55 protein-coding genes are annotated in these 55726 nt (G+C 64.3%); 24 read left to right on the top strand and 31 right to left on the bottom strand.

The genetic code is table 11. The features are described 5' to 3' along the window. Positions 1–26 precede the first annotated feature (26 nt). From poxB to EAH73_RS06390, 14 genes are all read right to left on the bottom strand, one after another. Positions 27–1754 carry a ubiquinone-dependent pyruvate dehydrogenase gene (poxB, locus tag EAH73_RS06460; RefSeq protein ID WP_140465663.1) on the bottom strand — a complete coding sequence of 576 codons (1728 nt, stop codon included), beginning with the start codon at positions 1752–1754 and terminating at the stop codon, positions 27–29. 136 nt (positions 1755–1890) lie between these two features. Continuing rightward, positions 1891–2685, bottom strand: coding sequence for a DUF2490 domain-containing protein (locus EAH73_RS06455; protein ID WP_140465662.1), 795 nt, complete (start codon positions 2683–2685; stop codon positions 1891–1893). Between the two features lie 156 nt (positions 2686–2841). Beyond that, complete coding sequence (locus EAH73_RS06450) at positions 2842–3453, bottom strand: hypothetical protein (RefSeq protein ID WP_140465661.1); 612 nt, start codon at positions 3451–3453, stop codon at positions 2842–2844. A gap of 25 nt (positions 3454–3478) precedes the next feature. After that, complete coding sequence (locus EAH73_RS06445; RefSeq protein WP_140465660.1) at positions 3479–4129, bottom strand: hypothetical protein; 651 nt, start codon at positions 4127–4129, stop codon at positions 3479–3481. Positions 4130–4153: 24 nt separating this feature from the next. Beyond that, entirely contained in the window at positions 4154–4873 is a 720-nt protein-coding gene (locus tag EAH73_RS06440) for a hypothetical protein (RefSeq protein WP_140465659.1), read from the bottom strand. Then, positions 4860–5261, bottom strand: coding sequence for a GntR family transcriptional regulator (locus EAH73_RS06435; RefSeq protein ID WP_140465658.1), 402 nt, complete (start codon positions 5259–5261; stop codon positions 4860–4862). The genes EAH73_RS06440 and EAH73_RS06435 overlap by 14 nt, the downstream gene beginning before the upstream one ends. 2 nt (positions 5262–5263) lie before the next feature. Beyond that, the gene (locus tag EAH73_RS06430) at positions 5264–6031 is read right to left on the bottom strand and encodes a hypothetical protein (protein WP_140465657.1); all 768 of its coding nucleotides are present in this window, start codon (positions 6029–6031) and stop codon (positions 5264–5266) included. Then, positions 6015–6875, bottom strand: a complete 861-nt coding sequence (locus EAH73_RS06425) for an ATP-binding cassette domain-containing protein (RefSeq protein ID WP_140465656.1) — start codon at positions 6873–6875, stop codon at positions 6015–6017. The genes EAH73_RS06430 and EAH73_RS06425 overlap by 17 nt, the downstream gene beginning before the upstream one ends. Positions 6876–6958: 83 nt before the next feature. Further along, positions 6959–7576 (bottom strand): GrpB family protein, encoded by a 618-nt coding sequence (locus EAH73_RS06420; protein ID WP_140465655.1) that lies wholly within the window; start codon positions 7574–7576, stop codon positions 6959–6961. A gap of 142 nt (positions 7577–7718) precedes the next feature. Beyond that, positions 7719–8873, bottom strand: a complete 1155-nt coding sequence (locus EAH73_RS06415; protein ID WP_140465654.1) for a Gfo/Idh/MocA family protein — start codon at positions 8871–8873, stop codon at positions 7719–7721. Positions 8874–9281: 408 nt separating this feature from the next. After that, positions 9282–9803 (bottom strand): hypothetical protein, encoded by a 522-nt coding sequence (locus EAH73_RS06405; protein WP_140465653.1) that lies wholly within the window; start codon positions 9801–9803, stop codon positions 9282–9284. Between the two features lie 13 nt (positions 9804–9816). After that, complete coding sequence (locus tag EAH73_RS06400) at positions 9817–11451, bottom strand: acyl-CoA carboxylase subunit beta (protein ID WP_140465652.1); 1635 nt, start codon at positions 11449–11451, stop codon at positions 9817–9819. A 92-nt stretch (positions 11452–11543) separates the two neighbouring features. Continuing rightward, entirely contained in the window at positions 11544–12554 is a 1011-nt protein-coding gene (locus EAH73_RS06395) for an MlaD family protein (protein WP_161599461.1), read from the bottom strand. Positions 12555–12641: 87 nt separating this feature from the next. Next, positions 12642–13421, bottom strand: a complete 780-nt coding sequence (locus tag EAH73_RS06390) for an N-acetylmuramoyl-L-alanine amidase (protein ID WP_240047180.1) — start codon at positions 13419–13421, stop codon at positions 12642–12644. A 97-nt stretch (positions 13422–13518) separates the two neighbouring features. Between EAH73_RS06390 and EAH73_RS06385 the strand changes: the two genes are divergently transcribed. The 9 genes from EAH73_RS06385 to rplS all read left to right on the top strand — a co-directional run bounded on the left by EAH73_RS06385 (position 13519) and on the right by rplS (position 23648). Continuing rightward, positions 13519–16527, top strand: coding sequence for a putative LPS assembly protein LptD (locus EAH73_RS06385; RefSeq protein WP_240047161.1), 3009 nt, complete (start codon positions 13519–13521; stop codon positions 16525–16527). A gap of 62 nt (positions 16528–16589) precedes the next feature. Beyond that, positions 16590–17417, top strand: coding sequence for a 3-methyl-2-oxobutanoate hydroxymethyltransferase (gene panB, locus EAH73_RS06380; RefSeq protein ID WP_140465648.1), 828 nt, complete (start codon positions 16590–16592; stop codon positions 17415–17417). 152 nt (positions 17418–17569) lie between these two features. Next, on the top strand, positions 17570–19042 hold the full coding sequence (gene creD, locus EAH73_RS06375) for a cell envelope integrity protein CreD (protein ID WP_140465647.1): 1473 nt from the start codon (positions 17570–17572) through the stop codon (positions 19040–19042). Between the two features lie 154 nt (positions 19043–19196). After that, positions 19197–19907, top strand: coding sequence for an RluA family pseudouridine synthase (locus EAH73_RS06370; protein ID WP_140465646.1), 711 nt, complete (start codon positions 19197–19199; stop codon positions 19905–19907). Between the two features lie 210 nt (positions 19908–20117). Beyond that, positions 20118–20891 carry an acyl-CoA desaturase gene (locus EAH73_RS06365; RefSeq protein ID WP_140465645.1) on the top strand — a complete coding sequence of 258 codons (774 nt, stop codon included), beginning with the start codon at positions 20118–20120 and terminating at the stop codon, positions 20889–20891. A 296-nt stretch (positions 20892–21187) separates the two neighbouring features. Then, on the top strand, positions 21188–21733 hold the full coding sequence (locus tag EAH73_RS06360; protein WP_140465644.1) for a 30S ribosomal protein S16: 546 nt from the start codon (positions 21188–21190) through the stop codon (positions 21731–21733). Between the two features lie 91 nt (positions 21734–21824). Further along, positions 21825–22409 carry a ribosome maturation factor RimM gene (rimM, locus tag EAH73_RS06355; protein ID WP_140465643.1) on the top strand — a complete coding sequence of 195 codons (585 nt, stop codon included), beginning with the start codon at positions 21825–21827 and terminating at the stop codon, positions 22407–22409. A 15-nt stretch (positions 22410–22424) separates the two neighbouring features. Further along, on the top strand, positions 22425–23114 hold the full coding sequence (gene trmD / locus EAH73_RS06350) for a tRNA (guanosine(37)-N1)-methyltransferase TrmD (protein WP_140465642.1): 690 nt from the start codon (positions 22425–22427) through the stop codon (positions 23112–23114). A gap of 153 nt (positions 23115–23267) precedes the next feature. Next, positions 23268–23648, top strand: a complete 381-nt coding sequence (gene rplS / locus EAH73_RS06345) for a 50S ribosomal protein L19 (RefSeq protein ID WP_140465641.1) — start codon at positions 23268–23270, stop codon at positions 23646–23648. 154 nt (positions 23649–23802) lie between these two features. Here the strand turns inward: rplS and EAH73_RS06340 are convergent, their stop codons facing one another. Further along, positions 23803–24210, bottom strand: a complete 408-nt coding sequence (locus EAH73_RS06340) for a hypothetical protein (RefSeq protein ID WP_140465640.1) — start codon at positions 24208–24210, stop codon at positions 23803–23805. A gap of 126 nt (positions 24211–24336) precedes the next feature. After that, on the bottom strand, positions 24337–25044 hold the full coding sequence (locus tag EAH73_RS06335) for a hypothetical protein (protein WP_140465639.1): 708 nt from the start codon (positions 25042–25044) through the stop codon (positions 24337–24339). Positions 25045–25313: 269 nt separating this feature from the next. On the opposite strand from EAH73_RS06335, the gene EAH73_RS06330 reads away from it, so the two are divergent. From EAH73_RS06330 to EAH73_RS06320, 3 genes are all read left to right on the top strand, one after another. Next, positions 25314–25721 (top strand): 6-pyruvoyl trahydropterin synthase family protein, encoded by a 408-nt coding sequence (locus EAH73_RS06330; protein ID WP_140465638.1) that lies wholly within the window; start codon positions 25314–25316, stop codon positions 25719–25721. Further along, the gene (gene folE, locus EAH73_RS06325) at positions 25714–26373 is read left to right on the top strand and encodes a GTP cyclohydrolase I FolE (RefSeq protein WP_140465637.1); all 660 of its coding nucleotides are present in this window, start codon (positions 25714–25716) and stop codon (positions 26371–26373) included. Before EAH73_RS06330 ends, folE begins: the two co-directional genes overlap by 8 nt. Before the next feature lie 82 nt (positions 26374–26455). Next, complete coding sequence (locus EAH73_RS06320; RefSeq protein WP_140465636.1) at positions 26456–27361, top strand: TIGR01777 family oxidoreductase; 906 nt, start codon at positions 26456–26458, stop codon at positions 27359–27361. 53 nt (positions 27362–27414) lie between these two features. Here EAH73_RS06320 and EAH73_RS06315 read toward each other — a convergent pair whose 3' ends face one another. From EAH73_RS06315 to EAH73_RS06275, 9 genes are all read right to left on the bottom strand, one after another. After that, the gene (locus EAH73_RS06315; RefSeq protein WP_140465635.1) at positions 27415–29805 is read right to left on the bottom strand and encodes a transglycosylase domain-containing protein; all 2391 of its coding nucleotides are present in this window, start codon (positions 29803–29805) and stop codon (positions 27415–27417) included. Positions 29806–29883: 78 nt separating this feature from the next. Further along, complete coding sequence (locus EAH73_RS23855) at positions 29884–30282, bottom strand: hypothetical protein (protein ID WP_140465634.1); 399 nt, start codon at positions 30280–30282, stop codon at positions 29884–29886. A gap of 53 nt (positions 30283–30335) precedes the next feature. Next, on the bottom strand, positions 30336–30728 hold the full coding sequence (locus EAH73_RS06305; protein WP_140465633.1) for a hypothetical protein: 393 nt from the start codon (positions 30726–30728) through the stop codon (positions 30336–30338). Between the two features lie 153 nt (positions 30729–30881). Continuing rightward, positions 30882–31244, bottom strand: a complete 363-nt coding sequence (locus EAH73_RS06300; protein WP_140465632.1) for a hypothetical protein — start codon at positions 31242–31244, stop codon at positions 30882–30884. Between the two features lie 448 nt (positions 31245–31692). Then, positions 31693–32205: a hypothetical protein gene (locus EAH73_RS06295; protein ID WP_140465631.1), complete on the bottom strand. Its 513-nt coding sequence runs from the start codon at positions 32203–32205 to the stop codon at positions 31693–31695. Between the two features lie 26 nt (positions 32206–32231). Beyond that, entirely contained in the window at positions 32232–32450 is a 219-nt protein-coding gene (locus EAH73_RS06290) for a hypothetical protein (protein ID WP_140465630.1), read from the bottom strand. Between the two features lie 57 nt (positions 32451–32507). Next, a complete protein-coding gene (locus EAH73_RS06285; protein ID WP_140465629.1) occupies positions 32508–34118 on the bottom strand; it encodes a DUF4173 domain-containing protein in 1611 nt (536 codons plus the stop codon). Between the two features lie 142 nt (positions 34119–34260). Continuing rightward, entirely contained in the window at positions 34261–34557 is a 297-nt protein-coding gene (locus tag EAH73_RS06280; protein WP_140465628.1) for a winged helix-turn-helix domain-containing protein, read from the bottom strand. Further along, positions 34554–35243, bottom strand: coding sequence for a hypothetical protein (locus EAH73_RS06275; RefSeq protein ID WP_140465627.1), 690 nt, complete (start codon positions 35241–35243; stop codon positions 34554–34556). Before EAH73_RS06275 ends, EAH73_RS06280 begins: the two co-directional genes overlap by 4 nt. 395 nt (positions 35244–35638) lie before the next feature. Between EAH73_RS06275 and EAH73_RS06270 the strand changes: the two genes are divergently transcribed. After that, positions 35639–36082, top strand: coding sequence for a hypothetical protein (locus EAH73_RS06270; protein ID WP_140465626.1), 444 nt, complete (start codon positions 35639–35641; stop codon positions 36080–36082). Positions 36083–36179: 97 nt separating this feature from the next. Beyond that, the gene (locus tag EAH73_RS06265; protein WP_140465625.1) at positions 36180–36749 is read left to right on the top strand and encodes a hypothetical protein; all 570 of its coding nucleotides are present in this window, start codon (positions 36180–36182) and stop codon (positions 36747–36749) included. A 17-nt stretch (positions 36750–36766) separates the two neighbouring features. Here the strand turns inward: EAH73_RS06265 and EAH73_RS06260 are convergent, their stop codons facing one another. Continuing rightward, complete coding sequence (locus EAH73_RS06260; protein WP_140465624.1) at positions 36767–38908, bottom strand: hypothetical protein; 2142 nt, start codon at positions 38906–38908, stop codon at positions 36767–36769. Positions 38909–39003: 95 nt separating this feature from the next. Here EAH73_RS06260 and EAH73_RS06255 point away from each other — a divergent pair, with 95 nt between their 5' ends. The 6 genes from EAH73_RS06255 to EAH73_RS06225 all read left to right on the top strand — a co-directional run bounded on the left by EAH73_RS06255 (position 39004) and on the right by EAH73_RS06225 (position 44118). Beyond that, on the top strand, positions 39004–40158 hold the full coding sequence (locus EAH73_RS06255; RefSeq protein WP_161599460.1) for an NAD(P)/FAD-dependent oxidoreductase: 1155 nt from the start codon (positions 39004–39006) through the stop codon (positions 40156–40158). 52 nt (positions 40159–40210) lie between these two features. Further along, the gene (locus EAH73_RS06250) at positions 40211–40996 is read left to right on the top strand and encodes a class I SAM-dependent methyltransferase (protein WP_140465622.1); all 786 of its coding nucleotides are present in this window, start codon (positions 40211–40213) and stop codon (positions 40994–40996) included. A gap of 186 nt (positions 40997–41182) precedes the next feature. Next, a complete protein-coding gene (locus tag EAH73_RS06245; RefSeq protein ID WP_140465621.1) occupies positions 41183–41662 on the top strand; it encodes a lipocalin family protein in 480 nt (159 codons plus the stop codon). 109 nt (positions 41663–41771) lie between these two features. Further along, complete coding sequence (locus EAH73_RS06240) at positions 41772–42653, top strand: UbiA family prenyltransferase (RefSeq protein WP_140465620.1); 882 nt, start codon at positions 41772–41774, stop codon at positions 42651–42653. 104 nt (positions 42654–42757) lie between these two features. After that, complete coding sequence (locus EAH73_RS06235; RefSeq protein ID WP_140465619.1) at positions 42758–43273, top strand: CinA family protein; 516 nt, start codon at positions 42758–42760, stop codon at positions 43271–43273. A gap of 203 nt (positions 43274–43476) precedes the next feature. After that, positions 43477–44118 carry a hypothetical protein gene (locus EAH73_RS06225; protein WP_161599459.1) on the top strand — a complete coding sequence of 214 codons (642 nt, stop codon included), beginning with the start codon at positions 43477–43479 and terminating at the stop codon, positions 44116–44118. 84 nt (positions 44119–44202) lie between these two features. Here the strand turns inward: EAH73_RS06225 and rho are convergent, their stop codons facing one another. Next, positions 44203–46485, bottom strand: coding sequence for a transcription termination factor Rho (rho, locus tag EAH73_RS06220; protein WP_140465617.1), 2283 nt, complete (start codon positions 46483–46485; stop codon positions 44203–44205). A gap of 336 nt (positions 46486–46821) precedes the next feature. On the opposite strand from rho, the gene serS reads away from it, so the two are divergent. Then, positions 46822–48096, top strand: coding sequence for a serine--tRNA ligase (serS, locus tag EAH73_RS06215; RefSeq protein WP_140465616.1), 1275 nt, complete (start codon positions 46822–46824; stop codon positions 48094–48096). 64 nt (positions 48097–48160) lie between these two features. Here the strand turns inward: serS and EAH73_RS06210 are convergent, their stop codons facing one another. Genes EAH73_RS06210 through EAH73_RS06195 form a run of 4 tightly spaced genes read right to left on the bottom strand, consistent with a single transcriptional unit; the run spans position 48161 to position 51693 of the window. Next, positions 48161–48517 (bottom strand): hypothetical protein, encoded by a 357-nt coding sequence (locus tag EAH73_RS06210; protein WP_193560185.1) that lies wholly within the window; start codon positions 48515–48517, stop codon positions 48161–48163. 50 nt (positions 48518–48567) lie between these two features. Beyond that, the gene (locus tag EAH73_RS06205; RefSeq protein WP_140465615.1) at positions 48568–48834 is read right to left on the bottom strand and encodes a UBP-type zinc finger domain-containing protein; all 267 of its coding nucleotides are present in this window, start codon (positions 48832–48834) and stop codon (positions 48568–48570) included. Positions 48835–48859: 25 nt separating this feature from the next. Next, complete coding sequence (locus tag EAH73_RS06200) at positions 48860–49918, bottom strand: glycosyltransferase family 9 protein (protein WP_140465614.1); 1059 nt, start codon at positions 49916–49918, stop codon at positions 48860–48862. A gap of 14 nt (positions 49919–49932) precedes the next feature. Further along, positions 49933–51693 (bottom strand): helix-hairpin-helix domain-containing protein, encoded by a 1761-nt coding sequence (locus EAH73_RS06195; protein WP_140465613.1) that lies wholly within the window; start codon positions 51691–51693, stop codon positions 49933–49935. Positions 51694–51806: 113 nt separating this feature from the next. On the opposite strand from EAH73_RS06195, the gene EAH73_RS06190 reads away from it, so the two are divergent. From EAH73_RS06190 to EAH73_RS06180, 3 genes are all read left to right on the top strand, one after another. Continuing rightward, positions 51807–52211, top strand: a complete 405-nt coding sequence (locus EAH73_RS06190; protein WP_140465612.1) for a hypothetical protein — start codon at positions 51807–51809, stop codon at positions 52209–52211. A 145-nt stretch (positions 52212–52356) separates the two neighbouring features. Beyond that, a complete protein-coding gene (locus EAH73_RS06185) occupies positions 52357–54249 on the top strand; it encodes an alpha-amylase family glycosyl hydrolase (protein WP_140465611.1) in 1893 nt (630 codons plus the stop codon). A 64-nt stretch (positions 54250–54313) separates the two neighbouring features. After that, positions 54314–55720, top strand: coding sequence for an MFS transporter (locus EAH73_RS06180; protein ID WP_170214071.1), 1407 nt, complete (start codon positions 54314–54316; stop codon positions 55718–55720). Positions 55721–55726: the final 6 nt, after the last annotated feature.

Raw genomic sequence — 55726 nt, 5'->3', positions numbered from 1 at the left:
CGAGGGGTGAGCTCCGCTGGGGGCCCCTAGCGGAACAGGTTGGTTTTGGCCACCTCCAGCAGCTCACCGCCGCGGCCGTCCATCAGTGCCTTCAGGGCGTAGAGGCCGAAGCCGGCGGCCTGCTTGGCCTCGATGGTGGGCGGAATGCTCAGCTCCTGGCGGCGCACCACGGCATCGACCACCACGGGGCCGGGGTGGGCCAGGGCTTCGCGCAGCACGCTTTCGAGCTGGCCGGGGTCGCTCACGCGGTAGCCCTTAATGCCGGCGGCTTCGGCCAGGGCCCCAAAGTTGGGGTTGTCCAGCTCGGTGCCGTACTCCAGGGTGCCGGCGGCCTTCATTTCCAGCTCCACAAAGCCGAGGGCCGAGTTGTTGAAAATGATGATTTTGACGGGTACTTTGTGTTGGCGCACGGTCAGTAACTCGCTCAGCAGCATGGCGAAGCCACCGTCGCCGCACAGGGCTACTACTTGGCGGCTGGGGTATGCCAGGGCGGCGCCGTAGGCCTGCGAGAGGGCCCCGGCCATGCTGCCGTGCACGAACGAGCCCAGTAGGCGGCGGCGGCCGTTCATGTGCAGGTAGCGGGCGGCCCAGATGGTGGGGGTGCCCACGTCGCAGGTGAAAATGGCGTCTTCGGCGGCGATTTCGTTCAGCAGGCGGGCCACGTGCTGCGGGTGCAGCTCGGGGGCCCCAGCGTCGCCGGTGGCCAGCTCGGCCAGGTGCTCGTCGTCGTTGCGGTGGCGCTCCTGGGCGGTTTTCAGGTGGTCGGCGTCGCCTTTAGCCACCAGGTGGGGCAGCAGCTCGCGCAGGGTGGCGGCCACGTCGCCGGCCAGGCCCACTTCCACGCGGGTGCGGCGGCCGAGGTGCGCGGGGCGCTTGTCTACCTGCACCACGCGGGCGTCGTCGGGGAAAAACTGGCGGTACGGAAAGTCAGTGCCCAGCATCAGGATGGCATCGGCGTCCATCAGGGCGTGGTAGCCGGCGGGCATGCCCAGCAGGCCGGTCAGGCCCACATCATAGGGATTATTCGGCTCCACCACTTCCTTGCCGCGCAGCGCGTGCACCACCGGCGCCTGCAGGGCCTCGGCCACTTGCAGCAGCTCATCGTGGGCCCCGGCGCAGCCGATGCCGGCCAGAATGGTGATTTTTTTGCAGTCGTTGAGCAGTTCCGCGGCCTGCCGAATGTCGGACGCCGACGGCACCAGGGCGCTGTGGCGGCGCAGCGTGGGCAGGCGCACTTCGGGGGCCTCGGTTTTTAGGTAGGCCACGTCGCCGGGGATGACCAGCACGGCCACGCCGCCCAGGCTCAGGGCCGCCGTCACGGCCGACTCGACCATGCGCACGGCTTGGTCGGGCACGGCAATGACCTGGCAGTAGTGGCTGCACTCCTGGAACAGGCGCTCGGGGTGGGTTTCCTGGAAGTAGCCGGTGCCGATTTCCACGCTCGGGATTTGGGCGGCAATGGCCAGCACCGGCACGCGGCTGCGGTGGCAGTCGTACAAGCCATTGATCAAATGCGTGTTGCCCGGGCCGCACGAGCCGGCGCACACGGCCAGGTCGCCGGTGAGGTGGGCCTCGGCGCCGGCGGCGAAAGCGCCGCCTTCCTCGTGGCGCACGGCCACGAACTCGATGCCGTCGCGGGCCCGCAGCACGTCGGTGATGCCGTTGAGCGAGTCGCCCACCACACCGAACACGCGCTTGACCCCGGCCGCTTGCAGGGTGTCAACGATGATTTCCGCTACTGTTTTCTGGGACATAATTTCTGGGATAAAGCCAACGCATTGTACGCAGCGGCCGCAGAAAGGGCCCGGCAAAAATTTGCGGGCCCCACTCCCCAGGCATTTGCCGCGGGCTTTTCCCAGAAAGTTTTGTGCGCTTCGGGCCCCGGCCTGGCTAGTCTTGCTGCGAGGGCAGGTGCTCTTGCGCGGGGGCCCCGGCGCGGTGCGCCAGCTTGTAGGTGAGGGCCACCACCACGTTGTTTTTGGCCGACGTGATTTGCGGCACGAACTGGCCCGCCCGGTAGGCCGGCAGGTTGTAGTTGGCTTGGTCTACGAAGCCGACTTGCAGGATGAGGTGCGCGTTAGCCTGGTAGCCCACGCCGGCGTAGAAGCGGTTGCGCTCGAACACGGGGCCCTTGGGGTTGAGGAAAATCTCGTCGTAGGCGGAGAGGAACACCGTGCCAGCGGTGATGGTCTTCTTGTTGAGCGGAAAAAAGGCGTTCAGCCGGTAGCGGAACCGCTGGCGAAACGCGGTGCTGTCGTCGCGAAACCGAAACCAGCGCTGCTCGATGCGGTAGCGGTGCTCCAGCTTGAGGCGGTGCGAATACTGGGTGAGGACGACCTGCTCCCAGAGGCGTTTTTCCACGTTCAGGGGGCCCTGGCCGAGGTCGCGGTAGTCGGAGGTGGTGTAGCGGCCGCCGCCCAGGAGCACCGTGAAGTTGGGGTCAACGTCGTAGCTCAGGCCCGCCTTCAGTTCGTTGTAGAAGTAATGGTGAAACACGGCGTCGGTGCGGGCCTGGGCTTCGGCGTAGCCACCCCACTTGTGCTCGGCATTGCCGGGCAACTGCACCGTGGCAATGAACCAGCTGCCCCAGGGCTGGGCCGGGTTGGCTGGCGCTTGGGCGCGGGCGGCGGGGGCCCCGCCCGTGGCCACGGCCAGCAGCAGGCCGCAAAAAACGAGTTTGTTCATCCGAGAAGCAAAAGGCCGGCAACGGCTCCTGACCTTTTCCGCACGCAAAGGTACCCGCCTGGCGGCGCGGCGCCCGGTTTTTCTTAACAATAAGTTCACATTGGCGGCCAGCAGCACCGCCGCTCCGGGGCCGCGCGAGTACGGCTGGTGGTGTGGCTAGTGCAACAGGGCCTGCACCACGGCCACGGTGCTGCACCAGGTAGCGGCGGGGTGCAGCGCGGTGAGGTAGGCCACGTGCGGCAGGGCCCCCACCAGGTCGAGCCCCACGGCCGCCGCGGGCAGCAACGCGTACGCCCACCACGGGTACGGGAAGCGCGGCGCCAGGCCCTGCGTGAGGGCCCGCCAGGCCGCGTGCAGCCGGCCGCGGTAGTGCCAGCAAATCAGGAAGATGAGGCTGAGGTAGAACACCAGCCGCCACGCCAGCGACGGCAGTATTTTGAGGTACGTGAGGTCCACCACCAGCACGTTGGCCGCGATGGGCAGCAGCACCAGGGCCCCCACCAGCGCCGTGCGGTGCCAGAGCAGCAGCAGGCCGGCCGCAATTTGGGAATAGCCCACGAAGGACTTAAACGGCTCCTGGCCAAACAGGTACCACGAGAGCCTGAACAGCCCCAGCTGCTGCACCGGTTGTGCCAGCTGCGCGGGCGCCAAGCCAAACTGCCCGTCGTGCAGCTTGGCGTAGCCGTAGCTGATGAACGTGCCCGCCAGCAGCACCCGCGCCGCCAAAATGCAATAATCCCAAGCCTGGGCCCTTGTGAGGTTGCGCATCGTGTTAAGTATTAAGCGCTCCGCACTAGCGGCCGCCGGCCGGGGCCCCAGCAGCGGCGCGGCGGCGCAGGTACCACGCCGCTAGCAGCCCCAGGGCCCCCACAGCGGTGCAGACGCCGGCCCACAGCAGGAAATTGTAAGCGTCGGTGTAGTACCGGTAGCCGGCGGTGAAGGCGAACAGCGCCCACCCCACCGCTTCCCACAGCCGCGCCTGGGGCCCCGGCACCAGCGGCAACGCCGGGCGGCCCACCAGCCCGCGCAGCGTGGGCCAGTCCCAGGCCAGCAGCAGCGCATTGGCCAGCAGCATCAGCCCGGTGATGACGGGCGTGCCGCCAAACTCGTACGAAAGGGTGATAACGAACACGTTGGCAATGATGGGCAAAAACAGCAGGGCCCCCAGCGTGGCGAAGCGCTGCGTGAGCAGCAGGAAGCCCGCCAGGCACTGCGCCGCGCCCAAAAACTGCCAGTAGAGCCCCGACTTGTACAGCGTTTCAAAAAAGTGCCAGGCGCTGTGAATGGGTTCGGCAGCCCCGCTCAGGCGCGTGAAGCGGTGGCCCTTAAGCTTGATGATGCTGGCGAACACGAACGCCCCGCCCAGCAAGTACCGGGTGTACACGACGGCGAGCGCCGGCAGCACCCGCCGTTTCCACGCCTGCCAAGTTTCCAAAGTTTCCATGGCCGCCATTGCTGCGCGGGGGCCCTAGCGCACCAGCTGGCCCAGCGCCGTGCCCCCGAGCGTGGCCTGGGCGCTGTCGGCGAAGTGGTAGCGCAGGTTGGGAATGACCACGTTGCTGATGCCCAACTCGCCGTGGCGGCGCACGTCGAAGTCGGCGGCGGCAATGCGGTTGCTGCCGTTCAGGTTGAGGGCCGCGCCGCCGGGGCCGCTGCCCACTTCGGCGCGCAGGTAGCGCAGCGTGTTGCCGGCCAGGGCCACGCGGCTCATGCGGTGCTGGCGCAGCACCAGGCTGTCCTGCGCGAAGCCTTCCACCGCCACGTGGCCCAGCGTGCCGTTTTTGTCGGTTTGGGGCTTGCCGTCCAACGCGTACACAGCGTCGGTCGTCAGGCTGTCCAGCCGCGGGCAGGAGATGATGAGCACCTCGCGGGGGCCCCAGTATGGGCGCTGCCCGGCGAAGGTGGCCGTGACCACCAGCTGCCCGCCCCGCTGGGCCACTTGCACCAGCGCGCTCACCTCCTTGTTCAGGCGCACGCCGAAGGGGCCCCGCACAATTTTAACGGGCACGGCGGTGGCCGCCGGCACGCTCACGCTGGTGAAGTTCTTGAAATTCAGCGCCCCGAAGTTGTGCAGCGGGTCTTTGTAGTGGCCGGTGCGGTACTCGGCCCGCAGGCCCATGTTGAACGCCGTAAGCGAGCCGAGCAGCAGCAGCACGGCCGCCAGCACCCATTTGTTACTGTTTTTCATCGGTGGTAGCGGGAATGAGGGCGGCTTGCCCGGCTTGAAACTCTTGGTAGCGCTGCTGCAGCTCACCGAACCCGATGCCCAGCAGCGAAATCGTGTTGAAAAACCCCGGCAGCTCCTGCTGCAAAAACCGCTCGCGGCGGAACTGCTTCACCCGGGCGTCGGCGTCGGGGGCCACGAAAAAGCCGATGCCGCGCTTGTTGTACACCACGCCCTGGTTTTGCAGGAATTCGTAGGTCCGCATCACCGTGTTGGGGTTCACCTGCAGCTCACTGGCCAGGTCGCGCACCGACGGAATTTTCTCGTCGGGGCTCCAGGGCTGGCGCAAAATCTGCTCGCTCACGTACCCGGCTATTTGCAGGTAAATGGCCTCGTTGTCTTTGAATTCCATGGCTAGAGCTGTTTTTCCGTCAGGCGCAGGTACGTGGCCCGCCACAGCAGCGCCGCCAGCGCCAGCGGCAGCAGGATGTACCACTGGGCCTGCGCCTCGGGCAGGCTCACGTGGTAGAAGCCCGTGGCGTCGTTGAGGGTAATGCCACTGAAGGGCGAAGCCATTTGCAAGCTTTCGCCCGTGAAGGCCTTCACCACCTGGTAGTTGGCCGTCACCAGCACCACGGCCAGCACCAGGGCCCCAAACGCGGTTTTGATGAAGTGGTTCTTCTCGAAGTAGATGGCGCCCCACAGGGCCCCGGCGTGCAGCGCGGCGTAGTAGAAATACGCCTCGTACAATTTGTGCGCGTCGAACAAACTAAACAGCACCTTGGGCCGGCCGTACCAGTCGTCCATGCCCAGCATCAGCCAGTCCACCGCGTAGTAGCAGGCCGTGTACACCACGCTGAAGATCAAGAAGGAATACACCCAGCCCACCAGGTATTTCTCCAGCTGCGAGGCCGGCAGCGTGAGGGCCACCGTGGCCTGCTTGGGGGCCCCGTACTGCGCAAAGATGCCGGCCGTGAACAGGCCCCCCGCCGTCAGCAGCCCCAGCTGGAACAGCAGGCCCTGAATCTCGGGGTTCAGCACGTTCATGTACACCACGAAGCCCAGCACCAGCCCGATGCCGCCCGCCAGCACGGCCGTGGCCATGGCGTAGCTGGGCAGAAACTCGGCCGTGTGCCGGCTAAACAAGCGGCGAAACCGCGAAAAACTAAACAGCTGATTCATGGCGCACGGGGTTAGCGTTTAAGTAGTTGACCACGGCCGGGCTTTCGCCGGCCACGGCGTTGAAGAGCAGCTCCAAATCGACCTTGCCGTAGGCGCCGCCCAGGTTGGGGCGCACCACCTGGCGGCCGCGCACCGAGGGCTCGGCGTACAGGGCCCCCGCGCCGTCGGCCGGGCCAGCGGTGCCAAAGGTGAGTTGCTCGGCCAGGTCGTCGAGGCCGGCGTTGAGCACGATTTCGCGGTTGTGCACCACCAGCACCGTGTCGATGAGGCTGTCTAAGTCGCGCACCTGGTGGGTTGAGATGATCATGCAGCGGTCCTCGCTCAGGGCCCCCGCCAGGGTTTTGCGGAACTGCACTTTGGAGGGAATGTCGAGGCCGTTGGTGGGCTCGTCGAGCACCAGCAGGCCGGTGTTGGCGGCCAGCGCGAAGGCAATCATGAACTTCTTCTGCTGCCCAAACGAGAGCTTCGGCAGCTTCACCTGGCGCGGCACTTCCAGGTCGGCCAGGTAGCGGTGGAACTGCGTTTCGCTGAACTTGGGGTAGAATCCCGCCGTGTAGCCCACGAACTGGTCGGCGGTGAGGGCGGGCACGTGCAACTCCTCGGGCAGGAAAAACAGGTCTTCGAGCACCACCGGCAGCCGCGCGCCCGCCGGGTGGCCGTTCACCTCGCAGGTGCCCGCCTGCGGAAACGCCAGCCCCACAATGTTCTTAAGCAGCGTCGATTTGCCCGCCCCGTTCTTGCCCAGCAGGCCGTAGATGTGGCCCCGCTCCAGCGTCAGGCTCAAGTTTTCAAACAGCGGCACCCGCCTGGAGTACCCAAAATGGAGGTTTCTGATGCGCACCATGTGTCTGTTGTTTTAGTGTACTAATGTTCTAGTACACCGCAAATGTATGCAGTATTCCCGCATTCCGCACCCGCAAACGAAATTTATTTTTCAGCCCCTGCGCTTGCCGGCAAATCTGGTCGCGCCGGGGCACCAAAGTGCGCTTTTGCTTCGGCCGTCACGCGGGCCACAAAGTCCGTTTTAGCCACGCGGTAGGCCACCCGTTCGTGCCGGTGCTCCTCGGCCAGCGCGTACTTCAGCTGGGCGTATTGCTCGGCCACGGCGGGGTGTTGGCGCAGGTGGTCGCGGAAGTACAGGCGGTCCCACAGCGCGTGGCCTTGGGGCCCCATGTGGACGTGGTAGGTCTGCGCTTTCGGCGCGGCGGGGTCGTAGCCTTTCACAAAAACCAGGTAGGGCGGCGCGCCGTCCGTTTGCCACATGAAGTCGTAGCCCAGGCCCTGCATTCGCGCAATAAGCTGTTCCTGCCCTTCCGGGCCTGGCGGAATTTCTACCAGTATATCAATCGTGTCCTTGGCCGGCAGGCCGGGCACCGAGGTGCTGCCAAAGTGTTCAATCCGCAACGCAACATCCGGGCCCAGGGCCGCAAGTATTCGCCGCCGTTCAGCGGCAAAAAGCACGGCCCACAGGGCATCGTAAGGCGTTATTTCCACCGGGAAAAGCTGGCCTATCTCCTCTTTGGTCAGATCTATCAGCTTTTTCATGAGGTATTCTAAAAGAACGCGGCAGATGCGGGGCTGTACACTTCGTTGCCAAAGCAACCGTTCAGCGGCAGCCGGGGCGGCACGCACGCCGCCCCGGTTGCCGCAAATAAAAGCCACGCTGCGCCGGGGCCCCAGGCAGCCGCTACACCTTCACCGGCCGGCCTTTTTTGGCCGATTCGTAGATGGCCAAGATGAGCTTGATGTCGCGCAGGCCTTCTTCACCGGGCGTTTTGGGGGTTTTGTTTTGCTGGGCGCACTCGGCCATGTGGTCGAGCATGGCGGCAAACTGGTTGCCTTCCTTCATGCTGGTCGTCAGTTCGCCGTCGGCGTTCCCGATGACCATGCGGTGGCGGTAGTAGTCGGTGGCCGGGTCGAGGTCGAGGTAGGCCTTGCTGCCGAACGCCCGGAACCGCTTCACACCCTCGATGCTGTAGGCGCTGGTGCAGGTGGCCAGCACGCCGCTGGGGAAGCGCAACGTAAAGTGCACCTGGTCTTCCACTTCCTTGAAGCGCGGGTCGGTGCGGTCGGTCGATTCGGTGGCCGACACCTCCACGGGCTCCTCGCCAGTGAGGTAGCGCGCGGCGTTGAGCGAGTAAATGCCGATGTCCATGAGCGAGCCGCCGCCGGCCAGCTTTTGCACCACGCGCCATTCGTCGGCCTTGTCGGTGGTGGGGCTCACCTGCCGGCCGTGGTCGGCCGTCACGAAGCGCAGCTTGCCCAGTTCGCCCTTGCGGATGCGGGCAATGGCGTCGAGGTTGAACGGCTCGAACTGGGCCCGGTAGGCCACCATCAGCTGCTTGCCGGCCTTGCGGCAGGCGTCGATCATGCGCTGGCACTCGGCCACCGACGGGGCCATGGGCTTCTCGGTCAGCACGTGCTTGCCGGCCTGGGCGGCCCGCACCACGTACTCGGCGTGTAGGGCGGGCGGCAGCACCACATACACCACGTCCACGGCCGGGTTGTCCTTGATGCGGTCGAAATCCTGGTAGCTGTAGATGCTCTTGGCCTCGACGCCGTACTCCTGGGCCAGCCGCTGGGCCTTATCGGGCGAGCCGCTCACCAGGGCCACAATCTTGCAGTGCTTGCTCTCCTTGAAGGCCGGCATCATCTGCTCGGTGGCGTATTTGCCGAGGCCCACAATGGCAAAGCCCACCTTGCGCGGGCTATCAGCCAGCGGCGCCGCGGCGCCAAGCGGCAGGGCCCCAGCCGGCCCCGCCACGGCCACGGTAGCCGCCGCCAGCCCAGCCTGGCGCAGAAACTGGCGGCGCGAATCAGTGTGATTGGAAGAATTAATCATGAACAAAGGATGAATTTTTGTTCATGGAAACGGCTGGGGCCCTAGCCGTGTTGCGTTTCGGAGAAGTGAAAGTGCTCTGGGGGGCCCAATCTTTTCCAATAGAATCAAGCAGTTGGCATCAGTAATGATAACGGGCAGCATTCTGCACATCGCCTAGCAATTCCTCTTTAGTCAGCTCAAACACCAACACGCCGTAGTCGCCCAGAAGCTCCATAAACGTGCGCTTGCTATAACCCCCATTTCGGCCGCCTGCCCCAGCGAGAGTTTGCCCTGCTCGTAGAGGCGCGTCGCCAGCAACATGGTAACCTATTTGGAACTTAGGCCTAGCGAATCGGGCAGGTGTAGCGTGAGGGTTTGCACAGCTTTTCTGGTGGGATGGTTCCTAAAAAAGCGGGTAATGAAGCTTAATTAAACCCAGCCGCTAGGCTTTTTAAACCAGTGCAGAACATCTAAAAACTGTACATCAATCGCTCTGTCAGCATATTCTACGAATCGCGCTGGAATCCAAGCAAATAAAACACCTTCGCCTGATTCATAATAGCCATTGTAGAACCACGTATCAATTGGCGGAAAATCAAATTCATCAAAAATTCCGCCCGTCTCTACTTCGACAGCACCATCAGGTATGTTTAGCCCATACTCGATAACTAATATCTTACCTCGGTACTGTACATCCTGCTCTATCTTGTCTGTCTCTCGTTTTTTATAAGCGAGCTGCTCCCTAAATAGCTCCATAAAAGTTTCTGAGTTATACGGATCTGCCTTTTCGCTCCATTCCTTCCAGGACATAGACTGTACACGAATCCCACTTACGAAGCAACTCCTCAGAACTACTTGTTCACTCTTTTCACTTCGTTGTAGTTGCTGCTCACAATATTTCTGAATGATTTTCAGATTGGAGAAAAATATATTTTTATCGGTAGTCATCATCTTTCTTTAATCCTCACACCTGAATAACGCCCACATTGTACGCCTTTTCAATCGGCGCGTGGTTGGCCGCCGCAATGCCTTCCGAAATAACCTTGCGGGTTTCGAGCGGATCAATTACGGCATCGACCCAGAGGCGGGCGGCGGCGTAATAGGGCGATAATTGCTCTTCGTAGCGGGCCTTGATGCGGTCGAGTAATTCCTTTTCGGCTTCGGGGGTGATGACTTCGCCTTTGGCTTTGAGGGACGCGACTTGAATTTGCAGCAGGGTGTTGGCGGCTGCGGCGCCACTCATTACCGCCAGTTGTGCTGTCGGCCAGGCCACGATGAGGCGCGGGTCGTAGGCCTTGCCGCACATGGCGTAGTTGCCGGCGCCGTAGCTGTTGCCGACGATGACCGTGAACTTGGGTACTACGCTGTTGGCCATGGCGTTCACCATCTTCGCGCCGTCCTTAATGATGCCGCCCTGCTCGCTGGCCGAGCCCACCATGAAGCCCGACACGTCGTGCAGAAACACCAGCGGGATGCGCTTCTGGTTGCAGTTCATGATGAAGCGCGCCGCCTTGTCGGCCGAGTCGGAGTAGATGACGCCGCCCATCTGCATGCCGGTTTTCTTGCTCTTCACAATCTTGCGCTGGTTGGCCACGATGCCCACGGCCCAGCCGTCGATGCGCGCCAGGCCGCAGATGAGCGTTTGGCCGTAGAGGTCCTTGTAGGGCTCAAATTCGGAGTTGTCCACCAGCCGGTTGATGAGCTCCATCGTGTCGTAGGGCTTGGCGCGGTCCGACGGCAGCAGGCCGTAAATCTCCGCCTCGGGCAGCGCGGGCGCAGCGGGCGCCTTGCGGCTGAAGCCGGCCGTGGGCAGGGCCCCCAGCTTGTCGAAAATGTTGCGGATGTGGTCGAGCGCCTCCTCGTCGGTGTCGAACTTGTAGTCCGTCACGCCCGACACCTCGGAGTGCATGGCCGCGCCGCCCAGCGCCTCGTTGTCGATAGTTTCGCCGATGGCTGACTTCACCAGGTACGAACCGGCCAGGAACACCGAGCCCGTGCCGCTCACAATCATGGCCTCGTCGCTCATGATGGGCAGGTAGGCACCGCCGGCTACGCAGGGCCCCATTATGGCCGAAATTTGCACGATGCCCAGGCTGCTCATCACCGCGTTGTTGCGGAAGATGCGGCCAAAGTGCTCCTTGTCGGGAAAAATCTCGTCCTGCATGGGCAGGTACACGCCGGCCGAATCGACGAGGTAAATGATGGGCAGGCGGTTTTCGAGGCTGATTTCCTGGGCCCGCAGGTTCTTTTTGGCCGTGATGGGAAACCAGGCGCCGGCCTTCACCGTGGCGTCGTTGGCCACCACCACGCACTGGCGGCCCTGCACGTAGCCGATCACGACGACCACGCCGCCGCCGGGGCAGCCCCCCTCCTCCTGGTACATGCCCTCGCCGGCAAAAGCCCCGATTTCGACCTGGGCCGCGTCCTTATCGAGCAGGTAGGCTATCCGCTCGCGGGCTGTGAGCTTGCCCTTGGCTTTGTGGGCGGCGATGCGCTTTTCGCCCCCGCCGAGGGCCACGCGGGCCAGCCGCTGGCGGAGTTGAAAGGTGAGCTGCTTAAGTTGGTCTTCGTAGCGGTTGAACTCGGCGGTGGGCGACATGGGGTGGGATTTGGGGAGGGGATGGGCACAAAAAAATCCGCCCGGAGGCGGATTTCAAAGGTACGGCGCGGGGCGCAGGGCCCCCGGGGGCCCTACTTCAGCGACGACGAGGTTTCCACTTTCTTGGTTTCGGTGGTCACGGTGCCGTCGGGGCTCTTGGTGGTTTCCTTCTTGGTTTTGTCCTTGCCGCCGCCGAACACCGAGAAGTGCACGTAGCGCTTGGGGTTTTCCTTGAAGTCCACCAGCAGGGCGTTGGTGCTGGCCGTAGAGGCGTTCAGGTTTCTGTAGAGCGACGAGTCGTTGAGCAGCATGCCAATCGAGCCGCTCTTGTCGTTCAGGGCTTTGTTGAGGCTGGTGACGGTGGCCTGGGCCTCGGCCATGGTGGCGTTCATGCGGCGCAGGGCGGGGCCCACGGGGGCACTCTTCAGCGAATCGGACAGCTGGCTGAAGTTGCCGGCGATGCGGTCGAGCTTGCCGGTACTGCCGTTCAGGGCCCGGGTGAGGCGGGCCATGTTGGTGGTGATTTCGTTGATGTTGCGCTGGTTCTGAATAATCAGGTTTTTCAGCGCCTCCGAACTGCCCTGGGCGTTCAGCAGCGTGGCCTGGATGCTGGTTTTAGCATCCTTGTTCAGGAAGCCGTTCACGCGGTTCAGCGTCGAGTCTACGGTGCCGAGCATGGGCAGCGCCTTCGCCTGGAAAGCATCGGTGATGCTGGCCACGGTGTACGACTTCAGCTCCTCGCCGCCGCTGAAGGTTTTGCTGTTTTTGCCCATAAACAGGGTGATGGTTTTCGTGCCCAGCAGCGAGCCCGCAAGGCTGGCCACGGTCGAATCGCCCACCACGATGCCCTTTTCGAGCTCCATTGTGGCCTTCACTTTGTTGCCTTCCTCGGGCAGCAGCTCCAGGTTTTTCACTTGGCCCACCTTGATGCCGTTGAACACCACCGGGGCCCCAATATTCAAGCCGTCGACGCTGGCGTACTTGGCGAAGTACGTGTGGCTGCTCGATAGCACGTTGGACCCGCGCAAGTAGTTGAAGCCCACGAATAATACGACGATGGCTACGAGGGCCAATACGCCCACTTTTATTTCTTTAGATAGCACGGAGGGGAGAGTTAGGATGCACAGAAAAACGGTTGATACGCAAGCGCGGGCGCAGCGGCCAACGCCCGCCCGGGGCCCCCGCGCCCGCTAGTCGTCGGCCTCGTCGGCCGCCGAGCCCTCCAGTTCGCGCTTATAGGCGCGAAAGGCGCGGAAGATACCCGCAGCCATATACGTTTGATTGGCTTTATCGTTGAGGTAGCGCTCTTCGGTGGGGTTGGTGAGGAAGCCGGACTCGATGAGTACCGAGGGCATGGTCGACTTCCAGAGCACGATGAAGCCCGCCTGTTTCACCCCGCGCGAGGCCCGGCCCACGTCGCGGCGCAGGGCCCCGTCCACGCGCTGGGCAAAGCGCAGGCTGTTGGTGACGTAGGCCGATTGGAAGAGCGAAAACAGGATGTGGCTCTGGGGCGAGCGGGGGTCGAAGCCGTCGTAGCGGTCCTTGTAGTCGTCTTCTTGCAGGATAACGGAGTTTTCGCGCTGGGCCACGCCCAGGTTGGCCGTCGATTTGTGCAGGCCCATCGTCCACACCTCGGTGCCGTGGCTGTCGCGGGACGCCGCGTTGCAGTGGATGGAAATAAAAAGGTCGGCGTGGTGGCGGTTGGCGATGGCGGCGCGCTCGCCGAGCTCCACAAACACGTCGGTTTTGCGGGTGTAAATCACCTTCACATCGGGCATATTTTGCTCGATTTGGCGGCCCAGGGCCAGCACCAGGCCCAGGGCCACGTCTTTCTCGCGGGCCTTGAGGCCGTGGCAGCCGGGGTCTTTGCCGCCGTGGCCAGCGTCGAGCACCACGGTGCGCAGGCGGTAGCGGGCCGGGGCCGGGGGGCCGGCCAGGGGCCGGGAAGGAGCCGGGGCCGCGGCCAGCAAAAGCGCGGCCCCGGCCAGGAAAGCAATAATCCGCACGTCGTTCGTTGAGGTCGGGTAGCAACCCGCTACCTTTGTAGAAGCCTCAAAAGTAACCGAATTGCCCGCTATATCCCACGTTCTTCGCTGCTGCGCTGCGCTTTGCCGGCGGGCGGGCACTGCCGGGGCCCTGCGCGGGCTGGCGCTGGCCTGGCTGCTGCTGAGCGCCGGCACGGCCCTGGCCCAGCGCGCGCCCACGGCCAACCCCGATTCCATCCCCGGGCAGCGACCGGGCAGCGCGCCCATGCCCCCGGTGCGGGTAATGTCGCCCGACCCTACCCTGCCCCAGGGGCCCCCGCCGCCCGGCACCACCAACCCCGGCCAGCACCGCACCCCCGGCACTTCCAACAAGCCCGTGGCCGGCATCCCCGACAGCGTGCTGGTGAAGCAGGCCCAGCAGGATTCCATCAAGCTGGCCGCGAAGCCCCGGGGCCCCATCGAAACTACGGTGCACTACGTGGCCAAGGATTCGATTCAGTTCGACGTGACCCGCAAGGAAGCCAAGCTCTACAACAAGGCCGACGTGAACTACGGCGCCATGGACCTTAAGGCAGCTCTGATTACCATCGACTACGCCGGCCACGTGATGACGGCCGAGGGCCGGCGCGACTCGCTGAAGCACAAGGTGGTGGACAAGCCCGTGTTCAAGGACGGGGCGGGGCAGTATGCGGCGGGCAAAATTGCCTACAACTTCCAGAGCAAGCGCGGCAAGATCACCGAAACCGTGACCCAGCAGGGCGAGGGCTACGTGAGCGCCCAAAGCATTAAGAAGGCCCCCAACAACGACCTGTTTGGCGTGCGCGGCCGCTACACTACCTGCAACCTGGAGAACCCGCACTTCTTCATCCAGGCCAGCAAGATGAAGGTGATTCCGGGCGACAAGGTGGTGACGGGGCCCTTCAACCTGGTGATTGGCGGGGTGCCCACGCCGCTGGGCTTTTTGTTTGGCTTCTTCCCGATGCCCAACAAAAGCCGGGGCTCGGGCGTCATCATCCCCACCTTCGGGCAGGCCCAGGACCGGGGCTACTACCTTAGCAACGGTGGCTACTACTTCGCGCCCAACGACAACATCGGCGTGCGCCTCACCGGCGACATCTACGCCGGCAACGCCCAGACCTTTGGGGGCTACGGCGTGACGGCCGACGTGAGCTACCTCAAGCGCTACCAGTACCAGGGCGCGTTCAACTTCCGGTTCACCGACCGCCCGGGGGCCCAAATCCTGTCCTCGGCCTCGCTCAACACCAGCCTGGACTACATCAAGCCGGCCGCCGCCAAAACCTTCTGGATCAGCTGGAACCACACGCCAGTGGCCCGGCCCGGCGGGGGGCGCTTTTCGGCCAGCGTGCAGGCCGGCAGCAGCAGCTATAACCGCACCAACAGCCTGTCGTCGCGGGCGTTTCTCTCGCCCACGTTCAGCTCCAGCGTGTCGTACACGAAGCAGCTGCGCTACCTGCCCATCAACTACAGCCTGAAGCTGAGCCAGAGCCAGAACACGCAAACCGGCGTCATGGCCTTCACCCTGCCCGACATCAGCGTGGGCGTGGCCCGGCAGTACCCCTACCAGTGGTTCGGGCTGAAGGCGCGGCCGTTCTACGACCAGATCAGCATCAGCTATAACCTGGTGGCCCAGAACCAGATCACCAACACCGTGGCCGCCCGCTCCCTCGACGGCAGCGTGCCGTTGCTGGGCGGCTCCACGGCCAGCAGCATTTTGCCCATCAGCTTCGGCAACCTCGGGGCCCTGTTGCGCAACGCCCAAAACGGCGCGCAGCACCAGTTCGGCATCTCGCTGGGCTCCTACACCTACAAGTTCCTGCACATCAGCCCGGGCTTCAACTACGGCGAAACCTGGTACGCCCAGCGCCTCGACTACCGGTTCGTGCCCAAGGCCCAGGCGGTGCGCATCGACACCATCCACGGCTTCAGCCGGGCCTACTCCTACTCAGCCAACGTCAGCCTGAACACCACGTTCTACGGCACGCTGGTGCGCAAGGGCACCCACAAAATCCAGGCCCTGCGCCACAAGGTCACGCCCAGCCTCAACTACTCCTACTCGCCCGACCTAAGCCGGGGCTCGGCCTACCAGCTGACTACTTTCGGCCGGGACGTTAACGGCAATGCCATAGTGGATGCCAACGGCAACTACATTGCTCCCCTGCGCGGCTCGACGGGCCAGCTGCTGGACCCGCGCTACTACTCGCGCTACCAGGGCTCGCTGTACGGGGCCCCCAGCTCGGGCGCGGTGAGCCAGGTTAGCTTCTCGCTGCAAAACGCGGTGGAGATGAAGGTGCGCGACGACAAGGACACCACGGGCAACAACCCGGTAAAAAAGGTGAGCCTGATTGATGGACTCGACTTCAACGGCTCGTATAATTTCCTAGCTGACACGCTTAAGCTAGCGCCCCTTTCAGTGTCGTTCCGCACGCAGGTGGCCCGCAAGCTCAGCCTCATTTCCAGCGCCACCTTCGAGGCTTACCAGCGCGACAGCTCCGGGCGCACCATCAACCGCTACTTGTTCGACCAGCCCGGCAACCGCCGCTTGCTGCGCCTTTCGTCGGCCAGCTTCACCACCAGCTACGCCTTCAACCCCGTATCGGGCAAGAAGCGCAGCGTGGTGCCGCGCCAGGTGGCCCCCTCCAACGACCCCACCCTGGGCGCTGTGGGGGCCCCGGCCATGTACGCCGACTACGTGGACTTCGACATTCCGTGGGAGCTGGCCCTGAGCTACACCGCTGGCTACACCACCAATGCCATTCCCATCCAGCAGCGCACGCTCCAGGCCCGGCTGCTGGCCGCCAACCCGCTGCTGGCCCTCTCCACGCTCAGCGCCACGGGCAGCGTCAAGCTCACCGAAAACCTGAAGCTGACCTACACCACGGGCTACGACTTCCACAGCGGGCAGGCCTCGCTCACCACCATCAGCTTTTTCCGCGACCTGCACTGCTGGCAGGTGGCCGGGCAGTGGACGCCCTTTGGCACGTACCGGGGCTACAACTTCACCATTTCGGCCAAGAGCAGCCTGCTGCAAGACCTGAAATACAACCGCAACCGCAACGTGCAGTACCAGTAGGGCCCCGGGTTTGGGCGCGCCGTGCCACCTTTGCGGCCCCACCCGTCCCCAACTGCCCTGCCATGTCCGTCGCCCAATCGCAGCACAAAGAAGTTAAGCTCGTCACTACCCACCAGATGCTGGCCATGAAGCAGCGCGGGGAGAAAATCTCCATGCTCACGGCCTACGACTACTCGATGGGCCAGATTCTGGACGGCGCGGGCATCGACGTGCTGCTCGTAGGCGACTCGGCTTCCAACGTGATGGCCGGCCACGAAACCACCCTGCCCATCACCCTCGACCAGATGATTTACCACGCCCAGAGCGTGGTGCGCGGCGTGAAGCGCGCCTTCGTGGTGGTCGATTTGCCGTTTGGTTCCTACCAGGGCAACAGCTCGGAGGCCCTGCGCTCGGCCATTCGCATCATGAAGGAAGGCGGCGGGCACGGCGTGAAGCTCGAAGGCGGCGCCGAAATCAAGGATTCTATCACCCGCATCCTCACCGCCGGCATCCCCGTGATGGGCCACCTGGGCCTCACGCCCCAGAGCATTTACAAGTTCGGCACCTACTCGGTGCGCGCCAAGGAAGAGGACGAGGCCCAGAAGCTGCTCGAAGACGCCCGCCTGCTCCAGGAAATCGGCTGCTTCGCGCTGGTGCTTGAAAAGATTCCGGCCGCCCTGGCCAAGCGCGTGGCCGAGGAGCTCACCATCCCCGTCATCGGCATCGGCGCGGGCCCCGACGTGGACGGCCAGGTGCTGGTGGTGCACGACCTGCTCGGCATCACCAAGGAATTCAAGCCGCGCTTCCTGCGCCGCTACGCCGAGCTGCACGACATCATGACCGAAGCCGTGCAGCACTACGTGGCTGACGTAAAAAGCCGCGACTTTCCCAGCAAAGAAGAAGGTTACTAGTCAGTTGCGCTACGCGCGGCGCCTGGAAATAAAAAAGCTGAGGCCCCCACGCAACTGCGTGGGGGCCCCAGCTTTTTTATTTCCAGGCGCCGCACCAATACACAGTTTTTGTCTTTTACTTTGCAAAACAAAGTACTTCATATTTCAAAAACATGACGCCTACTCCCACCGCCTTCGACCGGCTGAATGCCTGGATGAGTGCCTCGGTCACGCTCAAGCTGTTCAGCATCGGCATCCTACTGCTGCTGCTGCTCATCCCATCGAGCATGGTGCAGGGCCTCATCACGGAGCGGGCCGAGAACCGCGACGCGGCCACCGCCGAAATCAGCGGCCAGTGGGGCGGGGCGCAGCTGGTGCTGGGCCCCGTGCTGGTGCTGCCCTACACGGCGCGCGAAACCGACGAAAAGGGCCGCGTGACCGAAGCCACCCGCTACCTCAGCCTGCTGCCCGATACCCTGGCCACCACCGGCACGCTGGCGCCCGAGCGGCGGCACCGGGGCATCTACGAGGCGGTGGTGTACCGCGCGGGGCTGCACGTGCGGGGCAGCTTCCAGGCCCCGCCGCTGGCCGATTTGGGGGTGGCGCCGGCGGCGGTGCGCTGGGCCGAAGCCTTCGTGGCCGTGGGCATTTCCGACATGAAGGGCATCCGCAACGGCCTGGCGCTCCGCTGGGACGGCCAGCCGCGCGGCTTCGAGCCCGGCGTGCCCAACGCCGATGTGCTGCCGCGGGGCACGGCCCCCACCGCCACCACCCAGGTCACGGCCGTGGCCAACGAGCAGCAGCGCTACTCCAAATACCAAGGCGACGGCAGCGACGACGACAACGGCTCCGGCCAAACCGCCAACGGCCTCAGCGCCGCCGTGCCCCTGCCCGACGCGGCCGCCCTGGCCCGCCGCCACACCTTCGCCTTCGACCTCGACCTGAACGGCAGCACCGGCCTGCTGGTGGCGCCCCTGGGCCGCCAAACCACCCTGCACCTGAGCGCCCCTTGGGCCGACCCGAGTTTCATCGGCGCCTTCCTGCCGGCGCAGCGCAACATCACGGCCAATCAATTCACCGCCGACTGGCGGGTGCTGCACCTCAACCGCAACTACCCCCAGCACTGGCGCTCCGACGGCGACCGGCCCGACGTGGACGCCTCCACCTTCGGCGTGCGCCTGCTGGTGCCCGTGAACGAATACCAGAAAACCATGCGCGCCGCCAAATACGCCCTGCTGCCGCTTACGCTCACGTTCCTGGTGTTCTTCTTTGTCGAAATCCTGAACGGCCGGCGCATCCATCCCTTCCAGTACATTTTGGTGGGCCTGGGCCTGGTCATTTTCTACGTGCTGCTCCTGGCCTTGTCCGAGCAAATGCCGTTTGATGCGGCCTACGGCATTTCGGCCCTCACCATTGTGGGGCTTATCACGGCGTACGCGGCGGCCAGCTTCCGGCAGCGCCGCCTCACCGCAGCCACGGCGGGCGTGCTGACGGTGGCTTACGGCTTTCTGTTCGTGGTGCTGCAACTGCAGGATTACGCGCTGCTGGTGGGCAGCATCGGCTTGGTGGTGGTGCTGGGCACGGTCATGTTCCTTTCGCGCCGCGTGGACTGGTACCAGCCGGCGGGCCCGCCGGCCGGCGCCTGAGGCGGCGGGGTTTTGCTTCCGGCCGGGCGCGTATCTTCGCCCTAGCAAAAGCAAAAGCGGGGTTGCCGATTGGTGTGGTCTGACGTGTGCGGTGGCCCCCGGGGCCCTAATTTGCTCGCGCGCCCATTCCCCATTTTCCGCCCGCATTCGCCGCGTGAACCGTCCCAACATCTGGTCCGAAGGCAGAGAAATTCTGTTCGAAGACAACCACTTGCTCGTCATTAATAAGCCCGCCGGCCTGCTCGTGCAGGGCGACGCCACCGGCGACGAGCCCCTGTCCAAGAAAGCCGCCGAGTACCTGAAATTCAAGTACAAGAAGCCCGGCGAGGCCTTCGTGGGCGTGTGCCACCGCATCGACCGGCCGGTGAGCGGCATTGTGGTGCTGGCCAAAACCAGCAAGGCCCTAAGCCGCCTCAACGAGATGTTCCGCGACTCGCTGATGACCAAAACTTACTGGGCCCTCACCGGCAAGCCACCCGTGCCGGAATCCGGTACGCTGGTGCACTGGCTGGTGAAGGACACGATCCGCAACGTAACCAAGGCCTACCCCGAAAAGCACACCCAAGGCCTGCGCTCCGAGCTGCGCTACGAGCTGCTGGGGCCTGCCGCCAACCGCTTTTTGCTGAAGATAAACCCCGTGACGGGCCGCCCTCACCAAATTCGGACGCAGTTAGCCACCGGCCTGGGCACGCCCATTATCGGCGACGTGAAGTACGGCTTCATTGCCCCGCTGCCCGACGTAAGCATTGCCCTGCACGCCCGCCAGCTCCAGCTCCAGCACCCCGTCACGAAAGAGGCCATGACCTTCGTGGCCCCCCTGCCCGACGCCCCGCACTGGGACCCCGCCCGCGAGCTTTTCTGCTAAGGCAGCGCCCATTTTGGGCCCCACGCCGTGCACTATAAATGGTTATTGGTGAATAACATTTGCTAATAATAACCGCGCTACGTGCAAGATTTTGGGGTTTTTGTTTCGGGAAAGTCCAAGCTGGGACTCCGGCCGTAATTTTGTAGTGCAGCCGCTGAACCAACCGCCGGGCATTTTGCTTGTCCGGGCAATTCACGCTTCCAACACCTTATGGCCATCCTCGTTTTCTTCGTTGCCCATTACTACTTATCGCTGTTCACGCAGACGTTTTACCTGCACCGCTACGCGGCGCATAAGATGTTTACGATGAATAAGTTCTGGGAGCGATTCTTCTTCTTGTTCACTTATGTCTGCCAGGGCAGCAGCTTCCTCTCGCCGCGGGCCTACGCCCTGCTGCACCGCATGCACCACGCCTACTCCGACACGGCGCTGGACCCGCACTCGCCGCACTTCTCGAACAACGCGTTCGATATGATGTGGAAGACCAAGAACATCTACAACGATGTGGTGAACCACAAGAATGAGGAGGCCAAGCGTTTCGAGGGCGATATTCCAGAGTGGAAGTCGCTGGAGGCTTTCGGCGGCACGGTCTATTCGCGCTTGGGCTGGGGCACGGCTTATGTACTATTCTACATCAACTTTGCCACGGCCTGGTGGCAGTACCTGCTGCTCCCGATTCACTTCCTGATGGGCCCCATCCACGGCGCCATCGTGAACTGGGGCGGCCACAAGTACGGCTACCAGAACTTCGACAACCACGACAAGAGCAAAAACACGTTGGCTCTGGACTTCCTGGCCTTCGGCGAGCTGTTCCAGAACAACCACCACAAGCTGCCCATGCGCGTGAACTTCGGCGTGAAGTGGTGGGAGCTGGACCCTACCTACTCTGTCATCTGGACCTTGGACAAGGCCCGCATCATCAAAATCAAGCGCAAGAACGTGCAGCCCAAGCAACGTGTTAAGAAGGTGGCCGTCCCGGCGTAGCCGTGTTGCCAGCTAAAAAGAGAGGGCCCCTTCTGCGGAAGGGGCCCTCTCTTTTTGCATTTGGGGCCCTGAGGCCCCTACCCCACCGCAGAAAGTAGCTGGCGAGCCGTTGCTCGTTACAGCAGGAAAAAGACTGCCCCATATAGAGGCCCCAGCAGCTTGTATTCGGCCCGGCCGTGGTGGAAGTACTTATTAGTGAAAATTCCCACGGTTTGCAGCCCTTTCGTGCGTACCTTTGCGGACCCAAATAATTTTCAACCAAACGCACGAGTTGCGTTGCACAACCCCCAAGGTTTATGGCAGTTAAAATCCGCCTCGCCCGCCGTGGCCGTAAAAAAGCCGCGACTTACGACATCGTAGTAGCTGACGCCCGCTCGCCCCGCGACGGCCGTTTCATCGAGAAACTCGGCACCTACAACCCCAATACCAACCCCGCCACCATCAACTACGACGCCGACCGCGCGTTTTACTGGATGATGACCGGTGCCCAGCCCACCGACACGGTGCGCGCCATGCTCTCGTACCGCGGCGTGCTCTACCGTCGTCACCTCCAGCTGGGTGTTGACAAAGGCGCCCTGACCCAGGACGTGGCCGACCAGCGCTTCGCTGATTGGAAGACCGACAAGGACGCCCGCATCGAAGGCAAGCGCACCGGCCTGGTGGACGCCAAAGCCGACGCCCGCACCGCTGCCTTGGCCGCCGAAACCAAGGTAAAAGAGGCCCGCAGCGAAGCACAGCGCCAGAAGCAAGCCGCCGCCCTGGCCGCTGCTGCTCCCGCCCCGGCTGCTGCCGAAACCGAGACGACCGAGACCGCCGAAGTATCGGCCGAGGACGCCGCGTAGTTTTTGCCGCTTAGCGACTGAAAAGTCCGGCAGTTGTTGTCCGCCCGGGCAGCGGCTGCCGGATTCTTTTTTCACCCCTTTTTCGCCCGCCATGCTTTTCGACGAAACCTACCAGCTCGGCAAAATCACCAAGCCCCACGGCCTGCGCGGCTTCGTGGCCGCCGACTTCGACGTGGACGACACCACCGCCTACCAGAAGCTGAAAACCGTGTACCTGGCCCTGCCCGGGGCCCCCACCAAGCTCGTGGCCCACGCCGTGGAGAAGGTGCAGCCCCAGTCGGGCACCCGCGTGCTACTCAAGCTCAAGGGCATCGAGCGCATTGAGGAGGCCGAGCCGCTACGCAACGCCACGTTGCACCTGCCCCTGGAGGCCCTGCCGGCCCTCGGCGACGACCAGTTTTACTACCACGACGTCATCGGCTTCACGGTGATTGACGAGGCGCTGGGCGAGCTGGGCGTGGTGGAGAACTTCTACGAGCTGCCCCAGCAGGACATGCTGGCCATGCGCTACCAGGGCCACGAGGTGCTGGTACCCGTGGTGGACGCCATTGTGCTGCGCGCCGACACAGCGGCCCGCCAGGTATTTGTGCGTCTGCCCGACGGCTTGCTCGACATCTACCTTGCCCCCACGACCCGCCAGCAGGACGAAGCCGACGACGCTAGCGAACCCGCTTAACCCGGGGGCCCCACGATGCGCATCGACATCATCACCTGCCAGCCCGAGCTGCTGGCCAGCCCCTTCGCCCACTCCATCGTGAAGCGAGCCCAGGACAAGGGCCTGGCCGAAATCCACGTGCACGACCTGCGCCGGCACGCCATCAATAAGCACGGGCAGATTGACGACTACGTATTTGGGGGCGGGGCCGGCATGGTGCTGCGCGTGGAGCCCATTGCGGCTTGGCTGGACGAGCTGCTGGCCCAGCGCCCCTATGACGCCGTGATTTACCTCACGCCCGACGGCGAAACCCTGCGCCAGCCGCTGGCCAACCGCCTCTCGCTGCTCACCAACGTCATCATGCTCTGCGGCCACTACAAGGGCATCGACGAACGCCTGCGGGCGACCTACATCACCCACGAAATCAGCGTGGGCGACTACGTGCTGAGCGGCGGCGAGCTGGGAGCCGCTATACTGGTTGATGCCGTGGTGCGGCTGCTGCCCGGCGTGCTGGGCAACGAAGAATCGGCCCTGTCCGACTCGTTTCAGGACGACCTACTGGCCCCGCCCGTGTACACGCGGCCCGCCGAGTGGCGCGGCCAGGCAGTGCCGGCCATCCTGCTTTCGGGTAATACGCCGCTCATCGAGGAGTGGCGCCACGCCCAGGCCCTGGCCCGTACCCAGGCGCGGCGGCCCGATTTATTGGGTGATTCCGAGGAAAAATAGGGCCCCGGGCCTGGTTTCCCAACAGATAACGCCTTATCTATCCGCCTCATCTGCTACGCATTTGCTATCCTGCGCTAGAATCCATATCTTTGCGCTCCGTTTCGTAAAATCAATCCGGGCCGGCGGCGCCGTCCCTTCGCAATTTCTTTCGCCATGAGCGTACTACTCGACTTTATTAATGCCGAAGCGCAGGAGCGCCGCGCCAGCTTCCCTCTCTTCGCCGCCGGCGACACCGTGAACGTGCACGTAAAAATCCGTGAGGGCAACAAGGAGCGCATCCAGCAGTTCCAGGGCGTGGTGCTTCAGCGCCGCAACCCCAGCTCGAACGGCGAAACCTTCACCGTACGCAAGATTTCGAACCAGATCGGCACCGAGCGGATTTTCCCCCTGCTCTCGCCCAACATCGAAAAAATTGAGGTGGTCCGCCGCGGCAAGGTGCGTCGCGCCCGTCTGTTCTACCTGCGCGGCCTCTCGGGCAAGCAAGCCCGCATCAAAGAGCGTCGTTTGAACGCCATCAAGCCCGTAGCCGCCTAAGGCATCTTCGGTCACAGTCAAAGCCGGCCTTTTCCTCACGGAGAAGGCCGGCTTTGTGTGCGCCCAGTGAGGCACGTCCTATTTTTTAGGGCCCCGCAGCAAAAAGGCCAGCCCCCATGCGGGGGCTGGCCTTTTTGCTGCGGGGCCCTAGAGCCTACTTGCTGCTGGCCGAATCGGCTTGCAGGTCGTCGTTAGGGGTACTCTTATCGCTGTCCTGCACTTGCTTGGCGGCGGCGGTCAGCGCCTCGCCCAGTTTCTCTACGCGGGGCTGCGTGTTGCCTTCGGCGAATACGGCGGCCTGGCTGGTGTTCTTACCAAGGCGCGCCAACAGCTTGCTGATGGTGTCCTTGTCGTAGCTACCGCTACCGAAGTGGGCCTTCAGCTCTTGCAGGTCTACCACGAGCTGGTGCAGCTGGGGGTTGTTGGCAGCCTTCAGGTCTTCAATCCAGCGCTGTAGGTGATTATCGAGGCCGGCGCGGCTGGCTTCTTCCACCAAATCCTGCGACAAAATGTTGACGGCGCCGTCGAGGTGGTTCTGGTGCTGAACTTCGGTCTTTTCCATGGGTACTGAATCGTATGTAAAACGTCTGATCCAAACGCAGAACCGTCGCCCAGGGTTGGGCGATGCCAAAAAAAGGGGCCCCGCCAGCAACTGGCGGGGCCCCGGCGGGGCAGGGCAGCGGGAGCCCTACTCGATTTTGTTCATGCGGTCCTTCACCGATTCCAGCGACACGCGCATGTTCACAATGTCGGCCCGGGCCGATTCCTGCTCCTTCAGGTTGGCGTCGATCAGGTTGTTGTACTGCAACAGCTCAGCCGCGTTCTGAGCCAGTTGCTGCTGGATTTCCAGTTTGCGGGCCTTATTCTTGTCCACATCTTTCTTGATGACCTCCACCTTGGCGATGATGGCCGCGTGGTTGTTTTGCGATTGCACGAGGGCTTTTTCAGCCTCCGAGATCTGCGCCACCACGTCTTCGCGGTACATGCCGCGGGCAAAGTCCTTGAGGTACTTCTCGGCGGCTTTCCACTGCACCGGGGTGGCTTCGCGGCCCAGGTAGGCGTTGCCCAGGTCGATGCTCCACCACACGGTAGTACCCGTCGGGATGCCGTCGACCTTTGTGATTACGCGCACCGGCGTGGGCGAAACATCTTCCACCACTACCCCGTCGAGCTTGATGACGCCCTTGACGTTTTTCACCTTACCGGGGTATTTATCGTTAAGATACTTGAGCCAGGCCGCCTCCACACGGCGGTTGTCAAGCTGGATGGATACGCGCTGGCCTTTGCGCGGAATGCCGTCGATGGTGTTATCGGTTTCGTCCACCGGCGAGCGTTGCGCCAGGGCCCCAAAGGAAACCAGGCACGCAAACAGGAAGAAAAGTAGGCGTTGGGTCATGGAAGTAAATATTAGAAAAAGCTAAAAAGATAGGATTGTAAACGCGTAAAGAATACCGGACTGGTTTGGCATTTCAAATTTATGTCTATTCCGCAAGCATACACCATAAAGTACCAAAAATTTACCCTAAAACTGTATTTTTATTAGATAATTTAAATTTACTCGTTCTTCTATCATAAAATTGCACTGCCTAAACGGGCTCCAAGGGTGGCACTTTCTGCCCGCTCGGTTGCCGAACAAATTTTGTGAAGGCCCGGTTAAGTGTAACTATGTCCGTAACCGTCTGCCGCGCCGAGCATTTCAACGCCGCCCATCGCCTTCACAACCCCGCTTGGGACGAGGCACAAAACCAGCGTGTGTTTGGGCCCTGCAACAACCCCAACTACCACGGCCACAACTACAACTTGGTGGTGCGCCTCACCGGGCCCGTGGACCCCGACACGGGCTACGTGTACGACATGAAGCGGCTGAGCAACCTCATCAAGCGCGAGGTGCTCGACCGCTACGACCACCGCAACCTCAACCTGGACGTGGAAGAATTCCGCACCATCAACCCCACGGTCGAACACATCGCCGTGGCCATCTGGGAGCGCCTACGGCCACATTTGGCGGCCGAGCTGGCGCTATCGGTCACGCTCCACGAGACGGCGCGTAACTTTGCCGAATATCATGGCTAACGACTCCGGGGCCCGCCCCGCCCCCGACGCGCACCTGCCCCCGGGCCTGCGCACCCCTCTGCGACCCGACGCCTTCGACGCGGCGGACGACACCAAGATTGCGGCCATCGCGGGCCATTTCGCGGCCATTATGGAAGAGTTGGGCCTCGACCTGGCCGACGACAGCCTGGCCGGCACGCCGCACCGGGTGGCCAAAATGTACGTGCAGGAGTGGTTCCGGGGCCTAAACCCCGCCCACCGGCCCGACGTGAAGCTGTTTGAGAACCGCTACGGCTACCACCAGCTGCTGGTGGAGCGCGACATCACGCTGTTCTCGTGCTGCGAGCACCACTTCGTGCCCATCGTGGGCAAGGCCCACGTGGCTTATCTACCGGCCGGCAACGTGGTGGGCCTCAGCAAGCTCAACCGCGTGGTGCAGCACTACGCCCGCCGCCCGCAGGTGCAGGAGCGCCTCACCCGCCAGATTGCCGAGGAGCTCCAGCAGAGCCTGGGCACGCCCGACGTGGCCGTGCTCATCGAGGCCGACCACTTGTGCGTGATGAGCCGCGGCGTGAACGACACCAGCAGCTCGACGCTCACCAGCGAGTATGGCGGGCGCTTCGCCACCGACGCGGCCCTGCGCACCGAGTTTCTGCGGCAAATCGGCAAGTAGGACCCCGAAGTGGCGGGCGCGGTGGTACCACCGGGCGGTATTTGTCGTAGATGAGCTTACTCTTCCACATACTCGCTTCTGTATGAAAGTCCTCATCACCGGCGGCACGGGCCTCGTGGGTACCCGCCTCTCCCAACTGCTCACCGAAGCCGGCCACGAAGTGGCGCTGCTCAGCCGCGAGGCGGGTGGCCAGGGGCCCTACCAAACCTTCGTGTGGGCCCCCGCCGACGGCACCATCGACCCAGCTGCCGTGCCCTTTGCCGACGTGGTGGTGAACCTAGCCGGGGCCAACGTGGGCGAAGGCCGCTGGACGGAGGACCGCAAGAAAGTGCTGGCCGCCAGCCGCCTCGACAGCTTGGCCCTGCTGCACCGCGAGCTGGCCAAGCCCGGCCACCGCGTGCAGGCCGTGCTCTCGGCGTCGGCCATCGGCTACTACGGCAACACTGGCGACCGGCTGGCCACCGAGGAAACGCCCCCGGCGCACGATTTCCTAGCCGAATTAACTCAGCGCTGGGAGCAAGCCGCCGCACCCATTGCAGCACTGGGCATTCGGCTTATCACGCCGCGCATCGGCGTGGTGCTCAGTACCAAGGGTGGGGCCCTGGTGCCGCTGGCCGCTACTGTGAAGCTGGGCCTGGGGGCCCCGCTGGGAACTGGCCAGCAGTACCTGTCCTGGGTACACCTCGACGATTTGTGCCATCTATTTATGGCCATGCTCGCCGACGACGCATGGCAGGGGCCCTACAATGCCGTGGCCCCTTACCCCGCCACCAATGAGGCCTTCACCGAAGTGCTGGCCGAGGTGTTGCACCGCCCGCTGCTGCTACCTAAGGTGCCAACCTTCGCCCTCAAACTGCTACTAGGCGAGCAGAGCGAAATCGTATTAGCCGGCCAGTACGTGAGTGCCGAAAAGGTGATGAAGCAGGGCTTTGAGTTCGATTACCCGGTGCTCCGTGGGGCCCTAAAGGAGTTGTATGGAGCAGAATAATTGTGCATTTAGCTTTTAATTCCTGCTAAACGCAATAACTCCTAAATACTTAGCTAACGCACACTATCCGGCACGCCATTATCGCCGTTCATGCGCTCCAATAGGTTGTCGGCGGCGATAGTATCCACGGCAGATTCGCGGCGGCGACGGGGCTCGTCGGGCGAGGTGCAAGTGTATTTTTTATTGATTTTGACCGTGGGGTCGGGGAAGTGGCCGTAGTCGTAGCCCAGGGATTTATCCTGGTAAATCTTCTCCATGTACTTGCCGTAGATGGGCAAGGCCGTGCGGCCGCCCTCACCCTGCTGCGAGCCCACGAAGTGGATGCTGCGGTCTTCGCCGCCCACCCACACGCCGGTCACCAGGTCCTTGGTGAGGCCCATGTACCAGCCGTCGGAGTAGTTGGAGGTGGTGCCGGTTTTGCCGCCGATTTGGTTGTCCTTGTGCCAGAGGTCGTAGTCCCACAGGGCCTGCGAGGTGCCGCCGGGCTCCTCCATGCCGCCGCGCAGCATGTAGGTCATCAGCCAGGCCGTTTCAGGCGAGATGGCGCGGCGCTGCACGGGGTCGAACTGCTGGATGACGTTGCCGTGGCGGTCCTCGATGCGGGTGATGAGGCGGGGCTGCGAGCGGAAGCCCGTGTTCATGAACGTGCTGTAGGCGTCCACCATCTCGTACACGCTCACGTCGCCGGCCGAGCCCAGGCCGATGCTCGGCACCGGCAGCAACGGGCTGGTAATGCCCACTTTGCGGGCGTACACAGCCACTTTGTCCCAGCCTACCAGCTCTGTTAACTGGGCCGTTACGGAGTTCACGGAGCGGGCCATGGCGTGGCGCAGCGTCATGTTGATGCCGGTGTATTCACGGGTCACGTTGTCAGGCTGCCACTCCATGGGCTTGCCGTTCTCGACGTACTTGATGGTCACGCGCTGGTCCCGGATCCGGTCGCAGGGCGAGTAGCCGTTGTCGAGAGCCGTGAGGTACACAAACGGCTTGAAGGTGGAGCCGGCCTGGCGGCGGCCCTGCTTCACGTGGTCGTACTGGAAGAAACGGTAGTCCAGGCCCCCCACCCAAGCCTTGATGGAGCCCGTGTAGGGGTCCATCGTCATCATGCCGGCCTGCAAAAAGTGCTTGTAGTAGGCCAATGAATCGAGCGACGACATCACCAGCGTGGTGTCGCCGTCGTCGTGCTTCCAGGTGAAGACCTTCATCGGGCGCTTCAGGTTCAGGGCCGCCTCAATCTGCGCCTGGTTGCCGTGGTAGCGGTTGTTGAGGGTTTTATACACCTCGGTGCGCTTGATTTGGGTGTTGATGAAATCGGGGATTTCCTCGCCTTTTTCGTCCACCCAGGGGTTTTGGCCGCGGTTGCGCCAGAAGTTGTCGAAGTTGCGCTGGAGGGCCTTCATGCGCTCGTGCAGGGCCACTTCGGCGTGGTCCTGCATCCGCGAATCGAGGGTGGTGTAGATGCGCAGGCCGTCGCGGTACAGGTCCAGGTCGTGGTCGTCGCACCACTTGGTAATCACTTGGCCAATGGCCCCGCGGAAGTAGTTGTCGGGCCCGTCGATGTGGCGCTCCACGTGGTAGTCGAGGGCTACGGGCAGGGCTTGCAGGGCCCCTACTTCGCTGGCTTTCAAGATACCGGCCTGGCCCATGCGCTCCAGCACCACGTTGCGGCGGCGGCGGGCGGCTTCGGGGTGGAAGCGCGGGTTATAAGCTGTGGGGTTGTTCAGCACGCCCACCAGCATGGCGGCCTGAACTGCCGAGAGGCTATCGGGCGAGGTGTTGAAGTAGGTTTTGGCCGCCACCTTGACGCCGTAGGCGTTCGAGCCGTACTCCACCGTGTTCAGGTACATGCGCAGAATTTCCTCTTTCGTGTAGCGGCGCTCCAGCTCCACGGCCGTCAGCCACTCCTTGGTTTTGCTGATGAGCGTGTTCAGGCCGGGCACGTGGCCGAGGCCGCCGCGGGTTTCGCCGCGCCGGGTTTTGTACAAGTTTTTGGCCAGCTGCTGGGTGAGGGTCGAGCCACCGCGCTTTTCGCCGCGCGCGGCCGCCGCCAGGGCCCCCAGCAGGGCCGGCCCGTCGATGCCGGCGTGGTCGTAGAAGCGCACGTCTTCCGTCGCCACCAGGGCCTTGATGAGCAGCGGGGAAATCTTACTCAGCGGCACCGGCGAGCGGTTTTCGCGAAAGTACTTACCCATCAGCACCCCATCGGCGGTGTACAGCTCGGAGGCCTGCTCCACCTTGGGGCTTTCCAGCTCGGCCAGGCTCGGCGACTTTCCAAACAGAAATAAGAAGTTGGTGCTGACCAAGATGGGGTAGACCAGGAAGAGCACCAGGCTCAGCCCGAACAGGGCCCAGCCCCACCGCACCAGGCGGCGCGGCCAGCGGCCAGACGGGGTGGGCAAGCGCGCAGGCGGCGCGGGTGGGAGCGGCGGGGAGGGAACGGCCATGCAGGAACGCAGGTGGAAGGCGGGGCCACGGCCCCGCCACGCAGAAGTACAAATATACCGCGGGCGGGGCCGGGGGCCCTACGCCGGCCGGCGGCGGCGCGCCCAGCGCGCGGCCAGCTCGGCCAGGGCCAGCAGGCTGAGGCCGATGCCCAGGCAGTGGCTGAGGTGCAGGCGCCGGGCCGCCAGCGGGGCCCCCAGGTCGTGGTAGAGCAGCACGGCCCACAGCTCATCGGCCAGCGTGAGCACCCAGGTGGCCACGGCCAGCACCCGGCTGGCCCGGCCGCTGGCTAGGTACAGGTGCAACAAGTACAGCCCCAGCCCGGGCAGGGCCGATACAAGCACCAGGGGGGACTCCAGGGCCAGCGGCAGCACCAGCAGCAGGAAGCTCAGGGTTTCTTTGGCGGCCTGGGCGGCGGCCAGCGCCCGGCCCAGGCGCGAGGGCTTGGGCGGGGCGGGCAGCAACAGGGGAGGAAGCATAAGCGGCGGCGGGGCACCAGCGGCCCCGGCCCCAAGATAGGGCCCCCGCTGGCTTAGTAGCGCCGCAGCGGCATGCGGCCGCCTTGGCAGCGCCAGGCCAGCAGCATCAGCAGGGCCCCTTTGATGGAGTCGAGCAGCAGGTTATCGGGCCGGCCGAACACGATGTAGATGCCAATGCCGATGCCGACCCACCACGCGCCCAGCAGGTAGCACAGGGCCGCAAAGTTTGGCCGCCGCTGCCACACCCAGGCAAAGGCCTGCACCGCCACCGCCGACACAAACAGCAAAAACCAGCCCGTGAGGTAGCCCAGAAAGGCCGTGTCGGGCCCGTACTTCACCCCAAACTTGCCCAGCGTGAAGGCCGGTGCAAAAAAGGCCCCGCCCGTGAGCCCCAATTCCAGCACAATGGCCACAAACAGCAGCAGCAACAGGAAGAAACGGGCCATGAGCGGGAGGTGGTTGGGAAGGATCGTCCAGGGCCCCCGCTCCGCAACGGAGCACGAACCGGCCGGCGCTGCTAAACTAACCAACTAGCACCAAAAAACCAGCCAGCTTGCACGTTAGCCTTCCGCACCCTGGCGCTTTATCCGCCAAGTACTTTATCCGCCAAGTAGCATTAGGCCCGCTAGCACGAGGCAGCCCAGCAACTCCAGCACGAGCAGCCCCACGGCCGCCGCCCGGGTCCCCACCTCGAACAATATGCCCAACCACCGGGGCCCCGCGTAGGCCGCCGGCCAATTCCAGAGCACCCGCGCTACTTGCGGGCCAGCCACCACCAGGGCCCCCAGCAGCACTGCGGCGCTCCCGGACCCGGCGCGGCCCGGGCGGGTCCACAGCTCGTGCTTAAAAACCAGGCTGAGCACCGCCAGCACCGCCACGGCGGCCGTGGCCCACAGCAGCGGCGGCACCACCGGCCACGGCGGCAGCCAACGCGGCGGGCGGGAGGTAGCAAGTGATTTCATAAGGCACCTAAATAAATTGCTCAGCTCAGTGATTAGCTTAATATGTATATGTAGCGGTGCCAAGGAGGCTGATCAAAAAGATCAGAAATAGGAAAAAGCTGGCTGTCATCCAAACCGCCAGTAATAGGCGCAACGCTATGCACCACACGTAAGCGCCAGTGTGCATCCCAGACAATGGGCCGCGGCTAGCTTGCTGGGCAGCAGCAGCAAAACCCGGCAAAGCACGCCGCGATACAGCTATGCAACCACCTACCCACCCCAACAGGAGGAGGGAAATAATCTCTGACGAATGCTCACCAGGTGGCGTTAAGTAATTGGTTCTTACAATACAGGCGTACCACAGCGCCGCGCCGGCGGCTACGCTCGCCAGCGTCCAGCCCACGCTGGCCCGCAGCCACTGCGCCAGGGTTTGGGGCCCCGGGGGGTTTGGTGAGTTTTCCACGGCGGCTTAACTTCTGACGGCGTGCACGCGCAGGCCGATGGATTGGCGCAGGCGGGCCAGGTCGTGGGCAGCGTAATCAGCTAGTTTCCAGTGGAACACGGGCGGCACTCGGCGGCCGCGGCGGTAGTGGCGCAGCAGCCCGGGCCACCCCTCGGGCGTGAGCACAGCGAACAGCAGAAACCCCACGCAGGTGAGCGACCAGTCGCCGTTGCCCAGCGTGAAGGCCTTGAGCTTCAGCTCGTCCTCGGGCGTCATGTCGTAGCCCAGCAGCACGTGCTTCAGGTCGTGGTCTTCGTAGTGGGGTATCAGCTGCAGGCCGTGGCGGGCCAGCAGGTCGGCCACGCCGCGGCCCAGGGTGCCGGGCGGCAGGCTTTGCAGCTCAGCCAGCCGGATGCCCGCCGGCGCCCGCCCGTACAGCCGCTGGAAAATGGGAATCAGGAACGAGGTACGGGCGTGCACAATGATTTTGCGGGCCAGCACTTGGTAGGCGTTCAGCTTGGTTGCGCGAACGAACGGCATGGGATTGAGCGGTTTAAACGAGTCATTTATTGCTCCGACCACAGCAGCATGGTGCGCACCAGGGCCGCGAGCAGCAGGGCCCCCAGCGCCACCGCGCCCGGCAACACCCCGCGCAGCAACCGCGCCCGCCGCAGGCTGGGCGTAGCCGCCCGGTCGCGCCACGAGAGCAGAAATCCGAAAGTGGTCAGGTCGCCCAGGCAGGTCACCAGGCACAGCGCCAAGCAGGCAAATTGTTTGATTGTCATGATATTAATTAGTTATTTAACAGCGTTTTATAATAAGTAATTAGGAACCCAGCTTCATTAGCGCAGCATTTTTGCAGCTTGCCAATCGGCGTAGTTCCAACCCTGCCAGCCGGTGTAGGTGCGCTGGCGCTGGCGCCAGGCGTCCACCGCAGCGTCGAGGCGGCGCTGGGCATCGGCGGCGCTGATGACCACGGGCCCGCGGTAGCTTTCGCTGGTGAGTTGCGGCAGCTGGTTCAGGGCCGCGCGTTGGGCCAGCAGCGTGGGCAGGGCCCGGCCGGGCAGGTCGAACAGGAAGCCCGCGTCGATGCTCGCAAACCCGGGGCGCAGGTTGTAGCGGGCCATCCACACCTCCCAATTGCCGGCCGCCAGCACCAGCAGCACCGCGTAGGCGGCCAGGAAGTTGAGGCGCACCAGGGCGTAGACGGAGCGGCGCTGCCAGATTTTGAGCAGCATGGTGCCCAGCCCAAACAGCGTGAGCAATAGGAACAAGCACACGCCCAGGCGCTTGTAGGCCAGGCCCCGGCTAGCCACGTAGTAGTAGTTGCGCAGGCCCACCGACACGGCCAGCACCGCGTTTTGCAGCACCCAGGCCGTGGCCCCGGCGCGCAGCCACGGCAGCCCGGGGCCGTAGAAGTTCAGGTTGCGGCGGAAAAACCACAGCACCAGCGCCATGGCCAGCAAAATGCTGAAAATGAGCACGTACGTACCCTCGTGCACGAACTGCGCCAGGTCGAAGTCCGGCGCGGGCACAAAGCCAAACCACAGCCAGTTGATGTCGATGATATTCACCGCCAGCAGCAGCGCGTTCACCAGCCCGAGCACGGCCGCCGCCATCAGCCACTCCTTGCGCAGGCCCAGGGCCCCAAACGCGCGCGCCCGGAAATCGGGCCGGCGCACGCCCAGCGACGCCACCCGGTCGCGCTGCCGCCGCACAAACTCGCCCAGGCGCGACTCCTGGTCGGCGAAGTAGTACACCGGCACGGCCACCAGGGCCCCCGCCGTCAGCACGTAGCCCAGCCCCAGGAACAGCAGGTGGCCCAGCGACAAATCGGGCCAGAGCTGCGCCAGCCAATTCTCCACCGCCGCCAGCGCCCGCCCGCTCAGGTCGGCATAGCGTGGGTTGGCTACTGCAAACAGCCCGTGGAACACCGCCAGCACCACCAGGGGCCCCAGCAGCAACCGGCCGTAGTACCAGCTGCGGCGCGCGCCCGTCCCGCTCAGCAGCCGCCCTTGCCAGGCGCGGGGCACCGCCAGCGCCGCCCGCAGCGTGCCGCCGGCGGCCGTCAGCAGCGCGTAGGCCAGCAGCCGCAGGTGCGGTTGGTTGGCAAACCCGAGCAGCAGCAGCAGCGACGCCTCAGTGGCCAGCACCGCCGCCCCCGAGCCGTACACGGCCGCCATTGCCCCGCCAAACAGGCTGCCCGCCGCTGCTAGCCAAAACAGGCCCGTGCGCCGCGCCGCCGCGTGGCGCGGCAGTAGCCCCACTTGGGCCCCTACTATAAACAAGCTGTAAACGAGCACGTTCACCCCCGTTTTTTCGGCCCAAAACAACCAATTGAATAGCAGCAGGCCTAGCGGCAGCAGCAGCTTCTGGGCGGTGGTGAGCGGGGCGGCGGCCGGCCGGGGGCTCACATCGCGCCAAAGGGTTTCGTAGGTGTGGGGCACTTCCATAAAGAATTATTTATTTTTAAAGAACTTTGTAATTCAAAGTATAAAGGCAAAAAGAAACGTGCTGATTAGGCACGAATGCAGCGGCCAGCAGGCCGAAAAATTAGTTTGAGCGCTGACCAGATAGGGCCCCGGGGGCCCCACGCTAGCCGGGGCGCAGCAGCTTCTCCAGGGCCGCCAGGTGCTGCTGGAAGGCTTCGCGGCCCTCGGCGGTAGCGGTGTAGGTGGTGTTGGGTTTTTTGCCGATGAACTGCTTACTGACCAGCACGTAGCCCGCTTTTTCGAGGGCGGCCACGTGGCTGGCGAGGTTGCCGTCGGTGAGGTCGAGCACTTCTTTTAAGTCATTGAAACTGACGGCATCGGTGGCCAGGAGCACGGCCATGACGCCCAGCCGCACGCGGTGGTCAAACGCTTTGTTGAGGGTATGGATGAGGTGCTTCACCGGCCCAATACGGATGCGGCGGGGGCCCCGGCCGGGCCGGGCCGCTCGTAGCGGTGGTACATCCGCAGGCCGTAGCCGATGTGGCCCAGCCCAAAGCCCAGCGCAAAAAACGCCACGCCCCAGCCCGGCAGCAGCATGGCCACCAGCCCCAGCCCCAGCTGCGTGAGCCCGAGCCAGCGGATTTCATCGAACGTGAACTTGCTGGCGTTCAGCAGCGCCAGGCCATAAAACACGAGTAGGCCGGGCACCACCAGGCCCGCGTCGCCGCCCAGGTACAGGCGCAGACAAAATGCCCCGCCTACGGCCAGCGGCAAAGCCAGGGCCACCAGCATCCGCCGCGTGAGGCTGTTCCAGAGCGGCTGGCCAGGGCCCTTTTGCTGCTGCCGCCGCCACGTGAAAAACCAGGCCACGAGCAGCGCCGCCGCCACCATCACGCCCGCCAGCAGCAACAGAAACGGCAGCGCCGCCTGCCGCTCCGCGGCGGTGCTCGCCAGCAGGTGCTGGTAGCCGCTGGCGCCGTACTCGCTGGGGTAGTGGCCCTGCAAGTAGAAATGGCCGGCCGCCGTGCCCAGCAGCGCTACCACGCCCGCCCCCACCCCGCTCAGGCCGGAGAGCGATAAGAAGCGCGAGCTGCGCTCCATGATGGCGCGGATTTCAGTGAGCTGAGCTAAGGGGTCGGGCTGCATACACGAAGTGCTTTGTGTTGCAAAGTTAAACGGAAATTCCGGATTTCTATTCTCTCCGTTGCTTTCCGCAACAAGCACCTTTGCAGGGCCAGGGCCCTAAAAACATCCCCGAAATTACTTTTTAAAAAAAAGTTCGTTCCCGCGCTGGGAAGCGGGTTTTGGCGTCCCCCGAATAAAGCCTGTTGTAGGGCCCTAAAAACGGGCCGTAAGGCGGTGGCTGGGGCCCCGGGCGGGGCCCCAGCCGGTTGTGCCAATTTGGGAATACGATTCCCAAAAAAAAAGTTTTAAAATCAGGTAATCCACTCATTTACAACCTTTCGTAGGTGCCACAACTCCAAACAATCCCTCTGCCTTATTAGCTAACCCCTACCCCCCACACTTCTTCTTTCTGCACTATGTCTGCTCGCTACGCTCCCCTTCCTGCTACCAAAGCCACCACCCGCACCCTCCACATTTGGCTGCTGAGCAACCTCGGTGGCACCGGCTGGCTGCTGGTTGATTTCTGCCGCGAAAACCCCACCGACTACTCCATTGCTTTGGTCATTGGCGCAGTAGCCGCCTTGGTATCGCTGGCCTGCGTGCCGCTCATCATCCCCTTCTTCGCCCTCACCAACCGGTTTTGTATTGGCTGGTTTTGCCGCACCACGGCCACTGCCGGTGCCGTGGTAGCTTTCTTCCTGGCCAATTACTTGTTCTTGAAACTCCTGCCCCTAGGGCCCCTGGGCAGCCTGCTCAGCATCTCGGGCCCTTACTTGTGCGCCGCTTTGCTGTCCGTGGGTTGGATTTACCGCCCGGCCACCGTCCCGGCCCGCACCGTACGCAACTTGCAACTGGGCTAGGGCCCCGGCAGCCCCCCGCCCGGTTTACTACCTGGCCGTTTCGTGCGCTACTTTGGCGCGCGGAACGGCCTTTTTTTGCGGCTACTGGCCAATTTTTATGGCAGCCAAGCAGTCAAAAGCAGACGAGCAGAAAGGCGTTCGTGCACAACTACTTATGGCAAAAATGTCCCCCGGGGCCCTTGCTGCTCAGCATTTCCAATTGTCGCTGCGTCATGGCTTCGTCCTGCTGGTTCCTACTGGGTCCCTCGTTGCCTTGGCGTTCCTCTGCTACATGGTCGCGGGCGGCATGGGCGCCGCGCCGGTGGTAGCCAGGGCCACCGCGGTTGCCGGCGAATGGGCGAGCTTAGCGGCGAGCACCGTCATCTTCGGGGCCCTCTTGCTGGGGGTGCCCGCTCTTTTCTTTGCTGCGTTGCGCATTTGGCCCATGCGCTGGCTGCTACGCGTGTGCCTGGCCGAACCCGCCAGCCCCAACCTAGCACTGGGCCTGGCAGGTACCTTACTACTTTTCGAAAGCCCGCTGCTAATTGCCGCCCTGTGTGGCGCCCGCAACAAAATCCTCGGGTTCAGCGCATTGGCAAGCCTTCCCTTTCTGGGCGGAGCGCTCTGGGCCACTTGGCAGTTACTAAAGGCCGAACAGCGCGCAGCAACCCCAGAATCAGCCGGTTAGCGTAGGGTCCCGCGCCGCTACAAGCTCACCCCAATGCCGGGACCCAGCAGGAAGAACCACTGGCCAGCCGACAGCTTATATCCCCCACCCAAATAAAGTGGAAACGAAAGGCGACCCGTGTGCAACGGCGTCACTGATCCCAATACTACCACGCCCAAGTCGCGCCCCGTAGCTTCCGGATTCAGATTAAAGGCGTTCAGGGCAACGAAGCCCGCCCCTATCTTGTAGGGCCGCAAATGGTTGATGCGCCCCGGTGAGTAGAAGCTGAGCTGCGCCAGCGTAGCAATGCTGATGCCACTAAAGCTACCGTAGCCGGTTTCGTCCTGATTTCTAGTGAGCAGGCCCGCAGGAAAGCTTACGTCGATGTCAAAACTGGTGCGGCGGCTCAGCACTAAATCCACCACCTGGGAGTAGCCGGGCTCGCCGTATTGGTTGGCGTTATGTTTGATGGTGATAATGATGCGGGCCCAATCATCAAGTTCATAGGTTTTGCGGGCCAGTAGCGAGTTTAAGCTAAACGAGCCACTCTGGCACTGCTTGTCTTGGTAATAGGCGGCGCGGGGCGATGGCTCAGAGGGACAAATGACCAGATTATCGACGGTTTTTTGGTCGAGCAGATTGTTTTTAGCGTCCACCACGCGCACGTCCATCGTCAGGTACTGCTTGCCATAAAGCATCGTGGCCTCGTCAATGGCGGCCTTATTGAAGGAGAACACCACGTCGGGGATGCTGTGCTGGTATAGCACCGGCCCGCTGAGGCGCGTGATGGGCAGGGGCCCCTCGCCGTAGCCCACGCTCACAAAGTTGAGCGGGTGCGGGCGCTGGGCCTCGCGCACCGTCAGCGCGAAGCCCGTGGGGTTGGCCCCTTCCAGGATGGCGAGGCGGCGGCGTACCACGCCCAAGGGCACCTGCATACGGTATATCAACGAGTTGTCGGACCGTACCGACGAGTCGGAAGGCACTGAGAGCAGGTCTTCGACGTGGAAGCGGCCCTTGAGCAGCGACTCGCCTTCGAGGCGCACGTCCACGATTTCGCCGGGGCCCACCGCCAGGTTCGAGGTCCAGTCGCCGCCGCGGTGCAGCACGCTCACGGCCGTGATGTGGGGGCGCGGCGCAATGTCGAAGTTGGTGATGTAGCGGGCCACGTCGCCGTCCTTGATGTAGAGGTAGCCCGCCGTTTGGCGGTGGGGGTTGAACACCCGCAGCTGGCACAGCACCCGGTTGTTGGTGAGGTAGTTGCGGGTGTATAGCTCGGCCACCAGGGCCCCGCCGGGGTCTTGCTGGGCCTCCAGCCGGTAGGTGCGGTGCAGGTCGAAGGACTGGCCATCGTCCAGAATCAGCTCCGTGCCCTGCAAGCGCCCGGCCTCGTCGAAGGCAATGTCCTTGCGGTCCACACTCAGGAAGCGCAAGCGGCTGGCTTTCACCACAAAGTCCTGGCGTAGTGGCGGGTAGGCATACGTCAGCTTGCCGTCGGCGTCCAGGCGCGGGCGCTCGGCCAGCAGGTTCAGCACCAGCGTGTGGGTGCCCGGGTCGTTGGGCAGCACATGCAGGCGCAGGCCGGGGCCTTCGCGGGTAATTTTGTAGTCGATGTCCTGGCCGCGCGTCCAGGTATTGGTCACGCGCACGTTGCCGGGGTTGTCGGTGCTGAGGTCCACGACGCGCTCCTCGCCCACAAACAGTTCAGAGTTGGGCACCCGCAGGTCGAGGCTGCTGCGGGTGAGGGGCAGCAAGCTCACGATTTGCTGCTGGCGCGGGGGCCGCCCCGCCGAGTCGGCACCGGCTACGAACACCAGCTGCACAAAGGGCGTGGCCGTGAGGTTGCGGAAGCGCACGATGCCGCGGTAGCTGCCGTCGGCGGCGCGTACCAGCGAGTCTTGCAGCTTAAAATCGGCCGAGGGCAGCAGGCGCAGGCTGCGCACGGGGCCCGTGGGCGTGGCGCGCAGCTCGGCAGCCTGGTCGTCGGCGCGGTAGTAGAAGTAGAGGCGCGGCTCGCCGGCCACCGTGAGCTGCTGGGCCGGCTGGGCGTAGCGGGTGGTGTCGAGGGTGAGGGTAACGCCCTGCACCAGGGCCCTAGGCGCGGCGGCCTGGCCGCGGGCGGGGCCGGCTAGGCTTAAGCCCAGACACAACAGCACACACGCCCAAAGAAGTGATAAACGCATAGGTCGGAATAGAAACTTATCGGGACCAAAAGTAAGCGGGGGCCCGGGCTGTTGACATGAAAACGGTACTTTTAGGCGTTTATTCTAATTGCGCCGTGCCCGAATCCTACGATGTTGCCATTCTTGGCGCCGGCCCGGCGGGTACGGCCTGCGCCCTGGCCCTGCGCGGGGCCGGCCTGCGGGTGGCGCTGGTGGACAAGGCCCAGTTTCCGCGCGACAAGATTTGCGGCGACGCCATCCCCGGCCCGGCCCTGAAGGCCCTGCGCCAGCTCGACCCCGCCTACGCCACCGAGCTGCTGGCCGGCCTGCACCCCAAGGCCGAAACCCGCACCAGCCGCGTGGTGGCCCCCAACGGCCGCGGCCTGGGCGTGCGCTGGCACTTGCCCACCTTCAACAGCCCGCGCCTGCACTTCGACGCCGCCCTGCTGGCCCTCGTCAAGCGCCACACGGCCACCGAAATCCTCGAAAACTTCCCCGTCAAGACCATCGCCGGGGGCCCTAATACCGTGACCCTCACCGCCCCCGACGGCCGGGAGCTGCGTGCCGGCTTGCTCATTGCCTGCGACGGGGCCAACTCGGTAGCCGCCCGCCAGCTGGCCCACCGCCAGATTGACCGGGCCCACCACTGCGCCGCCGTGCGCGCCTACTACACCGGCGTGGCCGGGGCCGACGGCGGCACCACCGAGTTTTTCTTTCTGAAAAAGTACCCCGCCGGCTACCTATGGGTGTTTCCGGTGGGCGACGGCGTGTACAACGTGGGCTTCGGCATGCTCTCGAAAGACATTGCCGCCCAAGACGTTGATCTGAAGAAAACGTTGCTGGAACTGCTCGCCACGCACCCGCAGCTGGCCCCTCGCTTCGCGGGGGCCCAGTTGCTGGGGCCCGTGGTGGGGTTTGGGTTGCCGCTGGGCACCGGCCGGCCGGCCCACGCCCTGGCCGGCCCGCGCTGGCTGCTGTGCGGCGACGCGGCCTCCCTTATCGACCCCTTGCAGGGCCACGGCATCGACACGGCCGTGCGCAGCGGCATCCTGGCCGCCGCCCAGGCCGTGGCCTGCTTCGAAGCGCAGGATTTCAGCGCCGATTTTATGCAGCAGTACGCCCGCGCCGTGCAGGCCCGCCTGGGGCCCCAGCTGGCGCGCAGCTACCGCATCATGCGCTTTTTGGGCAACAAGCCCTGGCTCGTGAATGCCGGCGTGCGCCTGGCCCAGGTGCCGCCCATTGGCCGCTGGCTGCAGCGGCTGGTGGGCTGAGCCGCGCTACGGGCCACTGCACCCGCGGCGGCAGCGTTTCCGTATGTGGGCCATGCGCCTGCGGCTTCGGTTGTTCGAATTTGAAGATTTGCCTTGGTTTCCGGCCGTGGTACGGGCCGGCATGATGGATTATTTGCGGTTCATGATCACCGCGCTGGGCACCTACCGGCCCATTGTGCCGCTGCTCGCCGAGGCCCTGCGCCGCACCGGCCAAACCCGCCTGCTGGAGCTGGGCGCCGGCGCGGGCGGCGGCACCGAAGCCGTGCTGGCGGCCCTGCGCGCCCAGGGCCACCCCGCCGCCACCGTCACCCTTACTGACCTCTACCCCCAGCCCGCCGCCTGGGCCGACATCGGCCGGCGCACAGGCGGGGCCATCGGGGCCGAGCCGGGGCCCGTGAATGCGCTGGCTGTGCCCGAGCACCTGGCGGGGCTGCGGGTGATTTTTTCGGCCTTCCACCACTTCCCGCCCGCCGCGGCCGTGGCCTTGCTGCGCGACGCCGTGCGGGCCGGCACCGGCATCGGCGTATTTGAGGGGGCCGGCAAGCATTGGGGCGAGCTGGCGCTGGCCGGCACCGCCCTGCCCGTGGCCCAGCTGCTGCTGACGCCCTTTTTTCGGCCCTTTCGTCTCAGCCGACTGGTATTCACCTACTTGGTACCCATCATCCCGCTCTGCACCGTCTGGGACGGGGCGGTGTCGCTGCTGCGCATGTACTCGCCCGGCGAACTGCTCACGCTGGCCAACCTCGCCGACCCCACCGGCACCTACCATTGGCAAGCCGGCAAAAAAAGCCACTGGTGGGGCCCCCGCGTCACGTACCTGGTGGGCTGGCCGGCGTAGCTAGGCCGCCCGCGCAAACGGTTGGGGGCAACAACCGCGGAAAGTCTACCGATTTTTATAAATAGTGCTAATGGCGAGCAACTTGCCGCGGGCATTGCCTGGCTTTAAGAGTCCGGCGCGGGCATTTATTGGTTTGGACAGGGGCCCCAGCCCCGGGTAGGTTTGCTCGAACCAATCCCAAACCCCATGAAAAAAGCCCTTCTCCTGCTGCTCGTGGCCGCCTCGCTTGGGGCCTGCAAAAAGAACGACGACACCGCCCCGCGCTCCAACACCGACCTGCTGACGGCCCGCAACTGGCGCTTGTCGGCCGGAACCACCACGATTGCCATCAACAACGGCCCGCCCAAAACCACCGACGACTACGCCAGCGCGGTGGCCTGCGAACGCGACGATTTCCTAAAATTCAACGCCGACCAGTCTTTGGTAAGCGACGGGGGGCCCCTGCTGTGCAACCCCTCGAACCCGCGAACACAGACCGGCAGTTGGAATTTTGAGAACAACGAAACCAAGCTCACGATTACCGACCCCAGCATCCCCGGCCCCGGCCAAACGTTTGACGTCGTGGCCCTGTCGGCCTCCACCCTGCGCTTGCACGCCACCGTTTCGTATGGTTCCAGCGGCACCACGGCCACGGCCACGATAGACGAAACGCTGACCGCGTTTTAGCCCACGGCGCGGCGCACAACGGAGCTCGGGCGGCCGCGCGGTAAACGGCCCGCGTTGTGCGCCGCCGCCGCACCTTTGCGGTACGCTCCACCAACCCACCCGCCCCGCCTTGCCCCTTGCCCCCTACCGAAAGGCGCTGCCCCTGCTGCGCATCCCGTTTTCGCTGTACCTGATGCCGGTGTTCTGGTTCGGGCTCAGCGCGTTGCGGGGGCCCTGGAGCGGCGCACGGGCCGCGGGCGTGTTCGTGGTACTGCACCTGCTGGCCTACCCGGCCTCCAACGGCTACAACTCCTACTACGATAAGGACGAAGACAGCATCGGCGGCCTGAAAACTCCGCCCAAGGTCACGCCCGAGCTGCTGCACCTGGTGCGCCTATTCGACCTGCTGGCCGTGGGCGGCGCGGCCCTGATTTCGGCCACCTTTGCCGCGCTGGTGGCGGTGTACTTGCTGGTATCCAAGGCCTACAGCTACGACGGCATCCGCCTGAAAAAGTACCCGCTGTTGAGCACGGCCGTGGTGGTGGTGTTCCAGGGCGCGTTCACGTTTTTGATGACGCAGGTGGGCGCCGGGGCCCCGCTGGCGGAACTCGGGGAGAAAACCAACCTGCTGCTGGCCCTGGTCAGCACGCTGTTTTTGTGCGGCTCCTACCCGCTCACCCAGGTGTACCAGCACGCCGAGGACGGCCGCCGCGGCGACCGCACCCTGAGCCTGCGGCTGGGCATCCGGGGCACGTTCGTGTTTGCGGCGGCGGGGCTGCTGGCCGGCGCCGGAGCCCTAGCGCTCACCTACTGGCTGCGGGGCGAGCCGCGCAACGTCCTGATTTTTCTGGTGGCCACGGGGCCCGTGGTGGCGCTGTTTGGGCGCTGGGCCTGGCTGGCCTGGCACGACCCCGCCCACGCCAACTTCGCCTGGACGATGCGCATGAACCAAGTTTCGTCGCTCTGCCTGAGCGCGGCGTTCATTGCCATGCTACTGTGGCGACTCTTCTGATAGCCATTTAATTACTCAAACGCTGCCTGCAACCGGGCTTCAAAAAGTCAACTTCGGGGCTGATTCACAGGTATAAGAGCCTTTTTTAGCCTGTTTTTACCGCCATGAAGCCCGAAGATTTCACGCCCTTGGTGCAGACCTTTTTCCAGCACAAGCTCACCGTCGCATTTGCCGAAAGCTGCACGGCCGGCCTGTTGTGCGCCGAGCTGTCGAAGGCCCAGGGCAGCAGCGAAGTGCTGCTGGGCGGCGTGGTCACGTACCACACCGACGCCAAGCAGCGCCTGCTCGGCGTGAAGAAGCAGACCCTGGAACTGTACTCGGCCGAATCGCAGCAGGTGACCAACGAAATGGCCATGGGCCTGCACAAGCACCTGCCTGCCGACGTGTGCGTGGCCGTGACGGGCCTGTGCGGCAGCGGTGCTTCCGAGTCGCCCGACAAGCCGGTGGGCACGGCGTTCATCACCATTCTGCACCAGCACAAGGCCCACGAGTACCGGCAAGTGTTTGATACCACCGGCGATGAGATGAAGCAGGAGATTGTGACTTTCGTGTTTCAAAAGCTGCAAGGCCTGGTGGGCCAAGTGCCCGATATGCTGCCCACCAAAACCCACCGCGACTAGCCACCGGCCGGCCGCATTTGGGGCCCCGGCAGCCAATCGGCCCGCGGCGCGGCGGCTAGGGCAGCGCCCCACCGGGGCCCCACGGCCGTTGGTGGCGCGGGGCCCCGGCGGACCTCGGGGCAGTGGGCGGCCCAAATTTTCCGGCGGCGCGGCGTAAGTTTCCGCGTCTGTAGAGCTCCATTTTCACCCAATTCCCCATTCCCATGCGCACTTGGTTCCTTGCCCTGCTGCCGGCCCTGGCCGCGTGCGGCACCGCTTCCCCGCCCGAAACCACCGCCACCAGCCCCGGCGCGGCGCCCACCGCGGGGGCCCCACGGGCGGCCGATTCCTCCGCGTTGCCCCCGCCCGACACGGCCCGTGCCAAGGCCGTGTCGGCCCTCGGCGACACGCTGCGCGTGGTGCGGCAGCGGCACAATTTCAGCCATTCCGAAGGCCCGGCCGATGCGTTCCGGCTGGTGTTTCGGGGCCCCTCGGTGCTGAAGGGCACCGCCGAATTCACGATTACCGACCCGAGCGGCCAGGTCATTTTTCGCGAGGTGCTGACCGAGCCCGACCTCGAAGCGGCGCTGGTGTACGAGATGAAAACCCCGACCGCCACGCCCGCCGAGCGCGAGGCCTACGTGCTGCGCCGCATCGACCAGTTCTTCCAGCCCGCGCAGTTCCAGAAGCCCGCCGTGGGGCCCCAGGCCACGTTTCCCAGTAACGTCGAAAACCTCGACCAGGCCACCTGGGCCGACCTCAAGCGCCGCCCCGGCACCATCGGTTTCGACTACCTGAAGGGCAAGGAGGACCGCCAGCGCATCGCCTGGTCACCGCTGAAAAAGCAGACCGTGCGCGTGCGCTAAGGCTAGTTGCATTAGAGGCCCCACGCAAAAAGCCACCGCTTTTGGCGGTGGCTTTTTGTTGAATTACGCTAGCTGAAACAGGCCTTAGCCGTTCATCGAGAGCAGGAACTCGTGGTTGTCCTTGGTGCCCTTGATGCGGTCTTTCAGGAATTCCATGGCTTCGGTGGCGCTCATGTCGGTCATGAAGCGGCGCAGCACCCACACGCGGCCCAGCTCCTCCTTGGTCATCAGCAGGTCTTCGCGGCGGGTGCCGGAAGCCGGGATGTCGATGGCCGGGAACACGCGCTTGTTGGCCAGCTTGCGGTCCAGCTGCAGCTCCATGTTGCCGGTGCCCTTGAATTCTTCGAAGATCACCTCGTCCATTTTCGAGCCCGTTTCGATCAGCGCCGTGGCGATGATGGTGAGCGAGCCGCCGCCCTCCACGTTGCGGGCCGCGCCGAAGAAGCGCTTGGGCTTTTGTAGGGCCCCGGCGTCGATGCCGCCCGAGAGGATGCGCGAGCTACTGGGCTGCACCGTGTTGTAGGCGCGCGCCAGGCGGGTGATGGAGTCGAGCAGGATCACCACGTCGTGGCCGCACTCCACGAGGCGCCGGGCCTTGTCGAGGGCCATTTCGGCGATTTTCACGTGGCGGTCGGCCGTTTCGTCGAAGGTCGAGCTGAGCACTTCGGCCTTCACGGTGCGTGCCATGTCGGTCACTTCCTCGGGGCGTTCGTCGATGAGCAAAATCATCAGGTATACCTCGGGGTGGTTCTCGGAAATGGCGTTGGCAATTTCCTGGAGCAGCACCGTTTTGCCGGTTTTGGGCTGGGCCACGATGAGGCCCCGCTGGCCCTTGCCAATCGGCGCAAACAAGTCGAGCACGCGGGTGCTGATTTGGCTGGGCTTGGTGCTGAGCTGCATCCGCTCGTCGGCAAACAGCGGCGTGAGGTGGCTGAACGGCACCCGGTCGCGCACGTCTTCTACGGTGCGCCCGTTCATGCTGTCGATGCCCACCAGGGCGAAGTATTTCTCGCCCTCGCGCGGCGGCCGGATGGTGCCCACCACCGTGTCGCCGGGCTTTAGCGCAAACTGCTTCACCTGCTGCGGCGACACGTAAATGTCGTCCGGCGAGGTCAGGTAGTTGTAAAACGGCGAGCGTAGGAAGCCGTAGCCACCGTCGGGCATCAGCTCGAACGTGCCGTTGCCGGGCACCACCAGGTCAATTTCCTGGCGGGCGGGGCGCTGGTTTTGGTTCTGCCCCTGGTTCTGGTTTTGTCCCTGGTTCTGCCCTTGGCCTTGGTTTGGGTTCTGGCCCTGGTTCTGCTGGCCCTGGGGTTGGTCGGGGTTTTGGCCGTTGGCACGCTGTTCGTCGCGGCGCTGCTGGCGTTGCTGGTCGCGCTGAGCCTGGCGCTCCTCGCGGGTCATGCGCGGTTGCTGGTCCTGGCCTTGGCCGTTGCGCGGCTGGTCATTGCGGGGTTGGTCCTGGCCTTGGTTGTTGCGGGGCTGATCGTTGCGCGACTGGTCCTGGCCGTTGCCGTTGCGGTATTCGCGGGGCTGGTCGTTGCGGTATTCGCGGGGCTGCTGGTCCTGGCCGTTGCGGGGCTGGTCCTGCCGGAAAGCGCGGGGCTGGTCGCGGTCGTTACGGCGGTTAGCGTAGTCGTCGGCGCCGTAGTCGCGCCGAGGGTTATCGCGGGCGGGGGCCCCGTTGGCGCGGCCATCGGTAGCCGAAGTTTCGGTGCTGGCGGCGGGCAACACCACGTCGCCTTCACTGCTTTCTACGGCTTCGCGGGCGGCGCGAGCTTGCTCGCGGGCAGCCTGGGCGGCTTGCTCGGCGGCGCGGTTCTCGCTGATGGGGCGGCCATTGCGGCCCACCCGCTCGCGGCGGTGGCGCTCGGCGGGGGCCCCATCGGCGGCCGGCGCAGCATCGGCACCTTCAGCAGAAGCGGCGGCCGCGCTTTCGGCCGCGGGCTGCTCCGAAGCGGGCGTAGCGGTGGCCTCTTGGGCAGCCACAGCCTCAGTGATTGGAGCAGCAGCGGCTGGTTCAACGGGAATTGGGGCAACCTGCACGGCCGAGGGACCCTCGACGGCGGGCGGGGCCACGTCGGAGAAGGGCTGCTCGGCCACGGTGGGCGCGGCGCGGCGGCTGGTGCGGGCCGCAGCGGGGGCCCCGGCGGCGGCAGCGCGGGGAGCACGGGCCGCCTTGGCAACGGGGGCCGCTTCGGCAGCGGCGGGGGTGGCTTCGGGGGCGGGCTGGGTAGCCTGCTGGTCCAGAATCTTATAAATCAAATCCTGCTTGCTAAGCCGCTTGAAATTGCCAACGTTGAGCTGCTCGGCAAGTTCTTTGAGGTCGGGCAGCAAACGGTCCTTCAACTCGTTGAGGGTGTGCATAGAAAAATTAGAGGGAGGGAATATCTGGGAGGGGCCGGCGGGGCGGGCCGGGGGCCGCCAAAGGTGCACGGGCGGCAACGGGGCGTATAAGCCGCCGGCCGAAGAACCGCGTCAGCGCGGCACAACAACACGAATCGGATGGAGCAATACGAATGGGGGCAACCCGGCGCTACTTAGAAAGAGGTAGGTGGTCGGTGCGGGCCAGCGCCCCTTGGGGGCCCACCGGCCCGGCCACGGGGGCCGGTTGCTACCGCAATGTTAGGGCATTACGGGCAAACTGCCAAATCGGATGCCCGGCGGTCTACCTTTGCCGCCGATTCCAACAACCCGCGCCCCATGCTGCAAGTTTCCGTCCTCAAAGAACAAACCGACCGGGTACTGGCCGGCCTCGCTAAGAAACACTACCCCACCGGCCCCGCCGACGTGGCCGCCATCCTCGACCTCGACCAGCGCCGCCGGGCCCTGCAAACCTCTCACGACGCCGCCCAGGCCGAAGCCAACGACCTCGCCCGCCAGATTGGGGCCCTGATGAAAAGCGGCGACAAGGCCGGCGCCGACGCCCTGAAAGTTCGCACCACGGAGCTGAAACAGCACACCAAAACCGCCACCGACGAGCTCACGCAGGTGGAACTGGCCATCCAGCAGCTGCTCTACAAGCTGCCCAACCTGCCCCACGCCAGCGTGCCCGAAGGCCGCGCCGCCGCCGACAACGAGCTGGTGCGCGAGCACGGCGCCATCCCCACATTGTACGCCGGGGCCCAGCCGCACTGGGAGCTGATTAAGAAGTATGACATCATCGATTTTGAGCTGGGCATCAAAATCACGGGCGCCGGCTTTCCGGTGTACAAGGGCCAGGGGGCCCGGCTGCAACGGGCGCTGGTCAACTTTTTCCTGGACGAAGCGCGGGAAGCCGGCTACACCGAAGTGCAGCCCCCCATTGTGGTGAACGAGGCCAGCGCCACCGCCACCGGCCAGCTGCCCGATAAGGAGGGCCAGATGTACCACGATGCCAAGGACGACCTCTACCTCATCCCCACGGCCGAGGTACCGGTAACGAACCTCTACCGCGACGAAATTATTCCAGTCGAGAAGCTGCCCATTCGCAACACGGCCTACACGCCCTGCTTCCGCCGCGAGGCCGGCTCGTGGGGCGCCGACGTGCGGGGCCTCAACCGCCTGCACCAGTTCGACAAGGTAGAAATCGTGCAAATCACGCAGCCCGAAAACAGCTACGCGGCCCTCGACGGCATGGTGGCCCACATCGAAAACCTGCTCCAAAAGCTGGGCCTCCCCTACCGCGTGCTGCGCCTGTGCGGCGGCGACATGGGCTTCACCAGCGCCCTGACCTACGATTTGGAGGTGTGGAGCGCCGCCCAAGGCCGCTGGCTCGAAGTGTCGTCGGCCTCCAACTTCGAAACCTACCAGGCCAATCGCCTCAAGTGCCGCTACCGCGCCGACGGCGGCAAAACCCAGCTCCTGCACACGCTCAACGGCTCGGCCCTGGCCCTGCCCCGCATCGTGGCCGCCCTGCTGGAAAACAACCAAACCGCCGACGGCATCGAGCTGCCCGCGGTGCTGCACAGCTACTGCGGCTTCAGCAAGATTGGGTAGTTGTTCGTAGCAATGCAAGGGGCCCCGTTCAACATCGTTGAGCGGGGCCCCTTTTTTTATTCATTTAGCCAAAGAGTTCGGGCCGGCGCTCAGCTAATGGCAACGAACCTGGCTGAACATCGGCCTGGCCAAAGCCACACGCCGCACAAAACCGGGCCTGTGGGGTTCGCAGCGGTTTTTGGCACGCCGGGCAAGGCGGGCCGTATTGCGCTACTTCGTGGTGCCGCACCGCATTGGGATTGGTTTCCGCGAAGCCGGTTAGCAACCGGTACATCTCTAACATTGGCTGGCGCATTCGGGCCACACCATCCAACTGCATGGGAATGAATACGTGGCATCGACGCCGGTATTCTTCCTCGACTAAGCGCATTCCTTCTGCCTGCGCTTGGCGCACCAGCGTGGCCTCGTCGGGCTCCAGCATGGGCATTGCCTGCTGGCAGCGCCAGCACCACACCGTTTTCATTGGGGCCCCTAATACTCCACCATTTGCTCATCCACATAGCACCAGAGCCACCGCTCGCCGGGCTGGGCGGAGGCGATGACGGGGTGCTGCGTGGCGTGGAAGTGCTTGGTGGCGTGCTTGTTCTTCGAGTCATCGCAGCAGCCGACGTGGCCGCACTCCTGGCAGGTGCGCAGGTGCACCCAGGTATCGCCCAGGGCTACGCACTCGGGGCACACGTGCTTGGCATCTGGGATGATGTGGGTGATTTGGCTGAGGTGCTGGCAGATGTTGGCCATGGCGGTGGGGGTTGGTGGTGGGGCCCTAGCGCCCGTCGCGGGGCGGCGGCAGGTTCAAATCTAACGCTTGGTCGTTCATGCACTTGAAATGGCCCTGCGGACACTTCGCAAACCCAATTTTGGAGCACGGGCGGCAGCTCAGGTTCAGCACTTCCAGGGCCCTAAATTCAGTTTTGTAGGGGTACATGCCGAAGGCCGGCACCGTGTTGCCCCATACGCTGAAGATTTCCTTTTTGAACGCTGCCGCGATGTGCATCAGGCCCGTGTCGTGGCTCACCACCAGCTGCGCCTGCCGCACCAGCGAGGCCGATTGGTGCAGCGTGTACCGCCCGCAGCCGTTGTGAATGAGCGGACTGGCAAACCGCGCCGGCGCGTTTGGCGGGAAATAGTACGGGCTTTCGGGGATGCGGGCCGGCGATTCAGCACGGCCCGCACCGGCGTCGAACGCCAGCTCAATGACGTGGCCGGTGCTTTCGTCCTCGGGGCCCCCGAGCAACACGATGGGCCGGTTGAGCTTGGCGCACAGCGCGATGAGCTTCTCGACGGGCAGGCGCTTGGTGGCGTGCTGGGCCCCGATGGCCACCGCCACGTAGCCGCGCTGGAAGCCCGCGGGCAAGTCGCGCAGGTCAATTTCCTGGCCTTCGGGGATGAAGTAATCGAGGCCCTGGCCGTCGTTGCGCACGCCCAACGGCGCGGCGGCGGCCAGGTAGCGGTCCACGATGTGGACCTTGGGCAGGGTATCCACCTTGAAGTTGACCAGCAGCCACTTTTGCGCGTTCAGCTTATCGAAGCTGGCCGACTTCACGTTGAGTTGCAGCTTGAGCAGCCGGGTGCGCAGGTTGTTGTGCAGGTCAACGATGAAGTCGAACTTCTCCGCCCGCAGCTCCCGCACCAAGTCGCGCAGCGAGCCGCTGAGCACGTGCACTTTGGCGATGTGCGGGTTGGGCTCCAGCAGGCCGCGGTAGGCGGGCTTGGTGGCAAAGTGCACCGCTGCGCCCGGCACCTGCTGCGCCAGGGCCCTAACCACGGGCGTGGTCAGCACGATGTCGCCGATGGAGGAAAAGCGGAGGACGAGAATTTTCATCTGGCGCGGGGGCCCTATTCGAACAGCGAGGCCTTGAAAACCTTGGGCGGCTTGATGGCGGCTTTGCGGGCGGCGAAGTAGGCGGCGGCTTCGTCCACCGACTTGGTGTTGAACGTCATCTCCTTGGTCAGCATGCCCTTGCGGCCCATGAGCACGCCGTAGCGGGTGTCGGCGTAGCCGTCGGTGTGGTGGGCGTCGGGGTTGATGCTCAGCTGCACGCCCTGGTCGAGGGCGTAGCGCACCCAGCGCCAGTCGAGGTCGAGGCGCCAGGGGTTGGCGTTGATTTCGATGATGACCTGGTGCTTCGCGCAGGCGTCGATGACGGCCTTGTAATCAATGGGATACCCTTGGCGGCGCAGCAGCAGGCGGCCGGTGGGGTGGCCCAGCATGGTGGTATAGGGGTTGGCGATGGCGCGCAGCAGGCGGTCGGTGGCCTTGCGCTCGTCCATTTTCAGGTTGGAGTGCACCGAGGCCACGATGAAGTCGAAGCTGGCCAGCACGTCGGGCGCGTAGTCCAGGGCCCCGTCGCTGAGGATGTCGCTCTCGATGCCCTTGAAAATGCGGAACGGCGCCAGCTCCTGGTTGAGCTGGTCGATTTCCTGGTGCTGCTGGCGCACGCGGTCGGCGCTGAGGCCGTTGGCGTAGTGGGCGGCCTGCGAGTGGTCGCAGATGCCGAGGTACTCAAAGCCGTGGTCGCGGAGCCAGGTGGCCATTTCGCGCAGCGAGTGGTTGCCGTCGGAGTAGGTGCTGTGGTTGTGCAGCGAGCCGCGGATGTCGCCGTCTTCGAGCAGGCGGGGCAGCTTGTTTTCGGCGGCCAGCGCAATTTCGCCCAGGCCTTCGCGCAGCTCGGGCACCAGGTATTGCAGGCCGGCTTTTTCGTAGAGGGCTTCTTCGCGCTCGAATTTCTCGCGGCGCGCCCACTGGCGCAGCGTGGCCGGCTGGCCGGGGCCCTGGCCGGCGGCGTTGGGCAGCGGCTCGGCCAGGTGCGTTTCGGTGGCGGTGTGCAGGAACAGCTCGTTCACAAAATCTTCCGACGCCACCAGCAGCACCTCCACGGCCACGCCCGAGCCGGCGGCGGTGCCGCGCCAGGCGAAGGGCCCCGACTGCGCCGGCACGGGCACCAAGCCGTCGAGCGAGTTGAGCAGCTCGTGCGCCTTCTCGGGGGCGTCGGTGGCGGCCACCAGGGCCACGGTTTCCACGGTTTCGAGGCGGCGGCGGGTTTCGCCGGCCACGGCTACTTGCTCGGTGCCCAGGGCCTCGCGCAGGCGGCGGGCCAGGGCCTCGCCCAGCTCCTCGGCCTGCGGATACAGCAGCTTGCCCTTGCTTTGGTCGGTGAATTCGAGGGCCTCCAGAATGCCTTGCTGGGTTTTCTGGCCAAAGCCCTTCAGCTTGCTCACCTGGTCGGCCTCGGCGGCATCGCGCAGCTGCTCGGCGCTTTCGATGCCCAGCTCGCGCCACAGGGCCCTAATTTTCTTCGGGCCTATGCCCTTGATTTTCAGCAGCTCCACCACGCCGGGCGGGGTAATTTCGAGCAGGCGCTGCAAGTCCGAAAACGTGCCGGTATCGAGCAGCTCGGCCACTTTGGCGGCGGCGGTTTTGCTCAGGCCGGTGCGGTCGGGCAGGCCGGGGCGCTCCACCTCGGCCACCGGAAAGCTCAGGGCCTCCAGGGCCGTGGCGGTGCCTTCGATGGCCCGAATTTTAAAGGGATTTTCGTCGTGCAGCTCCATGAGCTGCGCCGCCAGCCGGAAGGCGCGGGTAAGGGCGCGGTTGTCCACAGAAATAGGTCGTTTGGATGAGCGAAGGTACCGCCGGGCGTAGCTTGCGGACCCCAGCAAGGGCCCCGCGGGCCCGCCGCCGTTGCTTTTTGCTTACGTTAAACCTCTTACTTATGGCCCTTTTTTCATTCCGCGGGCTGGCGGTGCTGCCGCTGGCCCTACTGGCCGCCACGTGCCAGCCGCGCCGCCCCGCCGACAGCCTCCCCGCCTCCCCCGACGAGCTGCTGGGCACGTGGCTGCAATCGAACGAGGAAAGCAGCGGCGACACGCTCGTGTACCGGCCCAACACCTACAAGTTTCCGCCCAGCCGTGGCCGCACGGGCTTCGCCGTAGGCCCCGCCGGGCGTTTCACGCAGTTCGACATTGCCCCCACCGACGGCCTTGACCGGCGCGAGGGCACCTGGACGGCCCCCGACCCGGCCCACCTGCAAATCCATTTGGCCGACGGCAAAACGCCCGACTATACCTTGGAAATCATCTCATTGCAAAAGGGCGTGCTCAAGCTAAAGCAGCCGTAGGGGCCCCTGGCGCTACCGGGGCGTTATCTTCGCTGGTATTCCCGCCCGCTGCCCCCGGGGCCCTGGGGGCCCCAGCCGGCCAGCGGCTTTTGGCGGCCCCGGGGCCGGGCGCGGCGGGCTACCCGCCGCTTACCTGCTCCTTCGCATGAAATTTTTCCCGTTATCCGCCCTGGCTTTGGCCGGGGCACTGGCCGCTTCGGCGGTGCACGCCGCCCCGCTGGGGGCCCCCAAACCAACTCCCACCCGCAGCCAAAAAACCAGCGCGGCCATCGACCGCATCGACCCCACGTACTGGTTCGTAGGCATGAAAAATCCCACGGTGCAGCTGCTGGTGCACGGCCCCGGCCTGGCCAGCAGCACGGTGGAGCAGCCCAACTACCCCGGCGTGACCCTCGACCGAGTGGAGAAGCTGACGAGCCCCAACTATCTGCTGCTCAACCTCACAGTGCGGCCCGGGGCCAAGCCGGGCAAGCTCAAATTGAAATTCAAGGGCGCGAAGAATTTCACCTACGACTACGAGCTCCGGGCCCGCAATTCCGACCCTAACCGCACGCAGGGGCTCACCCAGGCTGACTTCGTGTACATGCTGATGCCGGACCGTTTCTCGAACGGCGACCCGAAGAACGACGTGGTGAAGGGTACCCGCGTGAACCACGTGGCCCGCGACTCGATGTACGCCCGCCACGGCGGCGACTTGAAGGGCATTGAGAACCACTTCGGCTACTTTAAGCAGCTGGGGGCCACAGCCATCTGGCCCACGCCCGTCGTGGAGAACGACATGCCCAAGGCCAGCTACCACGGCTACGCCGTGACGGACTGCTACAAGATTGACCCGCGCTACGGCACCAACGCCGAGTACGCGCAGTTCGTGAAAAACGCGCACAAGCAGGGCCTCAAAGTGGTGCAGGACATTGTGTTGAACCACTGGGGCAGCTACCACCACCTGTTCCTAGACCAGCCGGCGGCCGACTGGTTCCACGCCTTTCCCACGTTCACGCGCAGCAACTACAACGCCTACCCCCTCAACGACCCCTACGGCTCGCAGCTGGACCGGAAGCTGGAAAACGACGGCTGGTTCGACACCACAATGCCCGACGTGAACCAGAGCAACCCGCTGGTGGCTACCTACTTGATCCAGAACTTCTTGTGGTGGGTGGAGAGCACCGGCCTCGACGGCTACCGCATCGACACCTACCCGTATTCGGAGCCGCAGTTCCTGATGGCGTGGGGCAAGGCCATTGCCGACGAGTATCCCAAGCTGGCGATGTTCGGCGAAGCGTGGGAAGGCACCGAGGCCGAGCAGGCGTTCTTCGCCCAGAACATCTTCCCGCCCGTCAACGGCTTTAAGTCCAACTTGCCGGGCGTGCTCGATTTTCAGGTTTGCTTCGGCATCGGCGATGCGCTGAAGGGCGACAACGGCGACCTGACAAAGCTGTATAGGGCCCTGCAAGGCGACTGGATGTATACCGACCCCACGCGCAACGTACCGTTCCTCGACAACCACGACATGAGCCGGTTCTACTCGGTGATCGGCGAGGACTTTGCCAAGTACAAAATGGGGCTGGCCTGGCTGCTCACGCTGCGCGGCACGCCGCAGCTGTACTACGGCACGGAGGTGCTGATGAAGAACTTCTCGGACCCCGACGGCAAGGTGCGCGAGGACTTTCCCGGCGGCTGGGCCGGCGACAAAACCAACTACTTCGCGGCCCGCCCGGGCCAGGCCGGCGAGGCCTTCGACTACGTGGCCAAGCTGGCCAACTACCGCAAAACCCACCCCGTGCTCAGCAGCGGCAAGCTGATGCAGTTCCTCCCGCAGGACGGCGTGTATACCTACTTCCGTTACACCGACGCCGGCGAGTGCGTGATGGTCATCGCCAACAACACGAAGGACGCCAAGCAAGTGGACAGTAACCGCTTCGCCGAGCGCACCGCCGGCTTCGCCTCGGGCCAAGACGTGGTGACCGGGGCCCCCGTGCCCGACCTGAAAACCCTGGCCGTGCCCGCCCGCACGGTGATGGTAGTCGAACTCAAAAAATAGATTTGGAAGTGGGACCCCCGGGCCCCATCTTCATTGCCCATCTCCCTAAATCCCACCCACTTCTATGGCCGCTGGTGCCGTCTCGTCCGCCCCTTCTACCCACGCCAAGCCCCGCCTCTCGTTCTGGCAAATCTGGAACATGAGCTTCGGCTTCCTCGGCATCCAGTTCGGCTTTGCGCTGCAAAACGCCAACGTGAGCCGGATTTTCGAGACGATGGGCGCCAAGACCGATGAAATTGCCTTTCTGTGGCTGGCCGCGCCCGCCACGGGCCTCATCGTGCAGCCCATCATCGGCTACCTCTCCGACCGCACCTGGAGCCCGCGCTGGGGCCGGCGGCGGCCGTACTTCCTGGTGGGGGCCATTTTGGCGTCGATTTCGCTGCTCATCATGCCCAACGTAACGGCCCTGTGGATGGCGGCCGGCATGCTCTGGATCATGGATTCGAGCATCAACATCAGCATGGAGCCGTTTAGGGCCCTGGTGGGCGACTTGCTGCCCTCGGAGCAGCGCACCACGGGCTTCGGGGCCCAAACGTTTTTCATCGGCGCGGGGGCCGTGGTGGCCTCGTCGCTGCCCTGGGTGCTCACCAACTGGCTCCACGTGTCGAACGTGGCCGCGACGGGGCACATTCCGGCGTCGGTGCGCTACTCGTTCACGGTGGGCGGCGTGGTATTTCTCCTGGCCGTGCTCTGGACGGTGCTGCGCACCCGCGAGTACCCGCCGGCCGACCTGGCCGAGTTTGAGGCCGAAAAGGCCCGCACCGCCGGCTTTGCCCACGGCTTCCGCGAGTCGTTTGCCGGCATTTTCAAGATGCCCAAAACCATGCGCCAGCTGGCCGTGGTGCAGTTTTTTTCGTGGTTCGCGCTGTTCTCGATGTGGATTTACACCACGCAGGCCGTCACCAGCCACGTGTTCCACACCACCGACACCACCTCGGCACTCTACAACAAGGGCGGCGACTGGGTGGGCGTGTGCTTCTCGGTCTACAACGGCTTGTCGGCCGTGATGGCGCTGCTGCTGCCGCTGGTGGCGCGGCGCACCAGCCGGCGCTTCACCCACATGTTGGCCCTGGTACTGGGCGGGCTGGGGCTGATTTCGATCTACTTCATCCACGACTACCACTACATTTTGCTCTCGATGGTGGGCGTGGGCATTGCCTGGGCCAGCATCTTGAGCGTGCCCTACGCCATGCTGGCGGGGGCCTTGCCATCAAACAAAATGGGCTATTACATGGGCGTGTTCAACTTCTTTGTGGTGCTGCCGCAGGGCGCGGCCGGCCTCATCCTGGGGCCCCTCACCAAGCACGTGTTCCACGGTCAGTCCATTTACACGCTGATGGTGGGCGGCGCGGCCATGATCATCGCCGGCCTGCTCACCCTGACGGTGGACGACGTGGACGACGTGCCCCTGGCCACCACCGGCGAGCCGGCCGAAAACTTCGGCTACGGCACCCCCGCTACCCGGGCGTAACGAGTG

This window comes from Hymenobacter nivis (assembly GCF_006439025.1).
Taxonomy (GTDB): domain Bacteria; phylum Bacteroidota; class Bacteroidia; order Cytophagales; family Hymenobacteraceae; genus Hymenobacter; species Hymenobacter nivis_A.
This window is presented reverse-complemented; position numbering and strand designations above follow the sequence as displayed.

What these genes read in the sequence shown, in the direction of transcription:
- EAH73_RS06340 (WP_140465640.1), bottom strand. Translation starts at nt 24,210, where the DNA reads ATGGAAAAGACCGAAGTTCAGCACCAGAACCACCTCGACGGCGCCGTC.
- EAH73_RS06295 (WP_140465631.1), bottom strand. Translation starts at nt 32,205, where the DNA reads ATGCCGTTCGTTCGCGCAACCAAGCTGAACGCCTACCAAGTGCTGGCC.
- EAH73_RS06400 (WP_140465652.1), bottom strand. Translation starts at nt 11,451, where the DNA reads ATGTCGCCCACCGCCGAGTTCAACCGCTACGAAGACCAACTTAAGCAG.
- rplS (WP_140465641.1), top strand. Translation starts at nt 23,268, where the DNA reads ATGAGCGTACTACTCGACTTTATTAATGCCGAAGCGCAGGAGCGCCGC.
- EAH73_RS06305 (WP_140465633.1), bottom strand. Translation starts at nt 30,728, where the DNA reads ATGGCCCGTTTCTTCCTGTTGCTGCTGCTGTTTGTGGCCATTGTGCTG.
- EAH73_RS06315 (WP_140465635.1), bottom strand. Translation starts at nt 29,805, where the DNA reads ATGGCCGTTCCCTCCCCGCCGCTCCCACCCGCGCCGCCTGCGCGCTTG.
- creD (WP_140465647.1), top strand. Translation starts at nt 17,570, where the DNA reads ATGACGCCTACTCCCACCGCCTTCGACCGGCTGAATGCCTGGATGAGT.
- poxB (WP_140465663.1), bottom strand. Translation starts at nt 1,754, where the DNA reads ATGTCCCAGAAAACAGTAGCGGAAATCATCGTTGACACCCTGCAAGCG.
- EAH73_RS23855 (WP_140465634.1), bottom strand. Translation starts at nt 30,282, where the DNA reads ATGCTTCCTCCCCTGTTGCTGCCCGCCCCGCCCAAGCCCTCGCGCCTG.
- EAH73_RS06180 (WP_170214071.1), top strand. Translation starts at nt 54,314, where the DNA reads ATGGCCGCTGGTGCCGTCTCGTCCGCCCCTTCTACCCACGCCAAGCCC.
- EAH73_RS06260 (WP_140465624.1), bottom strand. Translation starts at nt 38,908, where the DNA reads ATGCGTTTATCACTTCTTTGGGCGTGTGTGCTGTTGTGTCTGGGCTTA.
- EAH73_RS06225 (WP_161599459.1), top strand. Translation starts at nt 43,477, where the DNA reads ATGCGCACTTGGTTCCTTGCCCTGCTGCCGGCCCTGGCCGCGTGCGGC.
- EAH73_RS06425 (WP_140465656.1), bottom strand. Translation starts at nt 6,875, where the DNA reads ATGGTGCGCATCAGAAACCTCCATTTTGGGTACTCCAGGCGGGTGCCG.
- EAH73_RS06335 (WP_140465639.1), bottom strand. Translation starts at nt 25,044, where the DNA reads ATGACCCAACGCCTACTTTTCTTCCTGTTTGCGTGCCTGGTTTCCTTT.
- trmD (WP_140465642.1), top strand. Translation starts at nt 22,425, where the DNA reads ATGCGCATCGACATCATCACCTGCCAGCCCGAGCTGCTGGCCAGCCCC.
- EAH73_RS06320 (WP_140465636.1), top strand. Translation starts at nt 26,456, where the DNA reads ATGAAAGTCCTCATCACCGGCGGCACGGGCCTCGTGGGTACCCGCCTC.
- EAH73_RS06300 (WP_140465632.1), bottom strand. Translation starts at nt 31,244, where the DNA reads ATGAAATCACTTGCTACCTCCCGCCCGCCGCGTTGGCTGCCGCCGTGG.
- EAH73_RS06445 (WP_140465660.1), bottom strand. Translation starts at nt 4,129, where the DNA reads ATGGAAACTTTGGAAACTTGGCAGGCGTGGAAACGGCGGGTGCTGCCG.
- serS (WP_140465616.1), top strand. Translation starts at nt 46,822, where the DNA reads ATGCTGCAAGTTTCCGTCCTCAAAGAACAAACCGACCGGGTACTGGCC.
- EAH73_RS06185 (WP_140465611.1), top strand. Translation starts at nt 52,357, where the DNA reads ATGAAATTTTTCCCGTTATCCGCCCTGGCTTTGGCCGGGGCACTGGCC.
- EAH73_RS06205 (WP_140465615.1), bottom strand. Translation starts at nt 48,834, where the DNA reads ATGGCCAACATCTGCCAGCACCTCAGCCAAATCACCCACATCATCCCA.
- EAH73_RS06265 (WP_140465625.1), top strand. Translation starts at nt 36,180, where the DNA reads ATGGCAGCCAAGCAGTCAAAAGCAGACGAGCAGAAAGGCGTTCGTGCA.
- EAH73_RS06200 (WP_140465614.1), bottom strand. Translation starts at nt 49,918, where the DNA reads ATGAAAATTCTCGTCCTCCGCTTTTCCTCCATCGGCGACATCGTGCTG.
- EAH73_RS06250 (WP_140465622.1), top strand. Translation starts at nt 40,211, where the DNA reads ATGCGCCTGCGGCTTCGGTTGTTCGAATTTGAAGATTTGCCTTGGTTT.
- EAH73_RS06235 (WP_140465619.1), top strand. Translation starts at nt 42,758, where the DNA reads ATGAAGCCCGAAGATTTCACGCCCTTGGTGCAGACCTTTTTCCAGCAC.
- EAH73_RS06330 (WP_140465638.1), top strand. Translation starts at nt 25,314, where the DNA reads ATGTCCGTAACCGTCTGCCGCGCCGAGCATTTCAACGCCGCCCATCGC.
- folE (WP_140465637.1), top strand. Translation starts at nt 25,714, where the DNA reads ATGGCTAACGACTCCGGGGCCCGCCCCGCCCCCGACGCGCACCTGCCC.
- EAH73_RS06415 (WP_140465654.1), bottom strand. Translation starts at nt 8,873, where the DNA reads ATGATTAATTCTTCCAATCACACTGATTCGCGCCGCCAGTTTCTGCGC.
- EAH73_RS06285 (WP_140465629.1), bottom strand. Translation starts at nt 34,118, where the DNA reads ATGGAAGTGCCCCACACCTACGAAACCCTTTGGCGCGATGTGAGCCCC.
- EAH73_RS06450 (WP_140465661.1), bottom strand. Translation starts at nt 3,453, where the DNA reads ATGCGCAACCTCACAAGGGCCCAGGCTTGGGATTATTGCATTTTGGCG.
- rimM (WP_140465643.1), top strand. Translation starts at nt 21,825, where the DNA reads ATGCTTTTCGACGAAACCTACCAGCTCGGCAAAATCACCAAGCCCCAC.
- EAH73_RS06435 (WP_140465658.1), bottom strand. Translation starts at nt 5,261, where the DNA reads ATGGAATTCAAAGACAACGAGGCCATTTACCTGCAAATAGCCGGGTAC.
- EAH73_RS06210 (WP_193560185.1), bottom strand. Translation starts at nt 48,517, where the DNA reads ATGCTGGAGCCCGACGAGGCCACGCTGGTGCGCCAAGCGCAGGCAGAA.
- EAH73_RS06275 (WP_140465627.1), bottom strand. Translation starts at nt 35,243, where the DNA reads ATGCAGCCCGACCCCTTAGCTCAGCTCACTGAAATCCGCGCCATCATG.
- EAH73_RS06360 (WP_140465644.1), top strand. Translation starts at nt 21,188, where the DNA reads ATGGCAGTTAAAATCCGCCTCGCCCGCCGTGGCCGTAAAAAAGCCGCG.
- EAH73_RS06270 (WP_140465626.1), top strand. Translation starts at nt 35,639, where the DNA reads ATGTCTGCTCGCTACGCTCCCCTTCCTGCTACCAAAGCCACCACCCGC.
- EAH73_RS06405 (WP_140465653.1), bottom strand. Translation starts at nt 9,803, where the DNA reads ATGATGACTACCGATAAAAATATATTTTTCTCCAATCTGAAAATCATT.
- EAH73_RS06430 (WP_140465657.1), bottom strand. Translation starts at nt 6,031, where the DNA reads ATGAATCAGCTGTTTAGTTTTTCGCGGTTTCGCCGCTTGTTTAGCCGG.
- rho (WP_140465617.1), bottom strand. Translation starts at nt 46,485, where the DNA reads ATGCACACCCTCAACGAGTTGAAGGACCGTTTGCTGCCCGACCTCAAA.
- EAH73_RS06365 (WP_140465645.1), top strand. Translation starts at nt 20,118, where the DNA reads ATGGCCATCCTCGTTTTCTTCGTTGCCCATTACTACTTATCGCTGTTC.
- EAH73_RS06455 (WP_140465662.1), bottom strand. Translation starts at nt 2,685, where the DNA reads ATGAACAAACTCGTTTTTTGCGGCCTGCTGCTGGCCGTGGCCACGGGC.
- EAH73_RS06245 (WP_140465621.1), top strand. Translation starts at nt 41,183, where the DNA reads ATGAAAAAAGCCCTTCTCCTGCTGCTCGTGGCCGCCTCGCTTGGGGCC.
- EAH73_RS06420 (WP_140465655.1), bottom strand. Translation starts at nt 7,576, where the DNA reads ATGAAAAAGCTGATAGATCTGACCAAAGAGGAGATAGGCCAGCTTTTC.
- panB (WP_140465648.1), top strand. Translation starts at nt 16,590, where the DNA reads ATGTCCGTCGCCCAATCGCAGCACAAAGAAGTTAAGCTCGTCACTACC.
- EAH73_RS06190 (WP_140465612.1), top strand. Translation starts at nt 51,807, where the DNA reads ATGGCCCTTTTTTCATTCCGCGGGCTGGCGGTGCTGCCGCTGGCCCTA.
- EAH73_RS06440 (WP_140465659.1), bottom strand. Translation starts at nt 4,873, where the DNA reads ATGAAAAACAGTAACAAATGGGTGCTGGCGGCCGTGCTGCTGCTGCTC.
- EAH73_RS06290 (WP_140465630.1), bottom strand. Translation starts at nt 32,450, where the DNA reads ATGACAATCAAACAATTTGCCTGCTTGGCGCTGTGCCTGGTGACCTGC.